A 55,425-nucleotide genomic window follows, 5' to 3' on the forward strand; every position below is an offset into this window, starting at 1 on the left:
ACGCCACCGACGACCTCGCCTCCCAGAAGTGGCGGCTGATCGGCGACACCGGCAGCCACACCAACGCCTCCTGGTACCGCTGGTTCCTCGACCCCGCCAACCGCACCAGCAGCCAGATCGTCGGCAAGTCCTTCCGCTCCTACTGCTCCTTCGGCTGCTCGAACGACTCCTACGGCGAGTACGTCGACATCACCATCGGCGCCGCCACCCCGGCCGCGCCGGTGCGCAGCGGCGCCGGTTACCGGATCACCAACGGTGACGGGCGCGTCCTCGCCCAGGCCGCGGGCGCCACCACGACGTCCCTGGCCGCCCCGACCGGCTCCCGCCGTGAGGCGTGGATCTTCACTGCCGATGGCGACGGCTCCTACCGCGTCGCCAACGCCGCCACGGGCCGGTTTCTCGGCGTCGACTCCAGCGCCACCTCCGGCCGGGCCTGGGGCGCGAAGCCCACAGTGACCCGGGCCGGGACGGGTGGGCCCACCGTGGGACAGCAGTGGTTCGTCGTGCCGGGTCGCACCGCCGACGGGACCCCCACCGGGAGCTACCGGCTCGTCAACCGCTACAGCGGGCTGGTCATCGGCCTGTCCGCGACGCGCGGCCGGCTCGCCGAGACCACACCGCCGCGCGGCTGGACGGACACCGGCGGCAGCCCGGTCGGTGGCTCCCGCACCGCCGCCGAGCAGACCCTGACCCTCACCCCGGTCCGCTGACCGTGGCGTGAGAGCGGCCGGGACCCGACTCCACGGGTCCCGGCCGTCGTACGGGACTCAGCCGGCGGCCGGCAGCGTGAACTCGTAGACCAGCGCCTCCTGCTGGGCGTCCACGACCAGGTCGGTGATCTCCAGCGGGCGGGCGTACTGGTCGTGCACGTACCGCGTCACGCGCATCGACGGGCCGTCGTCGGGGCGGACGATGGAGTCACGGTGGTGCAGGGTCAGTCCGGCGCGGCGCATCCAGTCGTAGACCCGGCGCAGCTCCGCCGAGGCGGTGCCGTCGGCGCGGTCGCGGTACCGCGCGAGCTCCTCGACCTCGTTCAGCGCCACCGCCGAGAAGGACGTCACGGCCGTACGGCGGCCGCGTCCGTCGGCCGTGGTGGAGTCGTAGCGGTGCACCAGGGTCGGCCGGTGCGGGGCGAGGCCGAGCGCCTCGGCGTGCTGCGGCGGGGGCGGCTGCCAGGCCACCGTGGCCCGGGTCGGTCCTCCCCGGTCCGCGCCGTCGGCGCCGACCGGGAAGGTCAGCGCCTGGGCGGGACGCGGGGCCGGCCCGGGCAGGGTGGCGTGGCTGCCGCGCCGGTCGGTGGCGACCAGGCCACGGTCGCGCAGCACTTCCAGCGCCTGCCGCACGGTCTCGCGGCTGACGCCGTAGTACGCGGCCAAGTACCGTTCGCTGGGCAGCCGTTCGCCCGGCGGGACGGTCCCGCCGGTCAGTTCGGACAGCAGAAGTGCCGCGACGCGCTGGTAGAGCGGCTCGTCCGCGTCGGCGGTGTGCGGGTGGTCGAGCGGGGTGGTGCGGGCCATGCCGCGCCCTCCTGTGGGTGACGTACGTGTCGTTCGCGCTCAGTCGCCACCAGGATTACCATTGGTCTACACCAGCAGGGAAGCAGGGACTGCCGGTTCGGCCGAAACGAGACCCCCGCACCGGCCGTCACAGCGCGTCGTACAGGGCGCCGACCAGCGCCCTCTTGCGTGTGTCGTCGGCGATGTGCGGGCCCATGCGGTTCATCACGTAGCCCAGCGAGACCCCCGCGTCCGGGTCCGCGAGTCCGCACGAGCCGCCGAAGCCGTCGTGTCCGAAAGCCTTCGGATCCGGACCGTAGGAGCCGTTCGGCCCGCTGAGCCACAGGCCGAGCCCGACCTCTGTCTCGTGTGCGAAGCCGGCTCCGAGCACCAGATCGCGGCAGGCGCCCTGGCCCTCGCGCACCCGCTCGGCCGCCTCTGCGGACAGCAGCCGGCGGCCGTCGAACGCGCCCCGCCCGGCGAAGACGCCGTACAGCGAGGCGACCGCCCGCGCGGTGCCGTGTCCGTTCGCGGCCGGGATCTCGGCGGCCCGCCAGCGCGCCGAGTTGGCCTGCGTCGCGCCCACCGGCGGATTGGTCAGCGCGGCCAGCGCCGCGGGCGCCAACTGGGCGAAGGCGGCGGCCCGTTCGCCGCTCTCCGGGGCCGGCGCGTGGACCAGTTCGGCCGCCCTGTGCGCCTCGGCTTCAGGCAGGCCGATGGTGAAGTCGATGCCCAGCGGGCCGGTCACCTCCTGCCGCAGGAAAGCCCCCGGCAGCAGCCCCGTCACCCGGCGCACGACCTCGCCGACCAGGAAGCCGTACGTCAGCGCGTGGTACCCGGACACCGTCCCCGGCTCCCACCAGGGCTCGGTCGCGGCGAGCCGACGGGTCGTCAGGTCCCAGTCGCACAGCTCCTCGAAGGAGTGCGGCTCGCGCAGCCCCGCGAGGCCCGCCCGGTGCGACAGCAGATGCCGTACCAGCACCTTCTCCTTGCCGGCCGCCGCGAACTCGGGCCAGTACGCGGCCACCGGCGTGTCCAGGTCGAGCAGCCCCCTGTCGGCCAGGACGTGGGCGACGAGAGCGACCGGGCCCTTCGTCGTGGACCACACGTTCACCACCGTGTCGCGCTCCCACGGCCGGGTGCGCCCCGCGTCCGCCCAGCCGCCCCACAGGTCCACCACGGTCCGGCCGCCGACCGTGACGGCCACCGCGGCGCCGAGTTCGCCCCGCTGCCGGAAGTTGTCCTCGAAGGCCTCGCGCACCGCCGTGAACCGGGAGTCGCAGTGGCCGTGCACCTCTGCCTCGACGTGGGACATGGGCCCTCCTCGGATCGGGGTCTGCCGTGAGCCCGGGCCGTGCGGGCGCGGCGCCGGGCACCCAGAACGTACCGACTGGTCGGACCGGAAGGAAGGGGTCAGGCGTAGGAGCGCAGCCAGCGCAGCCGGGCCGCGTCCTGGTAGGGGCCGCCCCCCTCGTGGTCGTTGAACTCGTAGACCTCGATGGCCTTGTCGTCGTGGGCCCAGGCGTGGAAGGCGGCGAACACCGTGGACGGCGGGCAGGTCTGGTCCTCCAGCGCCGCCGAGAACAGGGCGGGCGCCCGGCCGCGGGCGGCGAAGTGCACGCCGTCGAAGTACGACAGCGTGCGCAGCGCCTCCTCGGTGCGGCCGCGGTGCGTCTTGAGGTAGAGGGCGATCTCCCGGTAGGGGTGGCGGTCGGTGATGATCGTCGCGCGCGGGAAGTCGCACAGGAACGGCACGTCCGGGGCCACGGCCACCAGGTCGGGCACCAGACCGCCGACGGCGAGGGCGATGCCGCCGCCCTGGCTGGCGCCGAGCGCCACGGTGCGCGAGGCGTCGGTGAGCGGATGGGAGCGGGCCGCCTCGACGGCCCGTACGGCGTCGGTGAACACCCGGCGGTAGTAGTAGTGCTCCGGGGCGTCGATGCCGCGGGTCATGAACCCGGGGTAGGCCGGGGCGCCGCCCACCGGGTCGGCGGTGCCGCCCCCACCGCCCCAGGCGCTGCCCTGTCCGCGCGTGTCCATCACGAAGTGCGCCCGGCCGCTTGAGGCCCACAGCAGGTGCTCGTGCGGCAGGCCGCGCCCGCCGCCGTAGCCGACGAACTCCACGACCAGGGGGAGCGGCTCGCCGGCTCCGGCGGGCAGTACGAGCCAGCCCTTGACCGGGTGGCCGCCGTACCCGGCGAAGGTCGCGTCGTACACCTCGACGGTGGACAGGCCCGTCTCGACCGGCTCGAAGCGGGCGTCGAGGTCGTGCGCCCGCGCCTGCTGAAGGGTCTTCGACCAGAACGCGTCGAAGTCCTCGGGTTCGGTGGACGCGCTGCGGTAGTCGCGCAGTTCGTCGAGGGGCAGGTCGAACAGGGCCATACGGGACCGCCTCAGGGTGTGTGGGCTTGCGGAGCGATCACACCGTACGGGGAGATGACAGCGCTTTCTAGGGGTGCTTTCGGTATGCGGCCGAGGCGGGTCGGGGACGGCGGCCCGCCGTCACGCCGGGCGTCGCCGCGTCCACAGGGGTTCCGTGAACGCCCAGTCCCGGTCCCACTCGTCCAGCCGGTGGCGCAGGGACACCCGGCGCACCACACCGTGCACGAGGAGCACGACGGCGACCGTGCCGCCCGTGGCGGCGACCCCCATGGACAGGGTGTGCTGCCAGACGGCGGACTCGGTGGGAGGTGCGGCAACGTTGTGGCCGTGGGCGTCGAACCAGACGTCGACCGCGTCGCCGGTGTGCGTGCCCGCCGGGACCCGGGCCGTCGCCGTGTGCGTGGCGCCGCGCGCATCGCTCCAGCGCACCGCCACCGGGGTGGTGTGCCCGGTGCCGCCGTCCACGCTCGGCGGCGTGTCCGGCGTCCTGCCCACGACCCTGGCGTGCACCTCGTGCCGGTCCGCGCGCTGCTGCGCCGCGACCGCTCGTGCCTCGCCGTGTGCCCACCAGCCGGTCAGTACCCCGGCCAGCGGCGCGCCGACGAGCAGGAGCGCCGCGACGACCAGCGCCGTCCACGCTTCCACCACGTCGCACCGGCGCCGCAGCGGATTGCGCCGCCAGCGCCAGTTGCGCACCCGGGTTCGCATGTCGACCTCCTCGCCGTCACGCGTGCGAGTGCCCACATGGATCTCGTACCCCGTCCAGCAGACATCCTTCACCGGATCCGCGCAAACGGGAAGTCCCGGGCGCAGCGGACCCTGCGGCCCGCGATCAGCCGAAGCGTTCGATCCGGATCCGGTCCACCGGCTGACCGGCCGCCACCAGCAGCCGTGAGGCGTGCTCGGCGAAGGCGTTCGAACCGCACACGTACGCCTCCCAGCCGCCCGGCGGCGCCTTCGCCACGAGCGGTGCGACCTGCCCGGCGTGCAGCCGTCCCACCGGCACACCGGCGGGGGCGCGCCGGGTGAACACGAGGGTGGTCTCGGGGCCGTACTCGCGCGCGTAGATCAGGTCCTCCGGGCTGCGCGCCGACACCAGCAGCCGCACCGGCTGCGTCAGCCCGCGCGCCCGGTGGTGGCGCACCATCGACATCAGCGGTACCACGCCGGAGCCCGCGCCGATCAGCAGCGCCGGGCGGTCGCCGGGCCAGGCGAAGAAGCCGCTGACCGGGCCGCGCACCTCGACGGTGTCGCCGGGCCGGGCCACGGTGTGGAACCAGCCGGACACCTCGCCGCCCTCGACGTGGTCCAGGGTCAGCTCGATGTGCCCGGTCGCATCCGGCGCGGAGGCGATCGAGTAGTGCCGCTGGGCGACGTAGCCGTCAGGCGCGGTGAGCCGCAGCATCAGGTGCTGGCCGGGCAGATGCCCCGGCCAGCCGGGCACCGCCAGCCGGAACGTGGCGGCACGCGCGGTCTCGCGGCGGATCCCGGTGAGGGTCGCGGTCTGCCACGCGGAGGCCGTCTGCTCGTTCACGGCGATCCGGCCGGGCACCGCGAAGCGTGTCGGAGGAGTGAAGGTCTCAGTCACCGGAGTACCGCTGCTCCTGCCAGGGGTTGCCGCGCGGGTGGTAGCCGTTCTTCTCCCAGAAGCCCGGCTGGTCGTGGTCGAGCAGGCGCAGGCCCGCGATCCACTTGGCGCTCTTCCAGAAGTACAGGTGCGGCACCAGCAGCCGCGCCGGGCCGCCGTGCTCGGCGGGCAGCGGGCGGCCGTCGTGGGCGAACGCGATCCATGCCCGGCCGCCGGTCAGGTCGGCGAGCGGCAGGTTCGTGGTGTAGCCGGTGTGGGAGTACGCGACGACGTGCGTGGCGGAGGCGTGCGGGCCCACCTCTGCCAGGAAGACGTCCAGGGACACCCCCGAGAACCGCGTCCCGAACCTCGACCAGCCGGTGACGCAGTGGATGGCGCCCTCGTACGCGGACTCGGGCAGGTCCTGTGTCTGCGCCCAGTCCCAGCTGCGGGGGTGCGCGACCAGGCCGTCGATCCGGAAGGTCCACTGCTCCGGCGTGATGTCCGGGGTGACCTCGGCGGACAGCACGGGCCAGTCGTCGCCCGCGTCGTACTGACCCGGCGGCAGGCCCGGGTCCTGGACGCGGGGGCGTCCGGTGAAGCCTCGGGTGACGTTCATGATTCAACCGTAAGGGGTCGCGGAGGGTGCTTCGCTCCCGCCGTTCCCGCCGATCGTTGCGGCCGTATGAACATCCCGCAGGCCGGGGAATACGCCCCCGCGTCCATCGCTTGCCGCCGGTGAACAGCGAAGGAGAGTGAGGAGCCCATGCCCAAGGCGTACGTCTTCACCCGGTACGGCGGCCCGGAGACCGAGGCGCTCGTCGACGTGGACCGCCCCCGGCCCGGACCGGGTCAGGTGCTGATCGCGGTGCGGGCGGCCGGCGTGAACCCGGTGGACTACAAGCTGCGCAACGGCTACCGGCGCCCCGGCGAGAGCGGCGAGCGGGACTTCCCCGCGTACTTCGGCAGCGAGGTGGCGGGCGTGGTCGAGGAGACCGGGCCGGGCGTCGGCGGCTTCGCGGCCGGCGACGAGGTCTTCGGCCGTCCGGTCGTCGGCGGCTGGTCGCATTACGCGCTGCTGTCGGTGGAGCTGATCGCCCGCAAGCCGGCCGGGGTGACCTTCACCGCCGCGGCCACCCTGCCCGTGGCCGCGGCGACCGCCTATGACGGGGTACGGCAGCTCGGCCTGGCACCCGGCGCGACCGTGCTGGTCACCGGCGCGGGCGGCGGGGTCGGCGTGGCGGCGGTGCAGATCGCCCGCGCCTTCGGGCTGAGGGCGGTGGGAGTGGCCGGCGAGGGCAAGAAGGATCTCGTCGAGTCGCTCGGGGCGGTCCACGTGCCCTCGGGCCCGGGCTGGAGCGAACGGGCACGCGCGGCGGCGCCCGACGGCATCGACGGGATCTACGACCTCGTCGGCGGTGAGGTGTTCGCCGAGGCGGCGAGTCTGCGCACCGGCACCGCCCGGCTCGTCACGGCCGCAGCGCCCCCGGACCAGGCCGAGCGGCTCGGCGGCTCCCGCGTGGCCCGGGTGCGCGACAACGCCGTACTCGAGGCGGTGGCCGAGCTGGTGGCGGGCGGCGACCTGGACCCGCTCGTCACCGCCACGTTCCCGCTGGAGCGGGCCGGTGAGGCGCTGCGCGTCGTCGAGGAGGGCCACGCCCGCGGCAAGACGGTGATCGAGGTGGCCGGATGAGCGCCCCGCACGTCCTCGACAACCCTGCCCTCGCCTCGCTGACCGGCCCGCACGCCCCCTTCGCCGAGCGGCGCGGCCGGGTGCTGCGCTACCCGCTCGACGTGTCGCCGTGGCTGGCCCTGCCCGACGACCCGGACGAGCGGGACTGGGCGGACGTCGCCGCGCTCGCCGGCCCCGGCGGCGGGGTGCCGCTGGCCGGCTACGCCGGCCCGGTCCCGGACGACTGGGAGATCAGCTTCCACGTCGAGGGCGTCCAGCTGGTGGACGACGGCGTGGCCGCCGCACCCGACCCGGAGGCGGTACGGCTGACCCCCGCCGACGTCCCCGAGATGCTCGACCTGGTGGCGCGCACCCGCCCCGGCCCCTTCCTGCCCCGGACCATCGAACTCGGCACCTATCTGGGCATCCGGCGGGGCGGCGCGCTCGTCGCCATGGCGGGGGAGCGGCTGCACCCGCCGGGCTGGACCGAGATCAGCGCGGTCTGCACCGACCCGGCCTTCCGCGGTCAGGGCCTGGCCGCGCGGCTGGTCCGCGCCGTCGCGCACGGCATCCGGGCGCGTGGGGAGATCCCGTTCCTGCACACCGGCGCGCAGAACACGAACGCCATCCGGTTGTACGAGTCCCTGGGCTTCCGGCTGCGCCGCCGTACCGCGTTCCTGGAGGCGCGGGTGCCGCAGACGCTGGGGGAGGGGCGGGTCGTGCCGGTGGCGTAGGGCTTGAGTTCCCTCAGGCTTCCTCCTCCTGGGCAGGCGTCCAGGCGTTGTAGCGCACGAGGTAGTCGGCGAAGCGGGCCAGGTCGTCCTCGGGCCAGTGGGCCAGACGCTCACGGAAGGCGGCCCGACGGCTGTCCGTGACCTGGGCGAGGATGCTGCGGCCGGCCTCGGTCAGGTGCAGGACCTGGACGCGGTGGTCCTCCGGGTCCAGCCTCCGCTCGATGAGGCCGGCCCGTTCAAGCGCCGCGACCTGGCGGCTGACCGTGGACTTGTCCAGGGCGTAGTGCGCCGCCAGGTCGGTGGCACGGCAGCCGCCGCTCTCCTCCAGGTGCCCGAGCAGCGTGTAGGAGACCAGCGACAGCTCCGGGTGCATGCGCCCGGCCGACGCGCGGGCGCGGCGCGCGAAGATCGTCATCTCGCGCTGGATGGTCTCGACGGCATCGGCTGCGTTCACTTGCCCTCCTCCGGGGTTCTGGTTGTATAGTACAACTTGTAGAAAGAGTTGTATAAGCCAACCATTGGAGGAGTGAGCGATGAGGTCGCCCGCCGTGCGCCATGTGCTCACGCACCTGATCACCCCGCTGCTGATGTGCCTGGGCATGGGGCTCGCGTACATGGGGGCGTTCGTCACCCCGGAGCCGAACCACCTCCCGGTCGCCGTCGTCGGCTCCGGACCCGAGGCGAAGGTGCTCGCCCAGTCGGTCAAGGACGCCGCCGGCGACAAGCTCGACGTCCGCACGGTCGCCACCCGGGACGCAGCCGTCGACCTGCTGATCCACCGCGACATCACCGGCGCCTACGTGCCGGGCGCGAAGAACCCCGAACTGGTCGTCGCCACCGCCTCCTCCGACATGGGCGCCACCGCCGTCGAGAAGGTCTTCACCCCGGTCGCCGAGAAGCAGGGCGCCCCGCTGAAGGTCACCGACGTGGCCCGGCCGGTCTCCGACGACCCCACAGGACAGGGCCTGTTCTTCCTGCTCATCGCCGTCTCCATCGGCTCCTACGCCTCCGTCGCCGCGATCGGCGCCGCCGGCGGCGCGCTGGCGCTGCGGGTACGCGCCCTGCTGGCGCTCGGCGTCTCGGCCGTCGTCGGCGGCATCGGCACGCTGCTCGCCGGGCCGCTCTTCCACCTCGCCCACCACGACCTCGCCGGGATCTTCGGCATGGCGTGGCTGTACTCCGCGGGCATCCTGTTCATCGGCGTCGGTCTGCACACGTTCCTCAAGCGGTGGACCACGCTCGCCATGATGGTGCTGTTCGTGATGCTCAACTTCACCAGCTCCGGCGGGTTGTTCAGGCCCGAGCTGCAGAACGGCTTCTTCGGCGCCCTGCACGCCTTCTGGAACGGCGCCGGCTTCGTCGAGGGCACCCGCAGCCTGCTGTACTTCGGCCATGACGGCCTCGGCCGCACCCTGTGGACGCTGGCGGCCTGGCTGCTGGCCGGTCTCGCGGTGACCGGAGTGGCCGCCCTGTACGAGCGCGCCAAGGCACCCGTGACCGCCCCCGCGCCGCAGCCCGGGGAAGCGGCGGCGGAGGAAGCGGCGGCGGAGGAAGAGGTCGAGGAGACCGTCGGGGTGTGATCACCGGGAGGGCGGCGCTGGGGTAGGGTGGCGGTCCGGCTGCGGACCGCCCCAGCCGTGCGTCATCGAGGGAGGTGGGACCCATCACCGCAAGGACAGGTCGGGTGCTCTCCCCTCGCCGCGCGCGGACCGCCGGCGGCAGGTGACCCAAGGGAGCGCCCTTCGGCTACCGAAAGGCCCTCGGCTTCCATGCCCACACCCTCCACCTCCGTTCCCTTCCCTTCCGTCGTCGCCCGACTGCGCGCCGCCGGCTGCGTCTTCGCCGAGGACGAGGCGCGGCTGATCCTGGACACCGCCCGCGACGACGACGATGCCGCCGCCATGGTGGAGCGCCGCGTCGCGGGGCTCCCACTCGAACTCGTCCTCGGCTGGGCCGAGTTCCACGGCCTGCGCGTCACCGTCGAGCCGGGCGTGTTCGTCCCGCGCCGGCGCACCGAGTTCCTCGTCGACCAGGCGCTCGCCCAACTCCCGCACGCGTCGGTCGTGGTGGACCTGTGCTGCGGCTCCGGCGCGGTCGGCGCGGCCCTGGCCGCCGCGCTGCACGGCGTCGAACTGCACGCCGCCGACATCGACCCGGCCGCGGTGCGCTGTGCCGGGCGCAACGTCGCCCCGTACGGCGGCCAGGTCCACTGCGGCGACCTGTTCGCGGCGCTGCCGGACCGCCTGCGCGGCCGCGTCGGCATCCTCGCCGCCAACGTGCCGTACGTCCCCACGGCGGAAGTCGGGCTGCTGCCCGCGGAGGCCCGCGACCACGAGCCGCTGACCGCGCTCGACGGTGGAGCGGACGGGCTGGACGTGCTGCGGCGCGTGGCCGAGGGAGCGCCGCGGTGGCTGGCCCCCGGCGGCTGCCTGCTGGTGGAGACGAGTGAGCACCAGGCGCCCGCGGCTGTCGAGGCGTTCACCCGGGCCGGACTTGTCCCGCGGCTGGCGGTCGCGGAGGCGGGCTACGCCCACGTGGTCGTCGGGACGCGCGCGGCGGACTGAGCGGGACAGGGCCACCTCACGGGCGACGGCGGCCCTGTCGGGCAGTCGCCTCTTCCGGGCCGGCCGGCGTCAGGTCGTGGCCCCGCTCCCGGGCGCGCTCGGCGACGGCTCGTCGTCCCAGCGGTGGTGGCGGAAGCCGTCACGGTGGTGGCCCGGACCCCGGTCGGCGAAGTCGCCGGTCAGGGCGCGGATCGCCGTGCGCGTGCCGTCGTCGCCCCGGGTGCCGACCAGGAGGACCGTGTCGCCCTTCTTCGGTGTGCCGCCGCGGACGGTGGCGTCCGAGCCCACGGTCCACGTCCAGGACGCACCGTCCTCGCTCTTGACCGTGACCCGCTCACCGGAGACCGTCTCGACGGTGCCGCGCTGCCAGATCCGCACCACCCACTTGCCGGTGTCGGGATCCTTCACGGTGGCCTCGCCGTGCACGGCCGCACCGAAGCCGAACCAGGGGCCGCCCCGCTCGTGCCGCCCGTCCGGTCCGCCCGGCGACGGGGACGACGACGCGGAGGCCCCGGGCGGCGAAGGAGAATCACCCGACGTGGCGGCGTAGGCCACCGTCCCGCCGAGTGCCAGTACGGCGACGGCGGTGGCCGCGATCACCGTACGGCCGCGCGCCGAACGGCGGCGCCACGGCTTCCGCGCCCGCTCATGCTCCCGCGTGCCCTCCAGGTCCGGTTCCTGCATCGCGTTCACTCTCCTCGGCCGGCGTCATGGCCCCCTTCCTGTGATTGTCCGAGGGGCCCGGTAAGGACGGGGTAACGGCTTCCTGTGAATCACCCCTCCTGCCGGACCCGTGCGATGAGCAGGGCCACGTCGTCGTGGTTGTCGGGGTGGTGCAGCGTGCGCAGCAGTAGGTCGCAGACCTCCTCCAGAGGCCGTTCCGGGCCGTCCAGCAGGGTGAGCAGCATGGCGAGGCGCTCGTCGAGTGAGTGCCGGCGGGTCTCCACCAGACCATCGGTGTAGAACACCAGCTGGTCGCCGGGGCACACCTCGACGGTCGTGGTGGAGAAGGCGACCCCGCCCACGCCGAGCGGCGCGCCGGTCGGCAGGTCGAGCAGCTCGGGCGCCCGCCCGGCGCGCACCCGGGCCGGTGGCAGGTGCCCGGCGTTGGCGATCCGGCACTGGCCGAGCCGCGGGTCGTGCACGGCGTACACACAGGTCGCGATGGCCTCGTCGAGGCCGGAGGTGATCTTGTCGAGGTGCTCCAGGAGCAGCGCGGGATCGAGGTCCAGGGAGGCGAGGGTGTTGGTCGCGGTGCGCAGCCGGCCCATCGTGGCGGCGGCATTGATGCCGCTGCCCATCACGTCGCCCACCACCAGCGCCGTCTTGCCGTCCTCCAGCGGGATCACGTCGAACCAGTCGCCGCCGACCTCGGTCGTGGCGCCCGCCGGCTGGTAGCGGGAGGCGACCTCCAGGCCGCCGGTGAGCCGCGGATGGCTGGGCAGCAGGCTGCGCTGCAGGGTCAGGGCGGTGTTGCGGGCGTTCTGGTACCAGCGGGCGTTGTCGATCTGCACGGCGGCGCGGGCCGCCAGCTCGCGGGCCAGCAGCAGGTCGTCCCGGCTGAAGGGGAGCGGGTTGCGGGTGCGCTTGAGGTCGAGCGCGCCGAGCACCTCGCCGCGCGCGATGAGCGGCACGGCGAGATAGGAGTGCACGCCGGCGGCCTCCAGCAGTTCGGCGGCCTCGGCGGAGCGGGCGATGCGCGGCAGGTTCTCCGGCCGCACGTGCGCCATCATGACCGGCCGGCCGGTGCGCACGCACTCGGTGACCAGCCGGTCCGGGCCGTACCGGGCGATCTGTCCGGGCGGGTCGGCCGCGCGCAGCGCCTCCGGGGCGTCCCGCGCCTGCACGGCGAGCGCGCGGATCACCGCCGCCTCGGCCGGGCCCAGGCTGCTGCGCCGGCCCTCCACGACCGCCTCCAGGAGGTCCACGGCGGCGATGTCGGCGAGTTCCGGCACGGCCACGTCGGCCAGTTCGTGCGCGGTGCGCTCCAGCTCCAGCGTCGTACCGATCCGGGCGGAGGCGTCGGCGATCACGGCCAGCCTGCGCCGGGCGGCCTCCGCCTCCACGCTCGCCTGGTACTGGTCGGTGATGTCCACGACGGAGGCGGCCACGCCGAGCACGTTGCCGACGGCGTCCTCCAGCCGGTACAGCGAGAGCGTCCAGGCGTGGTCCTCGCGCGGGTCGGCCGGGGTGCGGCCCACGATGGCCTGGTCCACCACCGGCAGTCCCGTCGCCAGCACCCGGCGCGCCGCCGACTCCAGCGCGTCCGCGTCCAGGTCCGGCAGCACGTCGCGCAGCCGGCGGCCCAGGTGCTCCTCGGCGGGCAGGCCGTTGATGCGTTCCAGGGCCGGATTGACGGACACGAACCGCAGGTCGACGTCCAGCACGGCGAGGCCGATCGGCGACTGGGTGACCATGCGCGTCGACAGCGCCACGTCCCGCTCCAGGCGGCGCACGGTGGACCGGTCGGCGCACAGCCCGAGCGCGTACACGTCGCCCCGGTCGTCCAGCAGGCGCATGTTGCGGAACTCGACCAGGCGCGTGGTGCCGTCCTTGCGCCGGACGGGGAAGGCGCCGGCCCAGCTCTGCCCGGTCTCCATGACGTCCGCGAACAGCTTCACGACGAGGTCGAGGTGCTTCTCGTGCACCATGATGTGCGCCGCGTACCGGCCGAGCGCCTCCTGCGCGGAGTACCCGAACAGCTCCTCGGCCTGTGGGCTCCACAGCACCACCCGCCCCTGCGTGTCCAGGACCACGGAGGCGACGTTCAGGACGTCGAGGAGCCCGCTGGGCCGCACAGGGCCGCCCGGCGGCTGGTCGCCGTCGGTCACGGGAGATCTGGCTGACGTCATCCAGGTACCGCCTCCGCCCGTCCGTGCGGCACGCGTTCCCCCGTGCCGACTCCCCATGTTGTACCGCGCACAACCCTTTCTCCTACGCCTTCGCCCCCACCTCCACCATCCCCCAACACGACCGGAAACGTCCCGGCGGGCGCGGCGGGCGCGGCGCGGCCACCCGGGGGAGCGGCGTCGCCGGGCCGACGGAATCCGTTCACGTTATTGGTCTGTACATGACCATCGGGCGCCGCCAGACTGTGCGCGACCACCCCCTGACCGAGGAGTCGGCCCATGCCCCCACGCACCGTCCGGCAACGCTGTCGCACCGCCCTGACCGGCCTGGCGGCCCTCGCCTTCGTGTTGTGCGGCGCCCCGCACGCCACGGCCGCGGACACCTGGAACGAGGTCGGCTCCGACCGCGCCGACCCGCTCACCGAGAGCCAGGGCCTGGCCTCGATCGAGGTCCCGGCCGGCAGCCCCAACCGCTACACCGGCATCGGCACCATCCCGCTGAGCGTCTCCAGCCGCGGCTGGAACCACGTGGGCGACCCCGACGCCTCCTACGACGGCCACTACGTCGAGCCGTATCAGCGGGACTCCGGCAACGCGAAGATGTTCCGGGTGCAGGCGCCGGGCGGCGGCTGGTCGGAGTACGTCCACACGCTGAGCCCGGGCGAGGCCCTGAACAACTCCTGGGTGGCGATCAGCCCGGACGGGCAATGGATGCTCACCGGCGAGTGGGGCACGATGACCCGGCTGCTCGTCCTGCCCACGCCCGGCGTCAACCGGGCCACCTCGCCGTCGGCGAACCTGCCCCAGGCCGCGACCGTCCACCTCGACCGCGCCGTCCGTGACGTCCAGGGCTGCGACTTCGTCACCTCCACCCGGCTGCTGTGCGCCTCCGACGACCCCGACGGCACTCTGTTCGGCGTGACCAAGCCGCTGCTGCAGATCGACCTGTCCGCCGCGCCGAACGGCACCGCCGACGTGAACGGCCAGGTCAGCGCCCTGCGCCAGTTGCCGCTGCGCAGCGCCTGCTCCGGCGGCTTCGAGGCTGAGGGCGTCGACTACGACCGGCGCACCGGCACTCTGCGCGTCATCGTCGTCTCACCCGGCTTCTGCGTCCTGACCGACAGCAAGACCTACCGCCTCGTGCGGAGCTGAGCCCGCGGGTCCGCCCCGGCCGCCGGGGGCCCTTTGGTGGCCCGCACCGGCGGCCGGTGCTTTTCTTGGGTGTGGGGGAGCGGCATCGCGGGGAACCCGCACTGCCGCAGCGCGGTCTTGGAAGGAGCAGTGCATGCACCAGCACATGGACAACGAAAAGGCGCACCCCCACTCGGTCTCGCTGGAGATCAGTGACTGCAGCAAGGAGGACGCGCGGATCGTCTTCGACGCGCTCTGCGGTTACTTCGAGTCCGACCGGTGCCACGAGGACGTGCCGCAGCAGTTGTCGGAGGTCCGTCCGATGGTGTGGCTCGGCACCTTCGACGTCGACGACGCGCATGAGGGGGCCGAGAAGGCCGTGCACCCCGCCCCGCTGCGCGGCAGCGTCACGGCGGACGTCCAGGGCGGCTACTGGGCCATCGACCGCTTCCGCAAGACGCTGGACGGCCTGTTCAGCGTGCAGGACCTGAGCCACGCCTCGGGCGATCAGGAGCGGGAGATGCACCTGCGTCTGGAGAGCAGGTGATGCAGCCGGGTGACGGCCGGCCGGCGTCGACCGGCGGGTGATACCGGCCACCTCGTTGTGCAACTAGTTGCATAAAGGCTCCCGGGTCCTCTAGAACAGTGCGCAAGACACCGCGCACGGAGGGCCCGATGAGCCGTTACCCGCACCTGCTGAGCCCGCTCGACCTGGGTTTCACCACGCTGCCCAACCGCGTCCTGATGGGCTCGATGCACGTCGGCCTGGAGGAGGCCGAGCGGGGCTTCGAGCGCATGGCGGCCTTCTACGCCGAGCGCGCCCGCGGCGGAGTGGGCCTGATCGTCACCGGCGGTATCGCCCCCAACGACGAGGGGCGGCCGTACGAGGGAGGCGCCAAGCTCACCACCGACGCCGAGGCCGAGCAGCACCGGCAGGTCACGGAGGCCGTGCACCGCGAGGGCGGGAAGATCGCCCTGCAGATCCTGCACTTCGGCCGCTACGCCTACCACCGCGACCTGGTCGCCCCGAGCCCGGTCCAGGCCCCCATCAGCCCGTTCCCGCCCCGCGAGCTGACCGACGCCGACATCGAGCGCACCATCGACGACTACGCGCGCACGGCTCGCCTGGCACAGCAGGCCGGCTACGACGGCGTGGAGATCATGGGCTCCGAGGGCTACCTCATCAACGAGTTCATCGCCGCGCAGACCAACCACCGCACGGACCGCTGGGGCGGCTCGTACGAGAACCGGATGCGCTTCCCGGTCGAGATCGTGCGCCGGGTGCGCGAGGCCGTCGGTGAGGACTTCATCGTCATCTACCGGCTCTCCATGCTGGACCTCGTCCCCGGCGGCTCCACCCTCGACGAGGTGATCACCCTCGCCAAGGCCGTCGAGACGGCCGGCGCCACGATCATCAACACCGGCATCGGCTGGCACGAGGCCCGCATCCCCACCATCGCCACCTCCGTGCCGCGCGGCGCCTACACCTTCGTCACCAAGAAGCTCATGGGTGAGGTGGCGATCCCGCTCATCACCACCAACCGCATCAACACCCCCGAACTCGCCGAGCAGTTGCTCGCCGACGGTGTCGCCGACATGGTCTCGATGGCCCGGCCGATGCTCGCCGACCCGGAGTTCGTCAAGAAGGCCGCCGAGGACCGCTCCGCGGCCATCAACACCTGCATCGGCTGCAACCAGGCCTGCCTCGACCACACCTTCAGCGGACTGATCACCTCCTGCCTGGTCAACCCGCGCGCCTGCCACGAGACCGAGCTGGTGCTGGCCCCGACCCGGCTGACCAAGCGCGTCGCGGTCGTCGGCGCCGGCCCCGCCGGCCTGGCCTGCGCGGTCTCCGCCGCCGAACGCGGCCACACCGTCACCCTCTTCGACGCCGCCGAGGAGATCGGCGGCCAGCTCAACGTGGCCCGCAAGGTCCCCGGCAAGCAGGAGTTCGACGAGACGCTGCGCTACTTCCGCCACCAGCTCGACGCCCACGGCGTGGACGTACGCCTCGGCACCTGGGCCGGCGCCGACGACCTCGCGGACTACGACGAGGTCGTCGTCGCCACCGGTGTCACCCCGCGCACCCCGGACATCCCCGGCGTGGACCACCCCCGCGTCGTCGGCTACCTCGACGTGCTCCAGGGCGGCGCGTCCGTCGGCGACCGCGTCGCGATCCTCGGCGCGGGCGGCATCGGCTTCGACGTCGCCGAGTACCTCACCGACAGCGGTGACCGGGCGAGCGAGGACCCGGGGACGTACTTCCGCCACTGGGGCGTCGACCTGGACTACCGGGCCCCCGGCGGCCTCGCCGCGCCCGAGCGGCCGGCGCCGCCCCGCCAGGTCCACCTGCTCCAGCGCAAGACCAGCAAGGTCGGCGCCGGCCTCGGCAAGACCACCGGCTGGATCCACCGCACCGAGCTCAAGCACCGCGGCGTCACCATGGTGCCGGGCGTGGCCTACGACCGGATCGACGACGCCGGGCTGCACCTGAGCGTCGACGGCGAGAGCCGCGTCCTCGAGGTCGACACCATCGTGCTGTGCACCGGCCAGGAGCCGCGCCGCGACCTGTACGACGCGCTGGTGGCGGCGGGCCGCAAGGCGCACCTGATCGGCGGCGCCGACGTCGCCGCCGAACTGGACGCCAAGCGTGCCATCAAGCAGGGCACGGAGGTCGCCGCAGCCCTGTAGGCGCCCGCCGCGTCCCTAGGATGGCCCCATGTCCCTGCCGCACGCGATCCTCACCGCCCTGCTGGAGAAGCCGTCCTCCGGGCTGGAGCTGACCCGCCGCTTCGACAGGTCGATCGGCTACTTCTGGTCCGCGACACACCAGCAGATCTACCGCGAGCTGGGACGCCTGGAGTCCGAGGGTTACATCCGCGCGCTGCCGAGCGAACAGCCGGCCCGCGGGCAGAAGAAGGCCTACGAGGTCCTGCCCGCGGGCCGCGCCGAGTTGCAGCGCTGGACGGCCGCGGCGCAGGACCTGAGGCCGATGCGCGATGTCATGCTGCTGCGGCTGCGCGCCGCGGCCGTGGTGGGCACCGCCGGCCTGGAGGACGACCTGCGGCGCCATCTGGAGCTGCACGAGCGGCAGTTGGCGGAGTACCTGGAGATCGAGCAGCGCGACTTCCCGCCCGGCAAGGACGGGCCTCAGGACCGGCTGCGGCACCTCGTGCTGCGGGCGGGGATCGATCTGGAGACCTTCTGGACGCGCTGGCTCACGCACGCGCTGGAGGAGTTCGAGGCCCTCGACGAGGCCGGTGATCCGGGCGCGGACGACACCTCGGCCGTGGACGGCACCTCGATCACCAAGGACGCGTCGATCACGGAGGACGCGTCGGTCTCGGACGGTGTGCCGACGGCAGAGGACGCGTCGGTCACAGGCGATGCGGCTTCGAGCGGCGGCGCAGGAACCACGCCGCCCCGATGACACCGCCGCCCACCAGAGCCGCGCCCACGCCCATCGTGACCGGGCCGTAGTCCCGGGCCGCGCCGCCGAGGCCGCCCATCACCCCACGTGAGGGCGAGGACGACGGCGTGGGCCGGACGGTGGGCACGACGGGTGCGGAGACGATCACCGACTGGGTGCCGGCGGTGGTGTTGTTCGCGCACATCACGACGACGGTGTAGGTGCCCGGAGTGACGTTCGACCACGCGGCGGACTGGCTGACGCCGGTCCCCGAGAGCGCCACCTGGCGGCCCTGGGCGAAGTTCGCCTGGCTGCTGTTGAGCAGTGCCGCCGTGCCCCAGCTGCCGTTGATCTGGGTGCAGGCGCTGGTCACCACGGACACGGTGGAGCCGGTCGTGCTCACGGAGATGCCCGAGCCCCGGGCGGTGGCCGGTCCCGCGGCGGTGAGGGCGAGCGGCAGGGCGGCGGCGGCCGCCACGGCCATGCCGCGGCGTCTGAAGCAGTGAGAGTTGCGCATGGGGTGTCCTCCGGCGGCGGCACGGTTGGCGGTACATCCCTTGCGCCGCCGAGGATCGGGAACGCCCGTGCTGCCTCAGGGGCAGCCAATGTCCCCCGGCGCGCACGCGCATGCGGACGGCGCCCGGGCAGGTGACGGATTCCCACCAACGGCCCAGGTCCGTCCGCGGCTCACCGGCCGGCCCCGGTCGTCGCCACCTGCTCCGCCGACCAGCCGCCCCAGCTGCCGTCGGGCAGCCGGGCCCGCAGCCGCAGCCGGTGGCGCACCCCCGGCTCGCCGCCGGCGTAGAAGCTGTAGCTCGCCCGGTCCCGGGGCGCGTCGGCGCCCCACACCAGGGAGGTCGCCGTGCGCCCGTCGAGCTGCAGCTGGTACTCGCCGACCGTGCCGTCCGCCCGCGGCGGAACCCAGGACAGATCCAGGTAGTACGCGCCGCCCGCCTCGTGACTCGTGACGCGGAAGGCGGCGGGCGCGGTGTCCAGGCCGTCGTCCGTGCCGGGGGCCGTGGTGAGCCGGAGCGGACCGGCGGCGGGCGAGAGGTTGTCGGCCGCGTCCCGCGCCCGCACGGTGAACGCGTACCGGGTGCCCGGCCGCAGCCCGGTCACGACCGTCGCCGTCTGCGCCCCGCCCACGCTGTGGATCTTCACACCGCCCTGGTAGACGTCGTACGACACCACCTTCCGGTCGTCGCGGGCAGCCGACCACCACAACTGGACCGCCGTGCTCCCGGCGCTGCGGCCGGTCAGCCGGCCCGGCCGGGTCGGCGCCGAGCGGTCCGCCGCCGTGGCGGCCGGGGTCGTCGCCGTGACCTCCCGGCTGGGCGGCCCGAGCCGGCCCGCCCGGTCGCGGGCGCGCACCGAGAAGACGTACGCCGTGGCCGGCCGCAGCCGGACGACGTCCACCATGTGCTCGCCGGCCGGCACGTCCGCCACCTTGGCGCGGTCGCGGTACACCTCGTAGCCGCGGACGCCGTCGGCCGCGGAGACGGCGTTCCACATCACGTGGACGCTGGTCGAGCTGCCCGCGGTCGCCGTCACGCCGGCCGGGGCGCCCGGCAGCGCCCCGCTGTCGGTGTCGTCCGCGCCCGCCCGTCCGCAGGACGTGACCAGCAGCAGGAGCACCGTGTACAGCACCACGCGTCGCACCACGTGCCTCCCGTGTCGGTCGCAGAGCAGGACGGCAAAGGTCCGGACCAATAGGCTCACCATGGCATCGGTGACGCGCACTCATCAAGGGTGCGACGGTCCCTCGTGCGCGGCCGGCCGAGCGGTCGGGTGGACGGTCCCCGGGTGCGCGGGCGGCCGGGCGTTGGTGTCCTCGCGGCCGTTACGTATGCTGAGGTCCGGTGACCGAACTCCCCCGGAGTGCCGGGGAGTTCACCCCGCGGGCGCGGACCGCTGTCGTCGCTGTTTTCGCGCCGGACGCGGGCGGCCGGGACGCCGGAGCCGACGCAGGCCCGGCGTCCCGCCGCCTGGCAGGCCGTCAGAGGCCGTGCACCGTACGGCCCCGCCGGGTGGCCGGGGCGAGGCACCCGCCCCAGATTGGCTGAGTGACCGTCACCGCCCCTCATGAGAGGGTCCCTCCATCGTGCGTGCCCCGTCGATGACGCTGGCCGCGGCCGGGCTCTTCCTGCTGGCCCCGGCCCTGCCGTCCGCCGCCGCGCCGCGGCCGCCCGCCTCGGGTCCCCAGGCGCTCATGTCCGCCCGGCCGCCGGGCGCCGTACGCGCCGCCGAGCTGCTCGCCCGGGCCCGCTCCTGCACAGCCGTCTCGCGCGGCCGCTACCGCACCGACGACGACGCGCCCGCCACCGTTCCCGTGTGCGGCACCCGCGATGCCGTCATCTGGACCGCGGACCTGGACATCGACTGCGACGGGCGGCCCACCTCGCGCTGCAACGGCGACACCGATCCGCTCTTCGCCGAGGCCACCGCCTTCGCCCAGGCCGACGGGCGCTACCCGAGCGCCGAGACGCTGCCCTACATCGTCGTACCCGCGCCGAGCGCCCGGTGGGACCACCGCAGGTACGGGGTGCGCGGCGGCTCGGTCGCCGCCGTCGTCCACCATGGCCGCGTCCGGTACGCCGTCGTCGGCGACATCGGCCCGAGCGACATCATCGGCGAGGCCTCCTACGCCACCGCACGGGCGCTGGGCATCCGCGCCGACCCGCACGGCGGCGGCACGCCCTCCGGGGTCACCTACATCGTCTTCAGGGACTCCGAGGTCAAACCCATCGAGGACCGCGCAGCCGTGACGGCCACGGGCGAACGGCTGGCCCGCCAGTTCGTACGCGGTGACCACGGCGGCGACTGAGAGACGCGCGGGCGTCCGCGGGGGCGGGGTGTGTGTGGTGGCCGCCTGTGGGGTGGGATCCCGGCGCCGCGGGGTGTCCGCCGGGGTGGGGCGACGGCGGGTACGGATCCCGGCGCGGGGGAGCCGCCGCGACCCTGCCGTGTGAGGGTGCCGGCGGGGGCTGGGAGCCCCGCGTGGTGGCACCGGACGAGAACGGATCCCGGCGCGGTGTAGCCGCTGCGACCCGTTGCGTGCGGGGATGGAACCCAGTTGGAGCCGCCGCGGCCCCGCCGTGTGCGGGTGTCCGCGGGGGCTGCGAACCCGCGTGGTGGCCCCGGACGAGAACGGATCCCGGCGCCGCGGAGCCGCTGCGGCCCCCGGCGTCCGGGTATCCGCCGGGGGCGGGGCGTGATGCCGCCGGCGGGGACGGCTCCCAGCGTTGCCTGGCCGCCGCGGACCGCCATGTGTGAGTGGTGGCCCCGGGCGGGGACGGGTGCCGGCGCTGCGGAGCCGCCGCCCCGCCGCGTGTGGGGGCGCACCCGGGTGCCGCGGAGCCGCCGGGACCCGCCGCGTGCGGAGGCGGGCCCGGGTGCCGCGGAGCCGAGGCGGCCCGCCGCGTGCGGAGGCGGGCTCGGGTGCCGCGGAGCCGCCGCCGTCCGCGCCCGGCGGGGCTCACTCCTTCCGGTACTCGTACGCCTCCTTCGCCGCCGCCTCCACCGCGTCCAGGTCGGCGCCCGTCGCCGCCGTGACGACCGCGGCGACCGCGCCCTCGACGAACGGCGCGTCCACCAGGCGTGAGCCTTCGGGCAGTTCGTCGCCCTCCGCGAGGAGCGCTTTCACCGTCAGCACCGCGCTGCCGAGGTCGGTGATCAGGGCGACCCCGGCGCCGCGGTCCACGGAGGCGGCCGCGGCGGCGATCAGCTCGGCGCTGGTGCCCAGCCCGCCGCCCTCGGTGCCGCCGGCCGGGGCGACCGGCACCGCCGAGCCGCCCCCCGACAGCGACTTCGCCAGCTTGGCCACCGACTCCGCCACATCGGCGCTGTGGGACACGAGGACGATCCCGACCAGCTTGTCGTCACTCATCGTGCGCCTCCGCGAGGGCCGCGATCAGCAGGGCCGACGAGGTCGCCCCCGGATCCTGGTGTCCGATGCTGCGTTCACCGAGATAGCTGGCCCGGCCCTTGCGGGCCTGCAACGGTGTGGTGGCCTCCGCGCCCTGCTCGGCGGCGGTCCGCGCCGCGGCGAAGCCGTCTCCGAGCGCGTCGAGCGCCGGGACGAGAGCGTCGATCATGGTCTTGTCGCCGGGCGCCGCACCGCCCAGCGCCATGACGGCGTCCACCCCGGCGCGCAACGCCTGCGCGAACTGCTCCTCGCTGACCTCGGCGGCGTCACCGAGCGTCTTGCCGGTCCGGCGCAGCAGGGTGCCGTACAGCGGGCCCGACGCCCCGCCGACCTTCGAGATCAGCTGCTTCGCCGCCAGCATCAGCACCGCACCGGGCGTGTCGGGCGACTCCTCCTGCAGCGCGGCGGTCACGGCGGTGAGTCCGCGCTGCATGTTGGTGCCGTGGTCGGCATCCCCGATGGCCGAGTCGAGCGCGGTGAGATGGTCGGCCTCGCGGTTCACGGACGCGGCGGCCGCCGTCAGCCAGCGGCGGAAGAAGTCGGCGTCGAGCACGTGGTCTCCTTGCGTGGTAGAGGTGTGGCCAGGGGTGTCGCGCACCTGCTGATCACCGTGTCACATGCCCCAGCGCAGCCCCGGCGTGCTCACCGGCGCGTCCCACAGCCGCAGCAGTTCCTCGTCGATCTGGCACAGGGTCACCGAGGCGCCCGCCATGTCGAGCGAGGTCACGTAGTTGCCGACCAGGGTGCGGGCCACCGCGACGCCCCGCGCGGCGAGTACCCGCTGCACCTCCGCGTTGAAGCCGTACAGCTCCAGCAGCGGCGTCGCGCCCATGCCGTTGACCAGGACCAGGACGGGGCTGCGCGGGCTCATGTCCTCGAGGATGGCGTTGACCGCGAAGTCCGCGATCTCCCCGGAGGTCATCATCGCCCGTCGCTCGCGTCCCGGCTCGCCGTGGATACCGATGCCCAACTCCAGTTCGCCCGGCGGGAGGTCGAACGTCGGGCTGCCCTTGGCCGGGGTCGTGCAGGCGCTCAGGGCCACGCCGAAACTGCGCGCGTTCTCGTTCACCTGCCGGGCGATCGCCTGCACGCGCTCCAGCGGCTGGCCCTCGTCGGCGGCGGCGCCGGCGATCTTCTCGACGAACAGCGTCGCCCCGGTGCCTCGGCGCCCGGCCGTGTAGAGGCTGTCGGTGACCGCCACGTCATCGTTGACCAGTACCTTCGCGACCTGGATGCCCTCGTCCTCGGCCATTTCGGCCGCCATGTCGAAGTTGAGCACGTCGCCGGTGTAGTTCTTGACGATGAACAGCACCCCGGCGCCGCTGTCCACGGCCGCCGCGGCGCGCAGCATCTGGTCGGGGACGGGCGAGGTGAACACCTCACCCGGGCAGGCCGCCGACAGCATGCCGGGGCCGACGAATCCGCCGTGCAGCGGCTCGTGCCCCGAGCCCCCACCGGAGATCAGTCCGACCTTGCCCGCCACGGGGGCGTCCCGCCGCACGATCACCCGGTTCTCGACGTCGACGGTCAGTTCCGGATGGGCGGCCGCGATCCCCTTCAGCGCATCGGCGACGACGGTCTCGGGGACGTTGATCAGCATCTTCATGGGTACCTCCTGAAGCGATGGACAGGTGGGCCCCTGGCCTACGTTTTTCCAGGTCAGGTTCCCGGAAACGGCCAGTCAATGATCTTGATGGTCCACGGCGGCCCCGGTCTGGCTGTATGTCCTGATGTCGGCAGTATCGACCTTGCGGGCGTCGAGGTCACGTGGAACGCCCAGTGGCGTCAAAGGTTGCCCGATGCAACGTAGGCGCCGGGCGGTGGCGCGTGACGGCGGCGGACGGTTCTCCACGCGGCTCGGCCGCCGTACACGCGGCGCCGTCCCGACGGGCGAGCCGGGCGGCAGCTGCGGCCATCAGGACGGCGACGATCGTGATCGGTGCCCCGAGAGATCGGTGACCTCGCAGGTCGACGCCCTCAGAGGAAGTGCTCGTCCTCGTCGGTGGTCTTGCGGTTCCGGTTGGCCATCTCTTCCCAGAAGGCGTCCAGCTCCCGGACGGGGATCGACACCCACGGCGCGGTGTGCCGGCTGATGGCCGGCAGGTGCCAGCGGAAGCGGCTGTGCAGAAGAGCCTGTTGCTGCCGGCAGAACAGCTCCGCCATCTCCGTCTGCGCGCTTCCGGCCTGCGGGGGGTAGGGGCACAGACGGAACTCGCACGGGGACACGCAGGTGGTGCGGGCTTCGTCCCTCTCGGCCCGGCCGACACTGCGCTCGGGGTGCAGCCGGCTGCGGTCGTGGGTGAGACAGTACGGAAGGTCGTTCCGGTTCGCGCGTTTCAGACGCTCCTCGATGTCGTCGGGGCTCCCGTCGCCCTCGGTGAGATTGAGCATCACCAGTACGTCGGCGAGAAGTCGCTGCGCTCGCGGGTGCAGGACACTCCACCCGACGGACGGGGCGATCCACAGGTTGTGCTTCCGGTAGCGCTCCGGATCGGCCGGGGTGGAACCGACGTTGTCGGTGGCTTCGTTCTCGTCGACCCAGATGAACCGCTCGGGGTGTCCTGTTTCCAGTGCCAGGGTCACCAGATCGCCGGCTTCGGCGACGAACGGGTGCAGGACCTTGTCGTTACGGTGCCCGTACGTGACGCCGGTGGGAGCCGCGGCCTGGTGTGCACTGCCCGCCATCGCGAGCCATCGGGTGACCGACCTCATGGGTTCCCTGGGGCCGTCGGCCGCCACGTCGTCGTTCGCCGGCCGGCCGTTGGTCGCCGGCGTGGGGTGGCCGCCGTGCCCGTCAGCCGCGCCGGACCCGGCGGCGTGTCCAAGGGTGTCGGGAAGCTCCCACAGGCACAGCGCCTGGATCAGACTCAGCTGCGCGTACCAGTAGCGACTGCGGGTGAGCATCTTCTCGGCCTGCTTCACCAGGTAGGCCCGGGTCTCTTCGTAGGCGTCCGGGTGGCGTCGTCTGCGGTTCGCCGCGTTCTTGAAGCCCTGGGCCAAGGCGATTTCCAAAGAGAGCGGCATGGGCGGGCTCTGCCGGCCGGCCGGGGTGGTCAGGTTGTCCAACCAGAGACTCAGCCGCTCCTTCGCCTCGTCACGGTACTTGTCGGAGACCGACCCGACGATCATGGGGACGAGCCAGGCCCGAAGGGCGAAGTGGCGCCACCAGATGGTGCGGCCCTGCTCGTACTCCTCAACGATCCGGTCATGCTTGTGCTGCCTTGTTTCCGTCGCTTCCGGGTCGGCAACAGGGTCCGCGTCCACTTCATTGAGCCACGTGGTGTAGTCGTCGTCGAGTTTCTGTTTGGCCCCATGGGTCTTCTCCAGGTACTGGGTCATCGGATCGGTTCCGAGAGGGAACTCCGAGCGCAGGCCCTGGAAGGCCGCATCGCCACCGGCGGCTATTTGATGGGCGATCGCGAGCCGGACCGACCGAGAAGGCTCATGCGTACCGATGTGGAAGAGCCGCTGGTACGGCAGAGCGTCACTGCCCTTGCTGCGCCGGTCCCGTTCTCGCAGTGCGGCTCCGAAGCGCCGCACCAACCGCAGTTTGGCATCCTCGACGGTCCGCTGATCGCCTCGGATGTCGAGGGTCGCCCATTGTTCCTCGAGATCTCGGGCGAGCTCGTCCTGCACGGGATCCGGATCGACGCAATCTATTTCCAGGGCCGCGGCGTACAGGTCGAAGTACTTCGCGTCATGCCGGTTCGCTGCGGCCCGGCTGAGCAGTTCGGACAGTCCGGGGCGCGCGCCTTTGCCGCTCGCGCTACGCGGAGTCGTGTGGTGCGAGGTGGCCGACCGGACGGCCGGGGGAGCCGCAGGGTGACGTGACAGCAGCACCAGAGCGATGAGCAGTTCCCGGGACGGACCAGGGCTGCGCAGCGCCGGTTCGACGACCGCCCTGATCTTGTCGTCGTCCATCTCCCTCAGGAGGCGGTAGCCCAGGTACGCCTGGAGGATGCTGTGCGGGAAGCGGACCTTGTTCTTGCAGCCGTACACGAGTCCGAGGAGCTGTCCGTTGGCCGTGTACCTCGCCAACTCGGTACGGCATTCGACGGGGTAGTCCAGAGCGTTGAGCCAGGGCGCCGATCCGCCGATCTTCCGGCTCACCACCTCCCAGAGCGCATCGCGCTGCGCCGTGGAGATGACCAGGCGGATCCCGTGCTGCTCGGCATTGCCCGGCGTCCCGGGACCGCTTTGGTGGGGCTGCGTGCGACTGAGAAGGTCGTCCACGTGTGCGCTGACGAAGTCGTCGAACGTCACCTCGATACTGTCCTGGAGCAGACCGAGGCAGGCCAGCGCCGAAACGACCCACAGGGTTTCCCGGCGCTCCCGGTGGTCCATCACCAACTTGTCGAAGATGCGGCCGTCTTCGATGGCCTGACGGTACGTGTTCAGCAGCCCGAGCCTGAGCGTGGCGCAGTCGTTGCTGCGTGTGTCCAGGCGGCCGCCTTCGTCACGGAGTGTCAGATGCTCCAGCAGCCCGCACTGCTGGAGCAGACGGGCGATTCGCAGGTAGATCGGTGAATCGGTGACCTGTGCCGTCTCCACCACCCAGTCGAGGCGGCGCTCGTCCAGCTCACCGTGTTCCCGTATCAGATACTCCAGCGCCGCTTCCTCGCTCAGGGGTTCCAGGTTGGCGATCGCGGCCCGGGTGCCCTCGAGCGGTGCGTGGGGGCGGGAGGCAATGACCAGGGGCAGCTTCTGGCGATCCGCTCGCTCGATCGCCCGTCGGATGATGTTGTCGCGGTCCTCCTGGTACTTCTCGCCGAGGAGGGCCTCCTCCAGGCCGTCGGCGATGACGACGGCCTTGTCGTCGAGCCTGAGTTGCCGCCACGTCTTGTCGATGTTGCTGCCGGCCAGCACTCCTTGGTCCGCTTCCTCCGCGAAGCGGCGCCGCGCCATTTCCTCGAAGTCGAGTTCACCGTCACCTTTGCTGTCGCGCAGGCTTATGGGCACCGGAACGGCGGACTGCTGTGCCAGCATCCGAGTGAGTTCCACCAGTACGGCTGTCTTGCCGACTCCCACGCCACCGACGAGCAGATAGGGCTTCCTGGTCTTGCGGTTACGGAGTGTCTGGGCTATCACCTGGGACAGTTCCCGGCGCCCTACGATCCGGTTGACGAGGGTACCGGCCGTGGGGACCAGATCATGTGGTTGGGTGCGGGCCTTTTTGATAAGCGGCTGCTTCGTCCGGTGATACCAGTAGAGAAGGAAGAACGCGAGCAGTACGGAACCCGTCAGTACAGGGCCCAGGATGTGGTTGACGGCGTCGAACCACCCAGAATCGAGCACGGCGTGGAGCTTTGTGTCATTATCCTTTCCGTATTTGTAGAAATCGTATAGCGCCAGACCAACCCAGAGGAAAAGCAAAAGCGTCCAGAGCAGGGCCCACGCGCGCAACAGAGGGCCGAGGGTGAACCTCCAGGAGCGCCAACTGCGGTTGGGGACGATGCCGGCGCGCGCCTCCCTTTCGGTCCGGAACTTACGCCATCTTCTGCCTATCGCCCGCGAGATCCGGGAAGACCACCGTCGCGGATAGAGGGTGTACCACGGGGCGCCGTGCGGCCGTACCGCGCCGTCCGGATGGCGGATGACCTTGGTGGGCATGAGGTTCCCTCCGCGCTGCACAGGATGGGCGGGGGTGTCGCAGGGACGTCGAGGTGTCGGCGCGACTGGAGGCCCGCGAGTCGTGTCGGAAGGCGATATCGCCGCGCCGTGTCCAGAGAGCACCAGCCTTGCATATATCTACCGGCACGTATTGCTCTTTAATTCCATGAAAGCACCGGCGGAGAAGAGTGCAACACGGCCGCCGGGCCGACGGAGACAGGGGCGCCGCCCGCGATGCTGCGTTGCCCGGGCAGGCGGCAGTCGCTACCTGAGACACCTTCAGGCGTTAGTGGTTGACCGGTCACACAACCATGGCGAACGCGCCTTTCGGTACTCATCTCCCATTACAAGTTAAGTTTATGACGTTCGCTCAGGAAACTGAGGTTCCGAATCCCTGTTCTCACTCGGCGATCTTGACCGTTCCCGCGTATCGTTGACGGTGCGGCAGTGGTCTGCGCGCCAGGCATTACCGGCAGCGGTCGCACATGCCGCCTGATCATCGAAATTTCTCTGAACAATCCGCGCCTCCTTGCGCCGGCCGTCCGGCTCGCTCGCGTCGGAATTCCATGTATTCCTGGCGACAGCACATGGATGTACTCGGCTCCCACGCCTTTCCATCCGCGTGATCACGGCGCCGACCGCGAGCGGATCCCATGGATCCGTTCGAAAGTTCACGGAGCAGAGAAGGCAGAGGAGGGGTGACTGCCTCATGTACGCGAAGTTCCCCGAGGGGGCGGCGCAGCGCACCGACCCCATGGCGGCGGCCGAGATCGTCTACGACGCCGTCATCGTCGGCGGCGGCATCTCCGGCGCCCTGATCGCCTCGCGGCTGAGCGACGCCGGCAAGAGAGTGCTGATTCTCGAAGCGGGCCCGGCCGAAGACCTCACCCTCAGGGGCTACGAGCGCTACCTCGACCGGTTCTACTCGGCCATCGGCAAGGACAACCAGGCCCCCTACCCGGTCGTCCCCAACGCCCCGATGCCGCGCGGCACCGACGCACGGCGCATCACCCCGGGGGCGCCCGACGCCTCGGCCTACCTCGTCCAGACCGGGCCCTTCGCCACCGACACCACGTACACGCGGGTCCTCGGCGGCACCACCATGCACTGGGAGGGCAAGACGCTGCGGATGCTGCCCGAGGACTTCCGGATGCGGACGCTCTACGGCGAGGGGGCGGACTGGCCGCTCAGCTACGAGGACCTCGCCCCGTACTACAACGAGGCCGAACGCGAGATCGGCGTCTCCGCCGACGTGGAGGACCAGGCCTACCTGGGGATCACCTTCGACGAGGACTACGTGTTCCCCATGAAGGGGCTCCCCCTGTCCTACCTGGACCGGATGGTCGCCAGGGACCTCGACGGGATGCCGGTCGAACTCGACGGGGAGCAGCGGGAGCTGCGGGTCCGGCCGTTCCCGCAGGGCCGCAACGGCATACCGAACCCGGCCTACGACGGCGGGAAGGGATATGTGCCCCGAGGGGCGGTGAGCGCATACCAGGTCGAGGTCGGCGAGCGGTGCCAGGGCAACAACAACTGCGTGCCCATCTGCCCGGTGCAGGCCAAGTACAACGCCGGCAAAACACTCGCTCTCGCCCTCCAGAGCGGCCGGGTCGACCTGGTGGCGCAGGCGGTGGCCTACAAGGTGCACACCGACGAACACACGGGCCGGGTGACCGAGATCGAATATCGCCGTTACGCCCGGCCCGACAGCCCCGACTTCACCACGATGAGAGCCCGTGGCCGGCTGTTCGTCCTGGCCGCCAACGCGGTGGAGAATCCCCGGCTGATGCTGGCCTCCGACCTGCGCAGTTCCAGCGGGCTGATGGGGCGGAACTTCATGGACCACGCCTACCTGCTGGCGTGGGGCCTGCTGCCGGAGGTGGCCGGCACCTTCCGCGGCACGAACTGCACGGGCGGCATCACCGACCTGCGCGGTGGCCGCTTCCGCAGCCACCAGGCGGCGTTCACCGTAGACATCCACAACGACGGCTGGGGCTGGGCCCAGGGCTCGCCGATGACCGACCTGATCGGCCTGGTGGACTCCGGTGGCCGCTACGGCGAGTCCCTCCGCCAGGCCCTGGTGGACCGCGTGTCCCGTCAGCTTCAACTGGCCTTCATGGTCGAGGTCCCCGCCAACCCCAGCAACCGGATCACCGTGAGCCCGGACTTCACCGACCGGCTGGGGAACATGCGGCCCGTCCTCACCTACGACATCCCCGAGTACACGATGCGCGGGGTGGCATACGCCCGGCAGTTGTCGAAACGGATCTTCGCCCGCCTGGGGGCCGAGGACCACACCGTGTACCAGCCGAACTTCTGGGGCTACGCCGTCCACGACGGCGTGGGGTACGAGATCCGCGGGGGCAACCATCTCGCCGGCACCCATGTGATGGGCGACGACCCGTCGGCCTCGGTGGTCGACCCGGACCAGCGGTGCTGGGACCACGACAACCTCTACCTGGTCGGCGGCGGGAGCATGCCCACCGTGGGCACGTCGAACGTGACGCTCACCGTCGCCGCCCTGTGCCTGCGCAGCGTCCGGGCCATGCTGGCCCAGCTCGACTCCGAGACCGCTCCGATCAACGTTGCCTTCGACCGGCGCCACGCGGCGCCGACCTCAGGGGAGGTGGCCCGATGACCGTGTCGACCATCGAGAACCGCGACGACCTGACCAGCTACCTGAACGCGGCGATGTCGCTCGAGCACGCGACCATCCCCCCGTACCTGACCGCCTACTACTCCATACGTTCCACCACCAACTCCGACGCCGCCCACATCATCCGGGTGGCCGCGGTGGAGGAGATGCTGCACCTGACCCTCGTCGCCAACGTCCTGAACGCCATCGGCGGGACGCCCGACCTGACCCGCCCCGGCTTCGTGCCGTCGTATCCGGCCCGCCTGCCCGACGGGGAGGACGACTTCACCGTCGACCTGCGGCCCTTCTCGCCCGAGGCGATCGAGACGTTCTGCAAGATCGAGCGGCCGGGCAGGGCCCCCAGTGGCGACTCACGGCTGGTGCCGACATCGAACGGCAGGTCTTCGCCGCTGGTCGCCAGCCCCACGACCGAGGGGATGCGCTTCTACAGCATCGGCGAGTTCTACGAAGAGATCATCGAAGGGCTCGAAAAGGTGGCGGCCCGCGACCCCGCGCTCTTCTGCGGGGATCCGGCCCGGCAGGTGGGGCCCGAGTTCTTCTACTCCGGTGGCGGGGAGATCATCGTCGTCACCGACCTGGACTCGGCCCAGCATGCGCTCCGCTTCATCGCCGCCCAGGGGGAGGGCCTCGATTCGGGGATTTACGACGCGGACGGGGAGCTCGCCCACTACTACCGGTTCCGGCAGCTCCAGCTCGGGCGCTACTACCAGGAAGACGACCACCCTGGCGTACCGTCGGGACCCGAGCTGAGCATCTGCTGGGACGACGTGTACAAGGTGAAGGTGAGCACCCGGCTGGCCGATTACCCGGAAGGGTCCGAACTCGCCCGCGCAGCCCGGGACTTCAACGCCGACTACGGGAACTTCCTCGCCCTGCTCACCAAGGCGTTCAACGGGCAGCCGGGCCTCTTGCAGGAAGCCGTGTGCGAGATGTTCCGCCTGCGCGACGGGTTCAACCGGCTGGTGCGCAGCCCCCTGCCGGGCAGCGGCGGCCTGCACGCCGCTCCGACCTTCGAGATTCCGGACGCGGCCGGATCCGATCCGCAGGCCTCACCCGAGGCCGCCGCGAGCATCCAGGCGGTGACGCGATGACCGCCCCGTCGTTCGAGGAGTTCCTCTCCCTGTCGGTCGACCTCACCGCCTTCGAGGAGACCGATCTCCTCGGCACCGGCATGGCCCACAAGTATCTGGCGAAAGTGCGGGAGGCCTGCGGCGACAAGGTCGTCACCGCCCTCCTGGAGGCCCACCGGGCAGCCCGGGCGGACGCGGCCGGCGATACCGGAGGCCGCGCTCCGACCCTGCTCGACCGGGACCTGTTCGACAGGGCCCTGCGTCACCGGATCTTCGGCGACGACCGCCTCGGCCCGGTGGCCCGCCAGGTCATCAAGCTCTGGTATGTCGGGATGTGGTACGCGCTGCCGCCCGACTGGGTCGACCGCTACGGGCCCCATACGGGGGCGGGCACCTCCACGGTCACTCCCGCCTCTTACCAGGAAGGGCTGCTGTGGCGGGCCATCGGGGCCAACCCCCCAGGTGCCAAGGCACCCGGATACGGCTCCTGGGCTCAGCCGCCCCGCATCCCCGACCGCTATCTGAAGGGGGCGACACGATGACGGCGTTGGCCGACCGCCTCAGCCCGGACAAGGTGAAGCTCGGCGTCTGCTGCACCCTGTGGTGGAACGACGACTTCCCGACCATCGACGCCGGTATCTCCTTCGGTCAGGCCGTGAGCGAGATGGCGCTCGCCGGCTTCCAGGGCTGCAGTCTCGGGCACAAGTACCCCTCGGACACTGCCGAACTCAGGGCCGCCCTCGAGATCCGCGGCCTGCGGGTGTCCGAGCCCTGGACGAGCACGTACTTCACGATCGGCAACATGCGGCACAAGACGATCGCCGCCTTCGAGGAGACCCTGGCCCACATCAAGGCGCTGGGCGGCACCGAACTGGTCGTGGCCGAGTTCGGCGCTTCCTCGCACCTGCTTCCGGTGGACGTGTTCGCCAACCGGCCCGTCTTCACCCACGCCCAGTGGGACGCCCTGACGTCGGGTCTGAACGAACTCGGCAGGATCGCCGGCTCGGCCGGGATGAAGCTCAGCTATCACCACCACATGGGCACCGGCGTCATGACCCGGGCCGACGTCGACCGGCTGATGGCTTCGACCGATCCGGACCTGGTCCACCTGCTGCTCGACACCGGCCACTTGGCCTTCGCCGGCGACGATCCGCTCGCGCTGGCCCGGGCGCATGCCGACCGCATCGGTCACGTCCACTTGAAGAGCGTCCGGCCCGAGGTCGTGAAGCGGGTGCGCGAGGAGGGCCTGTCGTTCCAGGACGCCATCGAGCTCGGCGTCTTCACCGTGCCCGGAGAGGGCGCGATCGACTTCCGGCCCATCCTCGAAGTGCTGGCCGACGCGCATTACCAGGGGTGGCTGGTCGTCGAAGCGGAGCAGGACCCGAACAAGGCCGTCCCGCTCGAGTACGCCAAGAAGGCCCGCGCCTATCTCGCCGACGTCCTGGGGTGGTGACGATGAACGCGACACTCGGACGGGACGTGTTCTTCAGCTTCTTCATGTTCACGGCCGATCTGCGGCCCCAGGATTCGCGGTACACCGGGGTTCTGATCGATCACCTCAAGGCCCTGACCGACATGGGGTACGACGGCTTCGACGTGCATATCGCCGCCCAGCCCGCGACCGTCGACCACAAGCTCGAGGTCGATTGCTACAGCGGCCTCAAGAAGGCGTTCGAGCAGGCGGGGCTGGGGGAGGTGAAGTTCACCACCAACGTGGGGACCACGCGGACCTTCGACCCGACGTCGCCCTACGAGGAGCAGCGCAGGCAGGCACTGTCCTACCTCAAGTCACGTGTCGACATCACCCGGGTCCTGGGCGGCGACTCGATCATGTCCGGGCCGTTCATCTACCCCTACGGAGTCTTCCCGGTCACGGACACCGACGAGCCGATCTGGAGCGACGCCCTCCAGGAGTGGATGAAGCCGCGCTTCGAGGCGGCGCGTTCCGTCTTCGAAGAGCTGGTGGAGTACGCCGAAGCGCGAGAGGTGAAGCTCGCCGTGGAGCCCGTCAAGAGCTGGGAGACCCCGCCACCCAACATGGTCTCGGAGGTCCTGGACTTCCTCGAGGGCCTCGAGCACGCGCAGGGCGGCGTGACGATCGACACCGCACAGGTCGTGATGGAGAGCCAGGGGCCGTCGGTCCTGAAGGAGAACATCGCGCGAGCGGTACGGCAGCATCGGCTCTACTACGTCCATATCTCCGCACCCGACCGGGGCACGGTGAAGGACAGCTGGATCCCGTGGGACATCGTCTCGAACGAGATCGAGCCGGTGTACCGCGGGCCCTATCTGATCGAAGTGTTCAACGCGATCCCGCCGTTCGACAGCTCCATGCGCATGGCACGCCGGCGTTTCTGGCGACCCGGCGAGGACGACCCGGTGCCCGGCAGGGACAGTGCCTACGACGTCGCGAGGGCCGCGTTGGAGGAACTGCGACAGCGGACCACCTAACCCCGAAGAGGCCTCGAATGCCGTCTCAGCTATCAGATCCCATCAGCATGGTCGTGAAGCAGGCAGGCGATGTCCGCATTCACACCTTCGTCGCGTCCTTCACGGACAACAACATCGCGAACGCCACGCATGTCATCGAAAGCAGGAACCAGCTGGTTCTCGTCGACGGACAGTTCCTCGCCCCCTATGCGAGGGCGTTCCGCGACTACGCGGACAGCCTGGGCAAGCCGATCGAAAGGCTGTATGTCTCCCACCGCCACCCTGACCACTGGTTCGGGCTCGGCACGGCGTTCACGGATATTTCGGTCTACGCGCTGTCCGAGACCATGAACTTCATCCAAGAACACGGGGAGGACTCCAGAAGCGACCACTGGAAGCTCGGTGACCTCGCTCCGGAGCGCATAGCCGTCCCGAAGGAAGTCGCCAGTCCGGGTGAAGAGACGATCGACGGAGTCCGGTACGTCTTCGACCGGGTGACGGACACCGAGATCGACTACCACCTCACCATCAGGCTTCCAGAGGTGGGTGTGTATGTCGCTCAGGACCTGATCTACAGCGGCAACCATATGTACCTGACGAAACACATGGACCACTGGATCCGGGTGCTGCAGGAAATGCTGGTCTCGGACTACGAGTTGTTCATGCCGGGCCACGGCCTGCCGGCCGACAAGAACGAAGTCGCCCGCAACGTCGAGTACCTTTCTGCCGCGCGGCAGGCGATCGGCGACGGGCTGGCGGACGACGCCTTCAAGAATTTCATGCTGCAGCGGTATCCGGAACGCAAGTGCCCGGGGATCTTCGACATCTACCTGCCCCGGCTGTTCGGCGGCGCGAGCGACTACTGAGCACGGAGGTGCTCCGACCATGAACGAGGGCAGCACTGTAGGACAGTACCTGGTAGACAGGCTCCGCCAACTCGGACTGGAGCACCTGTTCGCCATCGCGGGCGACTATTCCATCGAGTGGTTGAACGGGTACGTCACGCCGAGCGGCGTAAAGATCATCGAAGAAGTCAATGAGGTGAACGCCGGTTATGCGGCGGACGGGTACGCACGGCTGAAGGGGATCGGCGCCCTCTGCGTCACCTACTCCGCAGGCGCGTTGTGCGCCGTGAACGCCGTCGCCGGTGCCTATGTCGAGAAGGTGCCGCTCGTGCTGATCAACGGCACACCGAGCATCAAGAAGACCATCACCTTCGAACAGACCGGCTTCAGCGCCCACCACTTCATCAGCGGGCGCGAAACGGATCTCCAGTCGTTCGAGCACCTGACGGTCGCGGCCATCCGGCTCGACAATCCGGACCTCGCGCCGACGCTGATCGACTATGCGCTGACCCGGTGCATCAGTGAACGGCGCCCGATCTATATCGAGCTGCTCCAGGACATGGTCGACCTGGAGTGCGAACCGCCGAGGGGCGTGTTGAAGCCGGCCAGGACCCTGTCGGACGAGACCAGCCTGAAAGAGTCGGTCGCGCGGATCTGCGCGAAGCTCGAAAGCGCCGAGAATCCGCTCATCTGGCTCGGCGTGGAGGTCGACCGGCTCGGCCTTCAGGACAAGGCCATGACGCTGATCGAGCAACTGAACGTCCCGTTCGTCACAGAACTCCTCAGCAAGGCGATCCTCTCCGAGGATGATCCGCGGTTCGTCGGCGTGCTCGACGGCCAGGCGTCATCGACCGCAGTGACAGATCTGGCCGGCACCTCCGACTTCGTGCTGGCCCTCGGTGTGTGGCTGACGGACATCAACTCCCTGGGCTGGGACCCGGACTACGCCAAGACCGCATTCGCTTCGTTCGACGCGGTCAAGTTCGGAACCTATTTCGGCGGACAGGTCGCCCTGGAGCACCTCATGGACGGCATCCTGGCGGAGAACATCGCGCCCAGGACGCAGAAGCTGCCGGACAAGCCGGCTCGCAGCGTGCCGGCCGTGAGTGACGCCGACGTCATCACCTACCAGGGGTTCTACAACTACATCCAGCAGTACGTCGACAGGAACACCATCGTCGGCGCCGATGCGAGCATGAACTACTTCGGGAGCCTGCTGCTCGAAGTGCCCAGCCCGGGAGGGTTCGTCGTTCAGTCGTCCTACTCGGCGATCGGGTACAGCGCGGCTGCCGCGACGGGTATCTGCCTGGCGAAGGGCCCGGACCACAAGGTCATGGTCTTCTCGGGTGACGGCGGCTTCCAGATGACCGCGCAATGCCTCTCGACGCAGGCCCGGTTCGGGCTCCATCCGATCATCTTCGTCATCGACAACGGCGTCTACGCCGTGGAGCAATGGCTCGCCGATGCCGGGATATTCCATTCCGACAGGCCGTTCTACAAGCCGTGCGAACTGCACCGGTGGAACTACAGCACGCTGGCGGAGGTCTTCGGTTGCCGGGGGTGGGAAGCCGGTACGTACGGAGAGCTGAGGGACGCCGTGACGGGAGCACTGGAGAACTCGGGCGGCCCGTCCATCATCCAGGTGCGAGTGCCGGACAAGACCATCCCCGACAACGCGAAGTGGAAGGCGCATTAGCGGGATGTCGAGGAGGTCTGATCTCGAGCGGACACATGCTCACACCGGAAGGAGCGACCCTCCCATGGACGGTTACCCACTGATCGAGAACCACGGTCTCATCGGCGATCTGCAGACCGCCGCGCTGGTGACCACCGAGGGCGTGGTCGACTGGTTCTGCTCCCCGCGGTTCGACTCGCCGAGTGTCTTCGGGGCACTGCTGGACCAGGAGAAGGGCGGTCACTGCACGGTCCGGCCGGCTCATCGCACCCATGCGACCAAACAGCTGTACCTGCCCGACACCGCGGTCCTGGTCACCCGGTTCATGACCGAGGCGGGCGCAGGTGAGGTGGTCGACTTCATGCCGGTGACCGGTACGACGGTCACCTCCCGCCACCGGTTGGTGCGTCTGGTCCGCTGTGTGCGCGGCAGCATGACGTTCCAGGTGGAGATAGCCCCGCGATTCGACTACGGCCGCAGCAAGCACGAGTTGCACATCACCCAGCACGGAGCGGTCTTCGCCGCGGAGGACGGCACCGAACTCACCGTGCACCCCATCCGTGAACCGGAGGACGACCGGCTCGTCGACGTCGCCACGGACCAGGGCGGCGACCTGCACCTGTCGCTGACGCTGCAGGCCGGCCAGCAGCGTGGGCTCGTTCTGGAGATGGGCGCCGGGGGGCCACCCGCCGAAATCCGCCAGGACGCGTACCAGCAGCTCTTCGACGAGACCGCGGCCTTCTGGCGTTCCTGGCTGGCGCAGTCGCGCTACACCGGACGCTGGCGCGAGATGGTGGAGCGTTCCGCGATCACCCTGAAGCTCATGACCTTCGCACCCAGCGGTGCCGTGGTGGCCGCTCCGACGACGGCTCTGCCCGAGCAGCTGGGAGGTGAACGCAACTGGGACTACCGGTTCACCTGGATCCGTGACGCCTCCTTCTCCGTGTACGCCCTGCTGGGGCTGGGCTTCACCGAGGAGGCGCGGGCCTTCAACGCCTGGCTGAGCGACCGGGTCAAGGAGCGGGCCGGCAGCGGCGGGGACACGGGGCCGCTGAACATCATGTACAAGGTCGACGGCTCGTCCGACCTGGACGAGCAGACCCTCGATCACTGGGAGGGCTACGCGCGCTCCCGGCCGGTACGGATCGGCAACGGCGCCGCGACGCAGCTCCAGCTGGACATCTACGGCGAGGCGCTGGACAGCATGTACTTCGCGCACCAGCACGGATTCCAGGTCGGGTACGAGGGATGGAGCTCGATGCGGGAGAACCTGGACTGGCTGGCCGAGCACTGGGACCAGGCGGAGGAGGGGATCTGGGAGACGAGAGGCGGGCGCCAGGACTTCACCTACGGGCGGGTCATGTCGTGGGTGGCGTTCGACCGCGCGCTGCGCCTCGCCCAGTCGAAGGGATGGCCGTCGGCGGCCGGGCGGTGGCAGATCGAGCGGGACGCCGTCTACGAACAGGTCATGGCCAAGGGCTGGAGCGAGAAACAGCAAGCCTTCGTCCAGCACTACGGCAGTGACGTACTGGACTCCTCGCTGCTGCGCATGGCAACCGTCGGGTTCCTCAGCCCCGAGGATCCGATCTGGGCCTCGACCCTGGACGCCATCGAGCGGGAACTGGTCAGCGACAGCCTCGTCTACCGCTACAACCCGGGGGCGTCGCCCGACGGCCTGCGCGGCTCGGAGGGCACCTTCTCGCTGTGCACGTTCATGTACGTCGACGCCCTCGCCCGAGCGGGGCGGACGGAGAAGGCGCGGCTGGTGTTCGAGAAGATGATGGGGTACGCCAACCATCTGGGCCTGTACTCGGAGGAGATCGACCCGACGGGACGCCAACTGGGGAACTTCCCGCAGGCGTTCACGCATCTCGCCCTCATCGACGCGACTCTGACCCTCGACAAGGCGCTCGACGCGCGGTAGCCCGGGAGGTGCGGCGGCCCGCAGACACCGGGTGTGCTCTCACCCGTCCGACCCGGAGGCGCTCTGGTCTCCGACTGCGTCAGCGGGGCCGTCAGGCAGTGCCCGGCCGTCCCCGGTCGCCGGGGTCCGGGGGCGCCGGGTCCTGTCCCGGTTCCCTCACCGGGGCGGTCGGGCCGGTGAGGAGCGACGTGGGCAGCAGATGGGCGGCTGTGCACAGACAGAGCCCCAGCCAGCCCGCGGCGAACAGCCAGCCCCCGACGACGTCCGTGAACCAGTGCACGCCGAGGTAGACGCGGGTCAGGCCGACGAGCAGTGCCCAGCCGCACACGGCGATCCGCAGCGCGGTGCCCCCGCGCGGGGCGCGCAGGGTGAGGGCGACGACGAGCACGCCGGCGGTCAGCGCGGCCGTGGTGGTGTGCCCGGACGGAAACGCCCAGCCGCTCGCGTGGGCCGTCCAGTCCGCCTCCGGCGGGCGGGAGCGGTGAACCAGCTCCATCACGCCGTAACGCGCCAGCCGGCCCGTGCCGAGGCAGGCCAGGCCGACGGCGGCGGCCGGCAGCCGGGTCCGTGGCGTGCGTCCGGCCACCGCGCCGGCCAGCGCCGCGAGGAGGTACGGGACGACCCCGGTACCGGTGGCGGTCACGCCCCGGGCGAGCGCCACGGCCACCTCCGGGCGATGGCCGACGGACCATATGAGGAACCTGTCGTCCAGCCAGAGCGGCGCACCGGCCCGTCCGCCGACGATCAGCGCCAGCACGGTGAACGCCGCCCACGCGCCGAGTCCCGCGCTCCCCGCGAGATCGGCGACGTCCCCGCGCCGCCCGCTCCGCTCCTTCGCCGCCGTGCCGCCGCCCTCGCCGTTCATGAGACCGTCAGCAGCAGACGCAGCGGAGCGGCCGCCGTCAGCCGCCGGGCCAGCGCCTCCGACCGGCGCCGCAGCAGCAGGATCGCCGCGAGCGCGACAAGCCCGCCCACGACCAGCCCCACCAGCACGTCGTGCGGATAGTGCACGCCGATCCACACGCGCGACGCGGCCATGGCGACCGCCGCCAGGCAGGCGAGCGCGCCCAGCCGCCGCGAGACGAGCAGCAGCGCCACGGCGGCCGCGGCGGCGATCGCCGCGTGGTTGCTGGGGAACGACCAGTCCCCGTGCGCCGGGCACGCCTCCAGGGTGCGCACCCGCAGGGTCTGGCAGGGCCGGTCCTCGTGGACGAACGTCTTCAGTACGTCGTTCACCGCGTACGCCAGGACCACGACGACCGGCACGGCCAGCGCCGTCACCGCCGCAGCGGCCCCCGCGCGCCGGGCCCGCCACCAGGCCACGACCATGAGCACGGCGAACACCGCCAGACCGTACGTCGACCACACCTCGATCGTGGTGTCCAGCCAGCCCGGTGAGTGCCGCGCGAGGTCCACCACGTCCCGGTACGCGGAGCCGTCGACCGACGCTCCGCCGAACGCGAGCGTCATCCGCTGACCTCCTCGGCCTTGGCCCGCCTGCGGCCGCGGTACAGCTCCAGGGCGAGCGGGATCAGCGACACCGCCACGATCAGTGCTACCAGCGGCAGCAGATAGCGGTCCACGTTCGGTACGGAGGATCCCAGCGCGTATCCCGCCAGGGTCAGGCCGACGCTCCACACCAGGCCGCCGGCCACCTGCCACAGGGTGAACACCCGGGCGGGCACCCCCAGCGCGCCCGCGAGTGGATTGAGCACGGTGCGCACCACCGGGACGAATCTCGCCAGGACGATCGCCTTCGCGTGCCCGTAGCGCGCCAGCAGCTCCTCGGCTCTGCGCGCCCCCTCGTGCAGCCGCGCCGAGCGGCTGCGGGCGAGCAGGGTGCCGCCCGCGCGGCGCCCGAGCAGATAGCCGCACTGCGCGCCGGCCAGTGCGCCCAGCGCCGCGGCGGCCAGCAGCGGCCAGAGGGAGAGCCGGATGCCGTGCTGTTCCGTGCCGGTGCACAGCAGGCCCGCCGTGAACAGCAGGGAGTCGCCCGGCAGGAAGAAGCCGATCAGCAATCCCGTCTCGGCGAACATGACCACGCCGACACCGAGGACGCCGAAGGCGGCCAGCAGCGACCGGGCGTCGAGTGGATTCACCGCGAGCTGCGACGATAGAGCCACGGGTGTGGTCATCGCATGAGTCCTTTCTGTGCGGGCCACCGGATGTACGGCACCCGACCGTCTACAATCAAGTAGACGGTCTACGACACTGTAGACGATCGCGGGGTGAGGATCGTTCCATGAGCGCCGAGAAGGACGAACGCCGGCCGGCGGGCGAGCTGGAGGCCGCCGTGATGGCCGCACTGTGGGCGGCGGGCACACCGCTGACCCCCGCCCAGGTGCAGGCCGAACTCGCCTCCGGCCTCGCCCGCACGACGGTGACGACGATCCTGTCCCGCTTGCACGAGAAGGGGACGCTGGAACGGCAGCGGCAGGGCCGCGGCTACGCCTACCGCCCCGTACAGGATCCGCACGGTCTGACCGCCCTGCGCATGCACAGCGAACTCGACCGCGGCAGCGACCGGGAGACGGTCCTGGCCCGCTTCGTCGCCCAGCTCGGCCCGGACGACGAGGAGGTCCTGCGCCGACTGCTGGAGGAGGGTCCGTGAGGATCGCCCTGCTGCTGATCCCCCTGCTCCTGCCCTGGGCCGCACCCGCGCCGGCCCGCAGGGTCCTCGACCGCTGCACCCCCGCGGCGGCGCTGTGGACCCTGACCGTCTCGGCGCTCCTGCTCGCGGCCGGCACCGTCGCCGCGCTCGGCACCCTCGCGCTGAGCGGCCTGCTCCGGATCCCGTCCTTCGCCGCGCTGGGCGAACTGGTGCACCCGCTGCACACGCCCTCCGCGCGCCTCGTCCTGCCCCTGGCCGCCCTGGCCACCGGCCTGCTCGCCCTGGCCGCGCTCGCCCTGGTCCGCACGGTGCTGCGGCAGGCCGCCGGTCTGCGCACCGCGCGCTCCGAGGCCGGCCGCCGGCCCGCCGCGGGCGACCTGTGCGTCGTCGACTCCCCGCGCCCCGACGCGTACGCCCTGCCCGGCCGCCCGCACCGCATCGTCGTCACCACCGCCATGCTGCGCAGCCTCGACGCGCGTGAACGCGAGGCGCTCTTCGCGCACGAGCGCGCCCACAACGCGGGCGGCCACCACTACTTCCTCGCGGCGGCAGAGCTGGCCGCCCACTGCCACCCCGCCCTGCGTCCGGTCCGCGAGGCCGTCCGGCTGGCCGCCGAGCGCGCCGCCGACGAGGCCGCCGCGACCGCCGTCGGCGACCGCCGCCTCACCGCGCGCGCCATCGCCCGCGCCGCCCTCGCCACGCACACGGCGGACACCGCCCGGCCCGCAGTGACCCCGGCGGCCACCTCCGGGCCCGTACCGCGCCGTGTGGCAGCCCTCCTGTCGCCCGCCGCGCGGCCCCCTCGCGGTGCCTCGTGGATCGCCGCCCTGCTCACCGCCTGCGCGCTGCTGTCCTGCATCACCGCGGCGGCCGGCGCGATCAGCGTCCACCAGGACATCGAGGTCGCCCAGGGCGACGCGGCCGGGCACTGAGCGGTTCCCGCCCGCGGGCCGGGCACCGCGCGCCCGGGCCGCTGTAGGCTCCGGTCCATGCGGATCTCCGTTTCCTCGGACATGGACGAACCCGTGGCCCGCGCCCTGGTCGCCGAGCTGGGACGGCGCGGCCACGAGGTGGTGGCGTACGGGGCGCTGCGGCCCGGTGACGACCCGCAGTGGGCGGCGTGCTCGGAGGCGGCAGCCCGGGAGGTCGCCGCGGGGCGGGCCGAGCAGGCGGTCGTCTGCTGCTGGACCGGCACCGGCGCCTCCATCGCCGCCAACAAGGTGCCCGGTGTGCGGGCCGCCCTGTGCACCGACGCCTACACCGCGGACGGTGCCCGCCGCTGGAACGACGCCAACGTGCTCGCCCTCAGCCTGCGCCTGACGTCCGAGCCGCTGCTGAAGGAGATCCTCGACGCCTGGTTCGCGGCCGAGGCCGGCGACGACGCCGAGGACCGCGAGAACCTGGCCCGCGTCGGCCGGCTGGACGCCGCGCGGGAGGCATGACCGGCGGACGCAGCGACGCCGAGCGGGACGGGTGACCTCAGGCGGTCGCGGCCAGCACCGTGACGCCCAGGGCGATCAGTGCGATCACCTTCAGCAGTTCCAGGGCGATGTAGGCGAAGTGGGCGCGGGAGCGGGGCGCCTCCTCACCGGCGAGGATCCGGTCGCTGCGCCGGTTGAGGACCGGGCGGACCGCGACGAGTTGCACCACCAGCAGCACCACTCCGGCCGCGGTGAGCGTGACGATCGCCTTGCCGGGCGATCCCACGGCGACCGCCGCCACGACGGCGACGGCCAGGACCGCCTCGGCGATGTTCAGCGCGCGGAAGACCAGACGGCCGATGCCGAGGCCCAGCGCGACCGTCACCCCCGGCGCGCGGAACTTCAGCGGCGCCTCCAGGAACGAGATGGCCAGCACCATGCCCAGCCAGGTGAAGACGGCGGCGCCCGCCACCGCGGCCGGTACTGCGTTCATACGAGGTCTCCGAAGGGTCGTACGCACAGGCGCACGCACCCCTCGGCACCCCGGTGGTGCGTACACACATCTCGGCTCACGAGTGTGACCGATGCGCCCAAGGCCCCGTGCAGCGGGGTCTCGCCGGCCGGGAACAGGGCGAAGGTCGCAGCCGGAGGCCGGACGGGGGAACGAGAGACGGGAGCGGGGAGTGATCCCTATGGTGAGGGCATGCCTGAGACCGCCCCGTTCGACCTCGACACCTACCTGAGGCACATCGGATGGCAAGGGGAGCGCCGCCCCGACGCCGCGACCCTGCGGGGCGTGCATCTCGCCCACATGCGGTCCATCCCGTTCGAGAACCTGGACGCCCTCGGGGGCACCGCGCCCTCCCTCGGCATCGCCGACCTCACCGCGAAGCTGCTGCGCAGCCGGCGCGGCGGCTACTGCTACGAGCACAACACCCTGTTCGCCCACGCGCTGGAGGCGCTCGGATTCCGGGTGACGCGGCTGGCCGCCCGGGTGGTGGTGGGCGCCGACCGGCTGCAGAGCCGCCCCCGCACGCACATGGCGCTGCTCGCCGAGGCCCCGGACGATGCGCAGCCGTACCTCGCGGACGTCGGGTTCGGCGCGCTCGGCGCGCTGCTGGAAGCCGTGCCGCTCACGGCCGGCACCGAGTTCCGCGACGCCGGACGGCGGCACCGGCTGCTCCAGGTCCCGCACGGCGGCCCGCTGCCGATGTGGGTGCTCGAAGCCCACCGGCCGGCGAAGGCCGGGGTGACAAAGCGGTCCGAGGAACCGGAGCACACCGAGGCCCCGGACGGCGTCGCGGACGGCTGGGAGGCGCAGTACGCCTTCACCGTCGAGCCCTTCGAGCACCCCGACTTCGAGGTCATCAACTGGCACATCGCCACCAACCCGCGCTCGCCGTTCAGCCGGCGCCTCTACGCGCAGCGGCTCACCTCCGACGGCGGCCATCTCTTGCTCGACGACCGGCTGCTGACCGCGACCCGCCCGGACGGCACCGTCACCCGGCGCGAGCTGTCGGACGACGCCGAAGCCCGTCATGTGCTGGACCGGGAGTTCGGCATCGCGGCCCCGCAGGGCCTGACCCTGCTGACCCGGCCGTGATCACCTCGCTCCGACGGGCCGTTGTCAGTGCCCGGAGCTAGTCTGCGGACAACTGACCATTCGCCCGGTTCGGGGAGGATCCCATGGCCTCGCGTCTCAACCCCTACCTCAGCTTCGACGGCGACGCCCGGCAGGCGCTGGAGTTCTACAAGGACGTCTTCGGCGGCACGCTCACCATGAACACCTACGGCGAGTTCGGGCACCCGGACGCCGCACAGGCCGACAAGATCATGCACGGCATGCTGGAGACGCCCGCCGGCTTCACGCTGATGGGCACCGACACCCCGCCCGAGATGCAGCGCACGGCGGGCGACAACTACTCCGTGAGCATCAGCGGCGACGACGACGCCGAGCTGCGCGGCTACTGGGCGAAGCTGTCGGCCGACGCGTCGGTGTCGGTGCCGCTGGAGAAGCAGATGTGGGGCGATGTGTTCGGCATGTGCACCGACCGGTTCGGTGTGCCCTGGATGGTGAACATCGCCCAGCCGGAGGGCTGAGCCGTCCGGCGGCACGCCCGTCGGCCACGGCCGGCTGCCCGGCCGGATGGTCGTGGGCCACATGGGTGTGCAGCCGGACGCCGCTGACGAGGGTGTCGTCGTCGGCCGTCGGCGCAGCGGATCGTGGCCCAGAGCGTGACCCGCTCACCGACGATGTGGAACCGGCCGACGTCCTCCACATGTCCGATGGCCACCGTCACCGGGTGGAAGGCGTCGATCCGGCGGTAGAGCTCACCGATCCCTGTCGGCACCGGCGGCGCCCATGAGCATGGAGAGCTCCGGATGGCGGTGCAGCCGGTGGCGCCACGCGACGACGTCCCGGCCACCGCGGCCGCCCGCCGATCGAGCTCCTCGCTGACCCCTCGCCGTCCCGCGCGCCGTCGCGTGGCTCGTCGCCGGTCATGTGGTGCCTCACGCTCGCTCCCGCCGCCCTCCCGGCCCGCGCCGTGCGGCCCGTCTCCGCGCCAGGCGGCAGGCCGCCGTCGCGCGCGTTCACAACGGCCCACCCGAGCCGACCCACCGTCACCGGCCCCCACTGCCCTTGCAGTTGTTCCATTACGCCACAAAGCCTTGACAACGTACGCATACTCCCGCGACGTTTGGGCATGGTCGAGAAGTCCGCTTCGCGGCCGTAGGCGTCACGGGGGATGGGGGAGCGATCGCATGCGATCCGTCAGCAGCGCCGCGGAGATCACGATCCACAGAACGGGCGAGCTGACCCAGTCCCTGAGACGGGCGTGGCACCGGGCGATGGAGGAGTCACCCGAGTACGCCAACCCCTTTCTGGCGCCGGAGTTCGCGATCGGCGTCGGCAGGTTCCGGGCCGGGGCCCGGGTGGCCGTCCTGCACGAGGACGGGGAGCCGGTGGGCTTCTTCCCGTACGAGCGCAGCGCCCTCGGCGTCGGCCGGGCGATCGGGCTCGGCCTGTCCGACTGCCAGGCCCTGGTGCACCGGCCCGGGGTCACCTGGGACACCCAGGACCTGCTGCGGGCCTGCGGCCTCGCCAGCTTCGAGTTCGATCACCTCGTCGCCGATCAGAAGCCGTTCGAGCCGTCGGTCACCGGCACGTTCGCCTCCCCGGTGATCGACCTGGAGTACAGCGACGACAGTTTCCCCGAGTGGCTGCGCGCCACCTACCCGGGGCACGCCAGGACGACCCTGAAGAAGGAGCGCCGGCTGGGCCGGGACGCCGGCGAGGTCCGCTTCGTCTTCGACGAGCGTGACCCCGAGGTGCTGCGCACGCTCATGCGGTGGAAGTCCGCCCAGTACCGCCGCACGGGCCGGATGGACCGGTTCTCCCGGCCGTGGATCGTCGACCTGGTGGAGTACTTGTTCCAGGTCCGCGAGGCGTACTTCACCGGCGTGATGTCCGTGCTCTACGCGGGGGAGCGGCCGGTCGCGGTGCACTTCGGACCTCGCTCCCGCACGGTGCTCGCGGCCTGGTTCACCGCGTACGACCCCGACTTCCACCGCTACTCCCCGGGCCTCATGATGCACCTGCGCCTCGCCGAGGCGGCCCGCCGGGAGGGGGTGCGGCTGGTCGACTGGGGCCGCGGCGACAAGGAGTACAAGGACTGGCTCAAGACCCGTGATCTGCGCGTCGCCGAGGGCTTCGCCACCCGGGCCCATCCGGTGGCCGCGGCCCACCGGATGGTGCGCAGGCCGGTGCGGGGGCTGCGCAACACCGTGCTCGCCCACCCCGCCCTGCGCGAGCCGGCCGATCGCCTGCTGAAGACGGTCGGCGCCCTGCGCACCCCGAAGGCGTCGTCCGGCCGGAAGGCGGCGTCCGACCCGGACTGACCGCCCTCATGCCGGACCCGGATCCCGGCCCTCATGCCGGAGGCCGGCGCCCCGGAGCAGGGCGCCGGCCTCGTCGCTGCCGTGCGGGCGGGATCAGACCGCGGGGGCGGGGTACGTCGGGTACTCGACGCCGGAGACGTGCTGGACGACCCGGATGACCTGGCAGGAGTAGCCGAACTCGTTGTCGTACCACAGGTAGAGGATCGCGTTGTCGCCCTCGACCTTGGTGGCGCCGGCGTCCACGATCGACGCGTGCCGCGAGCCGATGAAGTCGCTGGAGACCGCGTCGGGCGCGCTGATGAAGTCGATCTGGCGGCGCAGAGGCGAGGTCAGCGACACGTCCCGCAGGTAGTCGAGGACCTCCTCGCGGGTGGTCTCGCGGGCCAGCTGCAGGTTGAGGATCGCGATCGACACGTCCGGCACCGGCACGCGGATCGAGCTGCCGGTGATCCGCGCCTTGAGGTCCGGCAGCGCCTTGGCGACGGCCGAGGCGGCACCGGTCTCGGTGATGACCATGTTGAGCGGCGCGGAACGGCCACGGCGCTCGGACTTGTGGTAGTTGTCCAGCAGGTTCTGGTCGTTGGTGAACGAGTGGACGGTCTCCACGTGGCCGCGCTGCACGCCGTACTCGTCGTCCATCGCCTTCAGCGGCGGCACGATGGCGTTGGTGGTGCAGGAGGCGCAGGACAGGATCTGCTCGTCGGGCTTGATCGTGTCGTGGTTCACGCCGTGCACGATGTTGGGCACGTCGCCCTTGCCGGGGGCGGTCAGCACGACCTTGTCGATGCCCGGACGCAGGTGCTGCGAGAGGCCCTCGCGGTCCCGCCACTTGCCGGTGTTGTCGATGAGGATCGCGTTCTTGATGCCGTACGCCGTGTAGTCGAGCTCGCTCGGGTCGTTGGCGTAGATGACCTTGATCTCGTTGCCGTTGGCGAGGATCGTGCTGTTCTCCTCGTCCACGGTGATGGTGCCCTGGAACTGGCCGTGGATGGAGTCGCGGCGCAGCAGCGAGGCGCGCTTGACGATGTCCTGGGCGCCGCCGCCGCGCACCACGATGGCGCGCAGTCGCAGGCCGTTGCCGGAGCCGGCCTTCTCGATCAGCAGGCGGGCGACCAGGCGGCCGATGCGGCCGAAGCCGTAGAGGACGACGTCGCGGCCCTCGCGGCGCTCGATCTTGTTCGCGCCGGTGGCGCCGGCCACGGCCTCGGCGGTGAACTGCTCGACGCTCAAGCCGCGGTCGTCGCTCTTGTACGTCGCGGCGAGCATGCCGATGTCGATCTGGGACGGGCCGAGGTCGAGAGTGGTGAGCGCCTGCAGGAAGGGCATCGTCTCGGTGACCGAGAGCTCCTCGCCGGCGATCTGACGGGCGAATCGGTGGGTCTTGAGGATGCTGACCACCGACTTGTTCACCAGGGAACGGCTGTGCAGCAGGACCGTCACGTCCCGCTCCCGGTGGAGCTTCCCGATGATCGGGATCATCGACTCCGCGATCTCCTCGCGGTGGTTCCAGGTGGTGAACGAGTCGTCGTTGACAGTCACGGGTCCAACTTTCGAGCTAGGTGGCGCTCATATGCTAACCGCACCGCCCGAGGGGTCCGCCAGGTGGTCCCCATCACCGCGCCTTCACCGCTCCGTGGCCGCGTTCACCCTGGCACCGGGCCCGCGCGCAGCAGCAGGACGGCGATGTCGTCGCTGTACCGGCCCGTCGGCCAGGCACGGTCCACGAGAGAGCCGAGCAGCCCCTCCAGATCGTGGTGGTCCGCGTCGGCGAGGTGCGCCACGAGACCCGCCGTGACCTCCGTGGCATCGGCGCCGGGGACCTCCACGAGACCGTCCGTGTACAGGGCCAGGACCGCGCCCGGCGGCAGCGGCAGCGAGGTGGCCGGATAGCGGGCCCGGGCGTCCACGCCGAGCAGCGGACCGGGCTCCACCTCGACCTGATGCGCCTGCCCCGGTCCGGTGCGCAGCAGCGGGGCGACATGACCGGCGCTGGCCAGGGTGATCAGGTGCCGGTCCAGGTCGAGATGGACGTAGAGGCAGGAGACGAGCAGCTCGGAGTCCAGCTCGGTGAGCAGCCGGTTGGTGCAGGCCAGCACCTGGTCCGGGGCCGCCCCGGAGGTCGCGTGGGCGTGGATGGCGGTGCGGACCTGGCCCATGAGGGCGGCCGCGGCGACACTGTGGCCCTCGACGTCCCCGATCACCGCGGCGGCCGTGCGCGAGTCGAGCCGCAGCACGTCGTAGAAGTCGCCGCCGATCTCCACACCGTGCCCGGCGGGCAGGTACCGGGCGGCCACCGCCAGGCCCGGCAGACTCGGCAGGGTGCGCGGCAGCAGGGAACGCTGGAGCTCCTGCACGAGCAGCTGTTTGGCGTCGTAGAGGCGGGCCCGCTCCAGGGCCTGCGCTATCAGACCCGCCAGCGAGGTCAGGACGGCCCGCTCGTCGGCGGAGAAGGTGTGCGGCTTGTCGTACGACAGGATGCAGCAGCCGACCGGCCGGCCGGTGACGATCAGCGGCAGGAAGGCCCACGCCTGCTTCCCGCTGATCCGCGGCGCGCGTGGATAGCCGGCCGCCAGTTCGGCGGGGGAGGAGAAGAACGCGGGTGCGCCGCTGGCGAGTACCTGGCCGGCCGGGGTGAGTTCGGTGTCCACCGGCAGCGCGTCGAGCCGCTCGACGGCGTCCGGCGGGTAGCCGTAATGGCCGGTGATCTTCAGTCGGCCGGCGTCGGCCGCCGACAGCACCAGGGCCTGGGCGCCGAAGGCCGGCAGGATCTGTCCGGCGATCAGCGTGACCAGGTCACGTACACCCACCGTCTCGCCGAGCGCGGCCGCGAGATGCACCAGCTGGTACAGGCGGCCGGTGGGGGCGATGCCCGGGCGGCGGCTCGGGGCCGCCGGTGCGCCGTCCGGCAGCGGTCCGCTCTGCGGGGTGACGCGCACGCTGATGCCGCTGGCGTCCGGGTACAGCTCGAAGGCCAGGCCCTCCCCGGGCGGGCGCACGGCGGTGAAGAACACGGGGGTCCGGCTGACGACGGCGGTGCGGTAGTGGTCCTCGTGGCCGGGAGCGTCGAGCCAGGGCAGGGACTCCCAGGGCCGGGTGCCGACCAACCGGTCGGCACTGCGTCCGAGCAGCCGGGCGGCCGTGCGGGAGAGGAAGGTGATACGGCCCTCCAGGTCGAGCGACATGGCTCCCCACGGCAGCCGCTCCACGTAGTCCGCCGCGGCCAGGCCCGTCTGCAGCGGGTGGTGCGCGGCGTCGACGGGGACGCTGCGCGGCCGTTCGGGAAGCGACGGCGGGTCGGGCGCGTCGTCGAGCAGCTGCGCCAGGCGGCGGGCACCCGAGATGATCCGGGCGCGTTCGCGGGCGGTGGCGCGGCGGGGGTGGTCCGCCGGCCACATCAGCACGATGCCGCCCCAGCAGCGGTGCGCGCCGCGCACGGGCAGCGCGGCGAGCGCGAAGGGGTACGGCAGAACGGCGGCGGCCCGCGGGTAGTGGCGGAGCATCTCGCCCTGGCTGCCGATCCACACCAGCCGGTCGTCGTGGATGGCGTCCGCGACCGGGACGGGGGCGTCCAGCGGCAGGCGCTGCCAGGGGGTGGTGAACTCCTCTGGCAGCCCGCACAGCGCCACCAGACGCAGCATCGGCGGCCGGCTCTCGGCGCGGTTCTCCTTCTCCGCGGGACCGTCCGTACGGTCCTGCAAGCGGACCTCCGCATGCTCCCGCACGCCGGCCTCCGCAGGCCCCTGCGCGCGGCCCTCCCCCTGCCGCCCCTCCGCCCGGTCCTGTGCCGCCTCGCGCGGGCCGTCCGCCGGTTGGGGCCGCGCGTCCGTCTGCTCGCGCCGGGTGATCAGATACAGGCCGCCGATGGAGGCGCCGGTGCGGCGGACCGTGTCGGCCAGGGCCGCGTCCAGGGCGTGCTCAGGCGTTCCGGCGCCCGGGGGGCGGGTGACGCCCGCCGAGGGGCACGGCTCGCCGTGGCGTACGGAGTGCTTGCCGCCCATAGTCGGACGGTACGCCGGATGGGCCCGCGCGGCCCAGCGCTCGCCGTCGCCGTCCTCGTGCTCGCCATCGCCGTGCTCGCCGTCGTCGGCCCCGCGCTCGCCCTCGCCGGCTGTCCCACCGTCTCCGGTGGTGGCACCGCTGTCGTCTCCGGCGCCGACGGTCACATCGTCGCCTGCACGGCCTCCTGGAAGGTCTTCATGCAGGGGAAGCAGTGCTTGTCGGTCTCGTCCGGGTCCTGGGGTTTCTCCTCCCGTTTCTTCATTCCGCACAGCGTGGAGGTCTTGTCGGTCGTCAGGACGTGCCACACCGGTTCACCCCGGGTGTCTGCGCCGCACCACATCTCGTGCATCTCAGCTACCTCGGTTCGGAATGGGGAGGGACTTCTCCATCCGAGCACGACGGGGGGAGCCGGGACCACTGGTGGCGGCCAGTCGGGTGACCGCGCTAACGGCGCTGGGCCGGGATGCCGGGGTGGGCCGTGCAGCGTGGGGGCGGGGCGGCGTGCGGGACCGGGCCCCGCTGGTGGGCGCGCAGGGCCAGGCTGACCAGGGTCATCAGCAGATCGATGTCCGTGTCGACCTCCAGACGCACCGTCACCCACTGCGCCCCCGGGACCAGCCGCACCGCGGTCGCGCTGCCGAGGTCCTGTTCGAAGCGCCGTATGGCCCAGGTGGTCAGGTGCAGGTCCACATCGCGCTGGGTGTGGAAGTGGGCGATCTCGGCCTGGGCGGAACGCAGAGCGCGTCCGTTGCCACAGCTCGGGGCGGCCTCGGAGAGATCCGCCCAGTTCGCCAGCCGGTCCATGGCTCGCAGGGCCAACGTCATGCGCTCATCATGGTGCGCTTACGGCCCGGACACCAAGGTGTGAGCGAGACGTAACCGAACCGCAGCCTGAGGGGTGCAACCGTACGGCCGGGTGGAATGTCCATGTTAATGACACTTCCGTCCCCTCACCCACGAAGAAAGCGGGGGGCGTCATGCAACCTCTTCCTCGCCGTGCGGCTGCTGTCGTGGCCACACTGATCGGACTCTCCGTGGCCGGTGCCACGGCCTCAGCCGTTCCGCAGTCCGGGTCGGTGCCCAGGACCGCGCTGGTCACCAACGCCCGCTGGGCCGGTCACTGCACCTACGACCGGCTCGTGATCGACGTCCGGGGCGCCCTGCCCAAAGTCACCGTGACGCCGGTCAGGCAACTGCGCTACGACGCCTCGGGCAAGCGGGTACCGCTTCCCGGGCATCACTTCCTCTCCATCAGGCTGTCGCCCGCCGCCGCGCACAACGCGGCCGGGCAGAACGTGTACCGGGGGCCGCGTCTGGCCACCGTCCGGTTGCCCCAGCTGAGGGGCGTGGCGCTGACCGGCGATTTCGAAGGAGTGGTCTCCTTCGGCGCCGCTTTCCACAGCAGCCCCCACTACCACGCCTACACGCTCCACTCCCCGGGCCGCGTCGTCCTGGACGTCCGGCACGCCAACGTCTGCCGCTGATCAGTCCCGCCGGCACTCCTGAAGCCTGCGCCCGGCATGGGCCAGGAACGCCTCCAGCGCCAGTTCGAAGGCGCGGTCGGCCCGGTGCGGGCCGGCCGCGTCCAGGGCCTCGGCCAGCAGCGGGGTGACCGAGGCGTCGTCCAGTTCCCACATCGCCTCGGGTGCGGCGAGGTCCAGGGCGGACCCCAGGACCACGTTCTCCAGCGCGACCAGCACCGGCATCACCTCGGACGTCGGGAAACCCGCGTCCAGCAGCAGCGTGACGGCCCGCTCGTACTGCTCCAGCACCCGGGGCGCCCGCACCGGATTCGTCATCAGCAACGGGATCGCCCTCGGGTGCGCCGCGAACGCCGCCCGGTAGGAGCGTGCCCAGGCCGCCAGCGCCGCGTCCCAGGGGCGGACGTCGAGCGTGGCGATGTCGATGGCCCGCGCCACCCGCTCACGCAGCAGCTCCACGATCCCGTCGCGGCCGTCCACGTGGTGGTAGACCGAGCCGGTCTGCACCCCGAGGCGCCGCGCGATCTGCGGGACACTGAACTCGCCCTGCTCGTCGACGAGTTCCAGTGCGGTGGTGGTGATGCGCTCCCGGTCCAGCAGGGGTGTGCGCGGCCGTCCCATGTCTTGATCTTCCCCCTCGGGGTCTTCCCAGGTGTCTGAAGGGGAGGTTACATTGCGGAAACCGAAAGCCTTTCGGTTTACGGCGCCGGAGATCCCGCATGCCCGTGCCCCGCCCCCTGCCCGCAGCTCAGAAGGGCTTCGCCGTGCCCGACACCCCCACCTCACCCCCGCCCGCCGCAGCGCTGAGAAGCGGCTCGCTCGGCACCGCCGACATCGCGTTCTTCGTGGTCTCCGCCGCCGCCCCGCTCACCGTCATGGCCGGCGTCGCCCCGCTGGCGATCCTGCTCGGCGGGATCGGCGCACCCGTCGGCTATCTGCTGGCCGGTGTCACCCTCGCCGTCTTCGCGATCGGCTTCACCACCATGAGCCGCCACGTCCACGGCGGCGGCGCGTTCTACGCGTACATCACCCGCGGCCTCGGCCGCAGCGTCGGCGTCGGAGCAGCCCTGCTCGCCCTGGTCGGCTACAACGGCATGGAGATCGGCGTCTACGGCCTCCTCGGCACCGCCACCCGCGACACCGTCCACGCGCTGACCGGCTCGCACCTGCCCTGGCTCCCCGTCTCCCTGATCGGCCTGCTGGTCATCGGCTACGGCGGCTACCGCTCGATCGACTTCGGCGCCAAGGTGCTCGGCGTCCTGCTGGTCGCCGAGACCGGCATCCTGGTCCTGCTCGCGGGCGGTGTCCTGCTCAAGGGCGGCGCGCACGGTCTGTCCCTCGCCTCCTTCACCCCCGGCAACGTCTTCGTGCCCGGCACCGCCGCCGTCCTCGCGTTCGCCTTCGCCGCGTTCACCGGCTTCGAGTCGACCGTCATCTACCGCCGCGAGGCCCGCGACCCGGACCGCACGGTCCCGCGCGCCACCTACATCGCCGTCGGCTTCCTCGGTCTCTTCTACGCCTTCGTGGTCTGGATCGCGGTCCAGGCCTTCGGCGACAGCCATGTCGTGGAAGCGGCCGGGAAGGACCCCGCCGGGCTGTTCTTCTCCGCGATCACCACCTATGTGGGCGGCTGGGCGGCCGACGTCATGCACGTCCTCATCGTCACCAGCGTGCTCGCGTCCCTGCTGGCCTTCCACAACGCCATCAACCGCTACGGCCTCGCCCTCGCCGAGGAGGGTGTCCTGCCCAAGGCGCTGGCCCGCGTCCACTCCCGCCACGGCTCCCCGTACGTCGCCGGGACCGGCCAGACCGTGCTCGGCGCCGCCGTCGTGCTCGCCTTCGCCGCGGCCGGCGCCGACCCGTACGACCAGCTGCTGCTGTGGGTCAACACCCCCGGCATGCTCGGCCTGCTGGCGCTGCAACTGCTGGCCGCGCTCGCCATCCCCTTCTACTTCCGGCGCGTCCGGCACACCGAGGGCGTCCTGCGCACCGTCGTCGCCCCGGTGGCCGCGGTGGTGCTGCTGGCGAGCGCCATCGCCCTGGTGATCACCCACCTCGACCTGTTCACCGGAGCCTCCGCCATGGTGAACACCGTCCTCGCCGCCGTCGTCCCGGCCGTGTTCCTCATCGGGCTCGCGCTCGCCGCCTGGCTGCGCCGCCACCGACCCGGGGTCTACGCCCGCTTCGCCGCCGAACCCGGCAGCGAGACCGAGGCTTCCCCGGCCGAACCGGCCGTCCTCGCACGCGACTGACCCGCCACCCGCGCCCGCGACCGGCCCACCGCCACGTGCCCGCGACCGGCCCACCGCCCCTCGCCCGCGACTGACCGACACCCTCCGCGTTCGCGACCGACCGCAACCTCCGCCGAGCCGTAAGGAGTCCCATGCCCACCGCCGACCTCGTCCTCACCGGTGCCCGCGTCCGCACCCTCGATCCGGACCGTCCCGAGGCCCGCGCGGTCGCCGTCCGCGACGGACTGATCGCGTACGTCGGCGACGAGGCCGCGGCACGCGACTGGTGCGGGGCCGGCACCGAGGTGGTGGACCTGGCCGGGGCCAGCCTCGTGCCCGGTCTGGTCGACGGGCACAGCCACCCGGTGTGGGGCCTGGAGATGACCTCCGGCACCGACCTCTCCCACGTCCGCGACCTCGACGCCCTGCGCGCCGCGCTCGCCACGGCGCCCCGCACCGACGGCTGGGTCCTCGGCTGGGGCCTGGACCACAACGTCTTCGGCGGCCACCCCGTCGACCGTGTCCTCGTCGAGGACGTCCTGGACGGCGCCCCGGCCTTCCTGCGCCTCTACGACGGCCACTCCGCCCTCGTCACCGGCGCCGCCCTGAAGGCCGCCGGCATCACCGGCCCGCGCGCCTTCGCCCAGCGCTCCCACATCGCCACCGACACCGACGGCCGGCTCACCGGGCACCTCGTCGAGCACGCCGCGATGGACCTCGTCCACGAGGTCGCGCCCCGGCTGCCGTACGCCGAACGGCGCGCGCGGCTGGTCGAGTTGCTCGCCGCCATGGCCGCGACCGGCCTCACCGGCGCCCACGTCATGGACGGCGGCGACCCCGACCTGGTCGGCGCCGTCGCCGAGGAGACCGTCCTGCCGGTGCGGCTGCGCTTCGCCCCGTGGTGCATGCCCGGCGCCGACCGGGCCGCGCTGGAGGAACTGGTCGCCGCGCAGCGCCGGGGCGGACGCCACTGGCAGGTGGGCGGCGTGAAGTTCTTCATGGACGGCACCGTCGAGGGCGGCACCGCCTGGCTGGAGCACCCCGACTGCCACGGCCAGGGCACCGAGGCATTCTGGCCCGACCCCGAGACCTACAGCGACGCCGTGCGCTTCCTGCACCGCGCCGGGGTGCGCACCGCCACGCACGCCATCGGCGACGCGGCCGTGCGGCACGTCCTGGACACCGTCGAGGCGCTGGGGGAGGACGCCCGGTTCGCCCACCGCATCGAGCACATCGAGTCCGTGCCCGACGACACCGTCACCCGCTTCACCGCGCTCGGCGTCATCGCCTCCATGCAGCCCCCGCACACCGCCTACACGCGCCACGACCGCACCGACGAGTGGTCCACCCGCCTCGGCGGCACCCGCGCCGGGCGGGCCTGGCGGCTGCGCGACCTGCGCGACGCCGGCGCGGTCCTCGCCCTCGGCTCCGACTGGCCGATCGCCCACTACGACGCCCGCGCCGTCCTCGCCACGGCCCGCGCGCCCCGCGGCGCCGCCTCCGACCGGGCCGGGCTGACGGGCCTCCAGGCCCTGGAGGGCTGCACCACCCACGCCGCTCTCGCGGCCGGCGAGCAGGCCGTCAGCGGCCGTGTCGCCGTCGGGCTGCGCGCCGACCTGACCGCGCTCGGCGTCGATCCCGTCGACGCCCCCGCCGACGAGGTCGCCGACGCCCCGGTGCCGCTGACCGTGACCGGCGGCCACATCGTGCACCGAACGGCGGGCTGAGCGCGCACAGTTGGCCGACGCGGGCCTACTGCCGCCGCGCCGTGCCCGCCCACACTGCCGGTACGGACGGCAGGGGAGGCGGCGTGGCGGCTGGGCGTGGACGGGGCGGATCCGCT

51 protein-coding genes and 1 pseudogene (1 of these 52 only partly in view) are annotated in these 55,425 nt (G+C 71.9%); 28 read left to right on the plus strand and 24 right to left on the minus strand.

Annotation, left to right across the window (positions count from 1 at the left end; translation table 11 throughout):
• Positions 1-710 (plus strand): RICIN domain-containing protein (locus ACZ67Q_RS33715; protein WP_471189964.1); only part of this gene is annotated, 710 nt, incomplete at its 5' end.
• Positions 711-767: 57 nt separating this feature from the next.
• On the opposite strand, the gene ACZ67Q_RS33720 is transcribed toward ACZ67Q_RS33715, so the two are convergent.
• The 6 genes from ACZ67Q_RS33720 to ACZ67Q_RS33745 all read right to left on the minus strand — a co-directional run bounded on the left by ACZ67Q_RS33720 (position 768) and on the right by ACZ67Q_RS33745 (position 6,064).
• Positions 768-1,517 carry a GntR family transcriptional regulator gene (locus ACZ67Q_RS33720; RefSeq protein ID WP_471189966.1) on the minus strand — a complete coding sequence of 250 codons (750 nt, stop codon included), beginning with the start codon at positions 1,515-1,517 and terminating at the stop codon, positions 768-770.
• 127 nt (positions 1,518-1,644) lie between these two features.
• Positions 1,645-2,811 carry a serine hydrolase domain-containing protein gene (locus ACZ67Q_RS33725; protein WP_471189968.1) on the minus strand — a complete coding sequence of 389 codons (1,167 nt, stop codon included), beginning with the start codon at positions 2,809-2,811 and terminating at the stop codon, positions 1,645-1,647.
• 98 nt (positions 2,812-2,909) lie between these two features.
• Positions 2,910-3,878 carry an acetylxylan esterase gene (locus ACZ67Q_RS33730; protein WP_471189970.1) on the minus strand — a complete coding sequence of 323 codons (969 nt, stop codon included), beginning with the start codon at positions 3,876-3,878 and terminating at the stop codon, positions 2,910-2,912.
• A gap of 120 nt (positions 3,879-3,998) precedes the next feature.
• Positions 3,999-4,586, minus strand: coding sequence for an Rv1733c family protein (locus ACZ67Q_RS33735; RefSeq protein WP_471189972.1), 588 nt, complete (start codon positions 4,584-4,586; stop codon positions 3,999-4,001).
• A gap of 124 nt (positions 4,587-4,710) precedes the next feature.
• The gene (locus ACZ67Q_RS33740) at positions 4,711-5,466 is read right to left on the minus strand and encodes a ferredoxin reductase (protein WP_471189974.1); all 756 of its coding nucleotides are present in this window, start codon (positions 5,464-5,466) and stop codon (positions 4,711-4,713) included.
• The gene (locus ACZ67Q_RS33745) at positions 5,459-6,064 is read right to left on the minus strand and encodes a sulfite oxidase-like oxidoreductase (RefSeq protein WP_471189975.1); all 606 of its coding nucleotides are present in this window, start codon (positions 6,062-6,064) and stop codon (positions 5,459-5,461) included. Before ACZ67Q_RS33745 ends, ACZ67Q_RS33740 begins: the two co-directional genes overlap by 8 nt.
• A gap of 147 nt (positions 6,065-6,211) precedes the next feature.
• On the opposite strand from ACZ67Q_RS33745, the gene ACZ67Q_RS33750 reads away from it, so the two are divergent.
• Positions 6,212-7,138, plus strand: a complete 927-nt coding sequence (locus tag ACZ67Q_RS33750) for an NADP-dependent oxidoreductase (protein WP_471189977.1) — start codon at positions 6,212-6,214, stop codon at positions 7,136-7,138.
• A complete protein-coding gene (locus tag ACZ67Q_RS33755; RefSeq protein ID WP_471189979.1) occupies positions 7,135-7,851 on the plus strand; it encodes a GNAT family N-acetyltransferase in 717 nt (238 codons plus the stop codon). The genes ACZ67Q_RS33750 and ACZ67Q_RS33755 overlap by 4 nt, the downstream gene beginning before the upstream one ends.
• A gap of 13 nt (positions 7,852-7,864) precedes the next feature.
• Here ACZ67Q_RS33755 and ACZ67Q_RS33760 read toward each other — a convergent pair whose 3' ends face one another.
• A complete protein-coding gene (locus ACZ67Q_RS33760) occupies positions 7,865-8,305 on the minus strand; it encodes a MarR family winged helix-turn-helix transcriptional regulator (RefSeq protein ID WP_471189981.1) in 441 nt (146 codons plus the stop codon).
• A 79-nt stretch (positions 8,306-8,384) separates the two neighbouring features.
• Between ACZ67Q_RS33760 and ACZ67Q_RS33765 the strand changes: the two genes are divergently transcribed.
• Together ACZ67Q_RS33765 and ACZ67Q_RS33770 are read left to right on the plus strand one after the other, a co-directional pair.
• The gene (locus tag ACZ67Q_RS33765; protein WP_471189983.1) at positions 8,385-9,431 is read left to right on the plus strand and encodes an ABC-2 transporter permease; all 1,047 of its coding nucleotides are present in this window, start codon (positions 8,385-8,387) and stop codon (positions 9,429-9,431) included.
• Between the two features lie 189 nt (positions 9,432-9,620).
• Positions 9,621-10,415, plus strand: a complete 795-nt coding sequence (locus tag ACZ67Q_RS33770; RefSeq protein WP_471189985.1) for a putative protein N(5)-glutamine methyltransferase — start codon at positions 9,621-9,623, stop codon at positions 10,413-10,415.
• A gap of 69 nt (positions 10,416-10,484) precedes the next feature.
• Here the strand turns inward: ACZ67Q_RS33770 and ACZ67Q_RS33775 are convergent, their stop codons facing one another.
• Both ACZ67Q_RS33775 and ACZ67Q_RS33780 read right to left on the minus strand, forming a co-directional pair.
• Positions 10,485-11,099 (minus strand): hypothetical protein, encoded by a 615-nt coding sequence (locus tag ACZ67Q_RS33775; RefSeq protein ID WP_471189987.1) that lies wholly within the window; start codon positions 11,097-11,099, stop codon positions 10,485-10,487.
• An 89-nt stretch (positions 11,100-11,188) separates the two neighbouring features.
• Positions 11,189-13,267, minus strand: coding sequence for a SpoIIE family protein phosphatase (locus ACZ67Q_RS33780; RefSeq protein ID WP_471189989.1), 2,079 nt, complete (start codon positions 13,265-13,267; stop codon positions 11,189-11,191).
• Positions 13,268-13,543: 276 nt separating this feature from the next.
• Between ACZ67Q_RS33780 and ACZ67Q_RS33785 the strand changes: the two genes are divergently transcribed.
• The 4 genes and pseudogenes from ACZ67Q_RS33785 to ACZ67Q_RS33800 form a co-directional block, all read left to right on the plus strand.
• Positions 13,544-14,416 (plus strand): hypothetical protein, encoded by an 873-nt coding sequence (locus tag ACZ67Q_RS33785; RefSeq protein ID WP_471189991.1) that lies wholly within the window; start codon positions 13,544-13,546, stop codon positions 14,414-14,416.
• Between the two features lie 145 nt (positions 14,417-14,561).
• The gene (locus tag ACZ67Q_RS33790) at positions 14,562-14,942 is read left to right on the plus strand and encodes a hypothetical protein (RefSeq protein WP_471190208.1); all 381 of its coding nucleotides are present in this window, start codon (positions 14,562-14,564) and stop codon (positions 14,940-14,942) included.
• Between the two features lie 128 nt (positions 14,943-15,070).
• Positions 15,071-17,086, plus strand: a complete 2,016-nt coding sequence (locus tag ACZ67Q_RS33795; RefSeq protein WP_471189993.1) for an FAD-dependent oxidoreductase — start codon at positions 15,071-15,073, stop codon at positions 17,084-17,086.
• 28 nt (positions 17,087-17,114) lie between these two features.
• Positions 17,115-17,645 (plus strand): annotated as a pseudogene (locus ACZ67Q_RS33800) (PadR family transcriptional regulator); the annotation flags it as partial.
• A 127-nt stretch (positions 17,646-17,772) separates the two neighbouring features.
• On the opposite strand, the gene ACZ67Q_RS33805 reads toward ACZ67Q_RS33800, so the two are convergent.
• Together ACZ67Q_RS33805 and ACZ67Q_RS33810 are read right to left on the minus strand one after the other, a co-directional pair.
• The gene (locus tag ACZ67Q_RS33805) at positions 17,773-18,321 is read right to left on the minus strand and encodes a hypothetical protein (RefSeq protein WP_471189995.1); all 549 of its coding nucleotides are present in this window, start codon (positions 18,319-18,321) and stop codon (positions 17,773-17,775) included.
• Positions 18,322-18,491: 170 nt separating this feature from the next.
• Positions 18,492-19,463 carry a fibronectin type III domain-containing protein gene (locus ACZ67Q_RS33810; RefSeq protein WP_471189997.1) on the minus strand — a complete coding sequence of 324 codons (972 nt, stop codon included), beginning with the start codon at positions 19,461-19,463 and terminating at the stop codon, positions 18,492-18,494.
• Between the two features lie 442 nt (positions 19,464-19,905).
• Here ACZ67Q_RS33810 and ACZ67Q_RS33815 point away from each other — a divergent pair, with 442 nt between their 5' ends.
• On the plus strand, positions 19,906-20,628 hold the full coding sequence (locus tag ACZ67Q_RS33815) for a glycoside hydrolase family 75 protein (RefSeq protein ID WP_471189999.1): 723 nt from the start codon (positions 19,906-19,908) through the stop codon (positions 20,626-20,628).
• A 651-nt stretch (positions 20,629-21,279) separates the two neighbouring features.
• On the opposite strand, the gene ACZ67Q_RS33820 is transcribed toward ACZ67Q_RS33815, so the two are convergent.
• The 4 genes from ACZ67Q_RS33820 to ACZ67Q_RS33835 all read right to left on the minus strand — a co-directional run bounded on the left by ACZ67Q_RS33820 (position 21,280) and on the right by ACZ67Q_RS33835 (position 27,339).
• Entirely contained in the window at positions 21,280-21,690 is a 411-nt protein-coding gene (locus ACZ67Q_RS33820) for a PTS-dependent dihydroxyacetone kinase phosphotransferase subunit DhaM (protein WP_471190001.1), read from the minus strand.
• The gene (gene dhaL, locus ACZ67Q_RS33825; RefSeq protein ID WP_471190003.1) at positions 21,683-22,282 is read right to left on the minus strand and encodes a dihydroxyacetone kinase subunit DhaL; all 600 of its coding nucleotides are present in this window, start codon (positions 22,280-22,282) and stop codon (positions 21,683-21,685) included. Before dhaL ends, ACZ67Q_RS33820 begins: the two co-directional genes overlap by 8 nt.
• Positions 22,283-22,342: 60 nt before the next feature.
• Positions 22,343-23,335 carry a dihydroxyacetone kinase subunit DhaK gene (dhaK, locus tag ACZ67Q_RS33830; RefSeq protein ID WP_471190005.1) on the minus strand — a complete coding sequence of 331 codons (993 nt, stop codon included), beginning with the start codon at positions 23,333-23,335 and terminating at the stop codon, positions 22,343-22,345.
• Between the two features lie 371 nt (positions 23,336-23,706).
• Positions 23,707-27,339: an ATP-binding protein gene (locus ACZ67Q_RS33835; RefSeq protein ID WP_471190007.1), complete on the minus strand. Its 3,633-nt coding sequence runs from the start codon at positions 27,337-27,339 to the stop codon at positions 23,707-23,709.
• Positions 27,340-28,048: 709 nt separating this feature from the next.
• Here ACZ67Q_RS33835 and ACZ67Q_RS33840 point away from each other — a divergent pair.
• From ACZ67Q_RS33840 to ACZ67Q_RS33875, 8 genes are all read left to right on the plus strand, one after another.
• The gene (locus tag ACZ67Q_RS33840) at positions 28,049-29,977 is read left to right on the plus strand and encodes a GMC family oxidoreductase (RefSeq protein WP_471190009.1); all 1,929 of its coding nucleotides are present in this window, start codon (positions 28,049-28,051) and stop codon (positions 29,975-29,977) included.
• Positions 29,974-31,086, plus strand: a complete 1,113-nt coding sequence (locus ACZ67Q_RS33845; RefSeq protein WP_471190011.1) for a ferritin-like domain-containing protein — start codon at positions 29,974-29,976, stop codon at positions 31,084-31,086. The genes ACZ67Q_RS33840 and ACZ67Q_RS33845 overlap by 4 nt, the downstream gene beginning before the upstream one ends.
• Entirely contained in the window at positions 31,083-31,607 is a 525-nt protein-coding gene (locus tag ACZ67Q_RS33850) for a hypothetical protein (RefSeq protein WP_471190013.1), read from the plus strand. Before ACZ67Q_RS33845 ends, ACZ67Q_RS33850 begins: the two co-directional genes overlap by 4 nt.
• A complete protein-coding gene (gene iolE / locus ACZ67Q_RS33855) occupies positions 31,604-32,518 on the plus strand; it encodes a myo-inosose-2 dehydratase (protein WP_471190015.1) in 915 nt (304 codons plus the stop codon). The genes ACZ67Q_RS33850 and iolE overlap by 4 nt, the downstream gene beginning before the upstream one ends.
• 2 nt (positions 32,519-32,520) lie before the next feature.
• Entirely contained in the window at positions 32,521-33,516 is a 996-nt protein-coding gene (locus ACZ67Q_RS33860; protein WP_471190017.1) for a sugar phosphate isomerase/epimerase family protein, read from the plus strand.
• Positions 33,517-33,563: 47 nt separating this feature from the next.
• On the plus strand, positions 33,564-34,361 hold the full coding sequence (locus ACZ67Q_RS33865; protein ID WP_471190019.1) for an MBL fold metallo-hydrolase: 798 nt from the start codon (positions 33,564-33,566) through the stop codon (positions 34,359-34,361).
• Positions 34,362-34,380: 19 nt separating this feature from the next.
• A complete protein-coding gene (locus ACZ67Q_RS33870; protein ID WP_471190021.1) occupies positions 34,381-36,036 on the plus strand; it encodes an alpha-keto acid decarboxylase family protein in 1,656 nt (551 codons plus the stop codon).
• 64 nt (positions 36,037-36,100) lie between these two features.
• A complete protein-coding gene (locus ACZ67Q_RS33875; RefSeq protein ID WP_471190023.1) occupies positions 36,101-37,939 on the plus strand; it encodes a glycoside hydrolase family 15 protein in 1,839 nt (612 codons plus the stop codon).
• A gap of 91 nt (positions 37,940-38,030) precedes the next feature.
• Here ACZ67Q_RS33875 and ACZ67Q_RS33880 read toward each other — a convergent pair whose 3' ends face one another.
• The 3 genes from ACZ67Q_RS33880 to ACZ67Q_RS33890 are packed head-to-tail and all read right to left on the minus strand — an operon-like array spanning position 38,031 to position 40,074.
• Positions 38,031-38,804 carry a phosphatase PAP2 family protein gene (locus ACZ67Q_RS33880; protein WP_471190025.1) on the minus strand — a complete coding sequence of 258 codons (774 nt, stop codon included), beginning with the start codon at positions 38,802-38,804 and terminating at the stop codon, positions 38,031-38,033.
• On the minus strand, positions 38,801-39,409 hold the full coding sequence (locus ACZ67Q_RS33885) for a phosphatase PAP2 family protein (protein ID WP_471190027.1): 609 nt from the start codon (positions 39,407-39,409) through the stop codon (positions 38,801-38,803). Before ACZ67Q_RS33885 ends, ACZ67Q_RS33880 begins: the two co-directional genes overlap by 4 nt.
• Complete coding sequence (locus tag ACZ67Q_RS33890; protein ID WP_471190029.1) at positions 39,406-40,074, minus strand: DedA family protein; 669 nt, start codon at positions 40,072-40,074, stop codon at positions 39,406-39,408. The genes ACZ67Q_RS33885 and ACZ67Q_RS33890 overlap by 4 nt, the downstream gene beginning before the upstream one ends.
• Positions 40,075-40,181: 107 nt before the next feature.
• Here ACZ67Q_RS33890 and ACZ67Q_RS33895 point away from each other — a divergent pair, with 107 nt between their 5' ends.
• Genes ACZ67Q_RS33895 through ACZ67Q_RS33905 form a run of 3 tightly spaced genes read left to right on the plus strand, consistent with a single transcriptional unit; the run spans position 40,182 to position 41,992 of the window.
• A complete protein-coding gene (locus ACZ67Q_RS33895; protein WP_471190031.1) occupies positions 40,182-40,550 on the plus strand; it encodes a BlaI/MecI/CopY family transcriptional regulator in 369 nt (122 codons plus the stop codon).
• Positions 40,547-41,482 carry a M48 family metalloprotease gene (locus tag ACZ67Q_RS33900; RefSeq protein ID WP_471190033.1) on the plus strand — a complete coding sequence of 312 codons (936 nt, stop codon included), beginning with the start codon at positions 40,547-40,549 and terminating at the stop codon, positions 41,480-41,482. The genes ACZ67Q_RS33895 and ACZ67Q_RS33900 overlap by 4 nt, the downstream gene beginning before the upstream one ends.
• Positions 41,483-41,539: 57 nt before the next feature.
• A complete protein-coding gene (locus tag ACZ67Q_RS33905) occupies positions 41,540-41,992 on the plus strand; it encodes an RpiB/LacA/LacB family sugar-phosphate isomerase (RefSeq protein ID WP_471190035.1) in 453 nt (150 codons plus the stop codon).
• 37 nt (positions 41,993-42,029) lie between these two features.
• Here ACZ67Q_RS33905 and ACZ67Q_RS33910 read toward each other — a convergent pair whose 3' ends face one another.
• Positions 42,030-42,464 carry a hypothetical protein gene (locus ACZ67Q_RS33910; protein WP_471190037.1) on the minus strand — a complete coding sequence of 145 codons (435 nt, stop codon included), beginning with the start codon at positions 42,462-42,464 and terminating at the stop codon, positions 42,030-42,032.
• Between the two features lie 210 nt (positions 42,465-42,674).
• On the opposite strand from ACZ67Q_RS33910, the gene ACZ67Q_RS33915 reads away from it, so the two are divergent.
• From ACZ67Q_RS33915 to ACZ67Q_RS33925, 3 genes are all read left to right on the plus strand, one after another.
• Entirely contained in the window at positions 42,675-43,574 is a 900-nt protein-coding gene (locus tag ACZ67Q_RS33915) for an arylamine N-acetyltransferase family protein (RefSeq protein ID WP_471190039.1), read from the plus strand.
• Between the two features lie 83 nt (positions 43,575-43,657).
• Positions 43,658-44,071, plus strand: coding sequence for a VOC family protein (locus ACZ67Q_RS33920; RefSeq protein ID WP_471190041.1), 414 nt, complete (start codon positions 43,658-43,660; stop codon positions 44,069-44,071).
• A gap of 663 nt (positions 44,072-44,734) precedes the next feature.
• Positions 44,735-45,871 carry a GNAT family N-acetyltransferase gene (locus tag ACZ67Q_RS33925; RefSeq protein ID WP_471190043.1) on the plus strand — a complete coding sequence of 379 codons (1,137 nt, stop codon included), beginning with the start codon at positions 44,735-44,737 and terminating at the stop codon, positions 45,869-45,871.
• Positions 45,872-45,964: 93 nt separating this feature from the next.
• Here the strand turns inward: ACZ67Q_RS33925 and ACZ67Q_RS33930 are convergent, their stop codons facing one another.
• The 4 genes from ACZ67Q_RS33930 to ACZ67Q_RS33945 all read right to left on the minus strand — a co-directional run bounded on the left by ACZ67Q_RS33930 (position 45,965) and on the right by ACZ67Q_RS33945 (position 50,695).
• Entirely contained in the window at positions 45,965-47,410 is a 1,446-nt protein-coding gene (locus ACZ67Q_RS33930) for a glyceraldehyde-3-phosphate dehydrogenase (RefSeq protein ID WP_471190045.1), read from the minus strand.
• A 104-nt stretch (positions 47,411-47,514) separates the two neighbouring features.
• Positions 47,515-49,869, minus strand: coding sequence for a SpoIIE family protein phosphatase (locus ACZ67Q_RS33935; RefSeq protein ID WP_471190210.1), 2,355 nt, complete (start codon positions 49,867-49,869; stop codon positions 47,515-47,517).
• Between the two features lie 161 nt (positions 49,870-50,030).
• The gene (locus ACZ67Q_RS33940; RefSeq protein WP_469810908.1) at positions 50,031-50,219 is read right to left on the minus strand and encodes a hypothetical protein; all 189 of its coding nucleotides are present in this window, start codon (positions 50,217-50,219) and stop codon (positions 50,031-50,033) included.
• Positions 50,220-50,314: 95 nt separating this feature from the next.
• Positions 50,315-50,695: a luciferase domain-containing protein gene (locus ACZ67Q_RS33945; protein WP_471190048.1), complete on the minus strand. Its 381-nt coding sequence runs from the start codon at positions 50,693-50,695 to the stop codon at positions 50,315-50,317.
• 152 nt (positions 50,696-50,847) lie between these two features.
• Here ACZ67Q_RS33945 and ACZ67Q_RS33950 point away from each other — a divergent pair, with 152 nt between their 5' ends.
• A complete protein-coding gene (locus ACZ67Q_RS33950) occupies positions 50,848-51,354 on the plus strand; it encodes an AMIN-like domain-containing (lipo)protein (RefSeq protein ID WP_471190050.1) in 507 nt (168 codons plus the stop codon).
• Here ACZ67Q_RS33950 and ACZ67Q_RS33955 read toward each other — a convergent pair whose 3' ends face one another.
• Complete coding sequence (locus ACZ67Q_RS33955) at positions 51,355-51,972, minus strand: TetR/AcrR family transcriptional regulator (protein ID WP_471190052.1); 618 nt, start codon at positions 51,970-51,972, stop codon at positions 51,355-51,357.
• A gap of 98 nt (positions 51,973-52,070) precedes the next feature.
• Here ACZ67Q_RS33955 and ACZ67Q_RS33960 point away from each other — a divergent pair, with 98 nt between their 5' ends.
• The 3 genes from ACZ67Q_RS33960 to ACZ67Q_RS33970 all read left to right on the plus strand — a co-directional run.
• Positions 52,071-53,603 carry an APC family permease gene (locus ACZ67Q_RS33960; RefSeq protein WP_471190054.1) on the plus strand — a complete coding sequence of 511 codons (1,533 nt, stop codon included), beginning with the start codon at positions 52,071-52,073 and terminating at the stop codon, positions 53,601-53,603.
• A 131-nt stretch (positions 53,604-53,734) separates the two neighbouring features.
• Positions 53,735-55,309, plus strand: a complete 1,575-nt coding sequence (locus ACZ67Q_RS33965) for an amidohydrolase (RefSeq protein ID WP_471190056.1) — start codon at positions 53,735-53,737, stop codon at positions 55,307-55,309.
• Positions 55,310-55,392: 83 nt separating this feature from the next.
• On the plus strand, positions 55,393-55,425 hold the beginning of the coding sequence (locus ACZ67Q_RS33970; RefSeq protein ID WP_471190058.1) for a restriction endonuclease. 657 nt of this gene lie beyond the right edge of the window; the window shows 33 of its 690 coding nt (coding positions 1-33); it begins with the start codon at positions 55,393-55,395; its stop codon lies off the right edge, out of view.

It is taken from the genome of Streptomyces sp. NPDC036813 (assembly GCF_055609245.1).

What these genes read in the sequence shown, in the direction of transcription:
- ACZ67Q_RS33915 (WP_471190039.1), top strand. Translation starts at nt 42,675, where the DNA reads ATGCCTGAGACCGCCCCGTTCGACCTCGACACCTACCTGAGGCACATC.
- ACZ67Q_RS33960 (WP_471190054.1), top strand. Translation starts at nt 52,071, where the DNA reads ATGCCCGTGCCCCGCCCCCTGCCCGCAGCTCAGAAGGGCTTCGCCGTG.
- ACZ67Q_RS33955 (WP_471190052.1), bottom strand. Translation starts at nt 51,972, where the DNA reads ATGGGACGGCCGCGCACACCCCTGCTGGACCGGGAGCGCATCACCACC.
- ACZ67Q_RS33875 (WP_471190023.1), top strand. Translation starts at nt 36,101, where the DNA reads ATGGACGGTTACCCACTGATCGAGAACCACGGTCTCATCGGCGATCTG.
- ACZ67Q_RS33770 (WP_471189985.1), top strand. Translation starts at nt 9,621, where the DNA reads ATGCCCACACCCTCCACCTCCGTTCCCTTCCCTTCCGTCGTCGCCCGA.
- iolE (WP_471190015.1), top strand. Translation starts at nt 31,604, where the DNA reads ATGACGGCGTTGGCCGACCGCCTCAGCCCGGACAAGGTGAAGCTCGGC.
- ACZ67Q_RS33950 (WP_471190050.1), top strand. Translation starts at nt 50,848, where the DNA reads ATGCAACCTCTTCCTCGCCGTGCGGCTGCTGTCGTGGCCACACTGATC.
- ACZ67Q_RS33790 (WP_471190208.1), top strand. Translation starts at nt 14,562, where the DNA reads ATGGACAACGAAAAGGCGCACCCCCACTCGGTCTCGCTGGAGATCAGT.
- ACZ67Q_RS33945 (WP_471190048.1), bottom strand. Translation starts at nt 50,695, where the DNA reads ATGACGTTGGCCCTGCGAGCCATGGACCGGCTGGCGAACTGGGCGGAT.
- ACZ67Q_RS33735 (WP_471189972.1), bottom strand. Translation starts at nt 4,586, where the DNA reads ATGCGAACCCGGGTGCGCAACTGGCGCTGGCGGCGCAATCCGCTGCGG.
- ACZ67Q_RS33835 (WP_471190007.1), bottom strand. Translation starts at nt 27,339, where the DNA reads ATGCCCACCAAGGTCATCCGCCATCCGGACGGCGCGGTACGGCCGCAC.
- ACZ67Q_RS33920 (WP_471190041.1), top strand. Translation starts at nt 43,658, where the DNA reads ATGGCCTCGCGTCTCAACCCCTACCTCAGCTTCGACGGCGACGCCCGG.
- ACZ67Q_RS33725 (WP_471189968.1), bottom strand. Translation starts at nt 2,811, where the DNA reads ATGTCCCACGTCGAGGCAGAGGTGCACGGCCACTGCGACTCCCGGTTC.
- dhaK (WP_471190005.1), bottom strand. Translation starts at nt 23,335, where the DNA reads ATGAAGATGCTGATCAACGTCCCCGAGACCGTCGTCGCCGATGCGCTG.
- ACZ67Q_RS33820 (WP_471190001.1), bottom strand. Translation starts at nt 21,690, where the DNA reads ATGAGTGACGACAAGCTGGTCGGGATCGTCCTCGTGTCCCACAGCGCC.
- ACZ67Q_RS33785 (WP_471189991.1), top strand. Translation starts at nt 13,544, where the DNA reads ATGCCCCCACGCACCGTCCGGCAACGCTGTCGCACCGCCCTGACCGGC.
- ACZ67Q_RS33870 (WP_471190021.1), top strand. Translation starts at nt 34,381, where the DNA reads ATGAACGAGGGCAGCACTGTAGGACAGTACCTGGTAGACAGGCTCCGC.
- ACZ67Q_RS33840 (WP_471190009.1), top strand. Translation starts at nt 28,049, where the DNA reads ATGTACGCGAAGTTCCCCGAGGGGGCGGCGCAGCGCACCGACCCCATG.
- ACZ67Q_RS33905 (WP_471190035.1), top strand. Translation starts at nt 41,540, where the DNA reads ATGCGGATCTCCGTTTCCTCGGACATGGACGAACCCGTGGCCCGCGCC.
- ACZ67Q_RS33965 (WP_471190056.1), top strand. Translation starts at nt 53,735, where the DNA reads ATGCCCACCGCCGACCTCGTCCTCACCGGTGCCCGCGTCCGCACCCTC.
- ACZ67Q_RS33885 (WP_471190027.1), bottom strand. Translation starts at nt 39,409, where the DNA reads ATGACGCTCGCGTTCGGCGGAGCGTCGGTCGACGGCTCCGCGTACCGG.
- ACZ67Q_RS33865 (WP_471190019.1), top strand. Translation starts at nt 33,564, where the DNA reads ATGGTCGTGAAGCAGGCAGGCGATGTCCGCATTCACACCTTCGTCGCG.
- ACZ67Q_RS33850 (WP_471190013.1), top strand. Translation starts at nt 31,083, where the DNA reads ATGACCGCCCCGTCGTTCGAGGAGTTCCTCTCCCTGTCGGTCGACCTC.
- ACZ67Q_RS33940 (WP_469810908.1), bottom strand. Translation starts at nt 50,219, where the DNA reads ATGCACGAGATGTGGTGCGGCGCAGACACCCGGGGTGAACCGGTGTGG.
- ACZ67Q_RS33745 (WP_471189975.1), bottom strand. Translation starts at nt 6,064, where the DNA reads ATGAACGTCACCCGAGGCTTCACCGGACGCCCCCGCGTCCAGGACCCG.
- ACZ67Q_RS33765 (WP_471189983.1), top strand. Translation starts at nt 8,385, where the DNA reads ATGAGGTCGCCCGCCGTGCGCCATGTGCTCACGCACCTGATCACCCCG.
- ACZ67Q_RS33750 (WP_471189977.1), top strand. Translation starts at nt 6,212, where the DNA reads ATGCCCAAGGCGTACGTCTTCACCCGGTACGGCGGCCCGGAGACCGAG.
- ACZ67Q_RS33910 (WP_471190037.1), bottom strand. Translation starts at nt 42,464, where the DNA reads ATGAACGCAGTACCGGCCGCGGTGGCGGGCGCCGCCGTCTTCACCTGG.
- ACZ67Q_RS33720 (WP_471189966.1), bottom strand. Translation starts at nt 1,517, where the DNA reads ATGGCCCGCACCACCCCGCTCGACCACCCGCACACCGCCGACGCGGAC.
- ACZ67Q_RS33890 (WP_471190029.1), bottom strand. Translation starts at nt 40,074, where the DNA reads ATGACCACACCCGTGGCTCTATCGTCGCAGCTCGCGGTGAATCCACTC.
- ACZ67Q_RS33755 (WP_471189979.1), top strand. Translation starts at nt 7,135, where the DNA reads ATGAGCGCCCCGCACGTCCTCGACAACCCTGCCCTCGCCTCGCTGACC.
- ACZ67Q_RS33730 (WP_471189970.1), bottom strand. Translation starts at nt 3,878, where the DNA reads ATGGCCCTGTTCGACCTGCCCCTCGACGAACTGCGCGACTACCGCAGC.
- ACZ67Q_RS33780 (WP_471189989.1), bottom strand. Translation starts at nt 13,267, where the DNA reads ATGACGTCAGCCAGATCTCCCGTGACCGACGGCGACCAGCCGCCGGGC.
- ACZ67Q_RS33925 (WP_471190043.1), top strand. Translation starts at nt 44,735, where the DNA reads ATGCGATCCGTCAGCAGCGCCGCGGAGATCACGATCCACAGAACGGGC.
- ACZ67Q_RS33935 (WP_471190210.1), bottom strand. Translation starts at nt 49,869, where the DNA reads ATGGGCGGCAAGCACTCCGTACGCCACGGCGAGCCGTGCCCCTCGGCG.
- ACZ67Q_RS33880 (WP_471190025.1), bottom strand. Translation starts at nt 38,804, where the DNA reads ATGAACGGCGAGGGCGGCGGCACGGCGGCGAAGGAGCGGAGCGGGCGG.
- ACZ67Q_RS33795 (WP_471189993.1), top strand. Translation starts at nt 15,071, where the DNA reads ATGAGCCGTTACCCGCACCTGCTGAGCCCGCTCGACCTGGGTTTCACC.
- ACZ67Q_RS33775 (WP_471189987.1), bottom strand. Translation starts at nt 11,099, where the DNA reads ATGCAGGAACCGGACCTGGAGGGCACGCGGGAGCATGAGCGGGCGCGG.
- ACZ67Q_RS33805 (WP_471189995.1), bottom strand. Translation starts at nt 18,321, where the DNA reads ATGCGCAACTCTCACTGCTTCAGACGCCGCGGCATGGCCGTGGCGGCC.
- ACZ67Q_RS33860 (WP_471190017.1), top strand. Translation starts at nt 32,521, where the DNA reads ATGAACGCGACACTCGGACGGGACGTGTTCTTCAGCTTCTTCATGTTC.
- ACZ67Q_RS33845 (WP_471190011.1), top strand. Translation starts at nt 29,974, where the DNA reads ATGACCGTGTCGACCATCGAGAACCGCGACGACCTGACCAGCTACCTG.
- ACZ67Q_RS33895 (WP_471190031.1), top strand. Translation starts at nt 40,182, where the DNA reads ATGAGCGCCGAGAAGGACGAACGCCGGCCGGCGGGCGAGCTGGAGGCC.